Source organism: Gracilimonas mengyeensis (genome assembly GCF_900182705.1).
Lineage (GTDB): Bacteria > Bacteroidota > Rhodothermia > Balneolales > Balneolaceae > Gracilimonas > Gracilimonas mengyeensis.
Genome location: NZ_FXTP01000002.1, coordinates 115,344 through 173,014 on the forward strand (window position 1 = coordinate 115,344; position 57,671 = coordinate 173,014).

The 57,671-nt window shown below is 45.3% G+C and carries 47 protein-coding genes and 1 tRNA gene (2 of these 48 cut by a window edge); 28 read left to right on the top strand and 20 right to left on the bottom strand.

Features of this window, described 5'->3' with window-relative positions:
• Positions 1–100 carry the beginning of a 3-phosphoserine/phosphohydroxythreonine transaminase gene (gene serC, locus FN815_RS02830; protein WP_142453097.1) on the bottom strand. It extends 983 nt beyond the left edge of the window, so the window shows 100 of its 1,083 coding nt (coding positions 1–100); its start codon is at positions 98–100; the stop codon falls past the left edge of the window.
• A 46-nt stretch (positions 101–146) separates the two neighbouring features.
• Entirely contained in the window at positions 147–1,358 is a 1,212-nt protein-coding gene (locus FN815_RS02835; protein WP_142453098.1) for a DUF1015 domain-containing protein, read from the bottom strand.
• A 118-nt stretch (positions 1,359–1,476) separates the two neighbouring features.
• On the opposite strand from FN815_RS02835, the gene FN815_RS02840 reads away from it, so the two are divergent.
• From FN815_RS02840 to FN815_RS02850, 3 genes are all read left to right on the top strand, one after another.
• Entirely contained in the window at positions 1,477–1,818 is a 342-nt protein-coding gene (locus FN815_RS02840) for a DUF1844 domain-containing protein (protein WP_142453099.1), read from the top strand.
• Positions 1,811–2,254: an NUDIX hydrolase gene (locus FN815_RS02845; RefSeq protein WP_185957147.1), complete on the top strand. Its 444-nt coding sequence runs from the start codon at positions 1,811–1,813 to the stop codon at positions 2,252–2,254. Before FN815_RS02840 ends, FN815_RS02845 begins: the two co-directional genes overlap by 8 nt.
• Positions 2,255–2,621: 367 nt before the next feature.
• The gene (locus FN815_RS02850; RefSeq protein ID WP_142453101.1) at positions 2,622–3,647 is read left to right on the top strand and encodes an IS110 family RNA-guided transposase; all 1,026 of its coding nucleotides are present in this window, start codon (positions 2,622–2,624) and stop codon (positions 3,645–3,647) included.
• Positions 3,648–3,907: 260 nt separating this feature from the next.
• Here FN815_RS02850 and FN815_RS02855 read toward each other — a convergent pair whose 3' ends face one another.
• From FN815_RS02855 to FN815_RS02885, 7 genes are all read right to left on the bottom strand, one after another.
• Positions 3,908–4,564, bottom strand: a complete 657-nt coding sequence (locus FN815_RS02855) for an energy transducer TonB (protein WP_142453102.1) — start codon at positions 4,562–4,564, stop codon at positions 3,908–3,910.
• A 312-nt stretch (positions 4,565–4,876) separates the two neighbouring features.
• The gene (locus tag FN815_RS02860; RefSeq protein ID WP_142453103.1) at positions 4,877–5,530 is read right to left on the bottom strand and encodes an energy transducer TonB; all 654 of its coding nucleotides are present in this window, start codon (positions 5,528–5,530) and stop codon (positions 4,877–4,879) included.
• A 126-nt stretch (positions 5,531–5,656) separates the two neighbouring features.
• Entirely contained in the window at positions 5,657–6,313 is a 657-nt protein-coding gene (locus FN815_RS02865; protein ID WP_142453104.1) for an energy transducer TonB, read from the bottom strand.
• 99 nt (positions 6,314–6,412) lie between these two features.
• Entirely contained in the window at positions 6,413–6,820 is a 408-nt protein-coding gene (locus tag FN815_RS02870) for a VanZ family protein (protein ID WP_142453105.1), read from the bottom strand.
• 7 nt (positions 6,821–6,827) lie between these two features.
• Complete coding sequence (locus FN815_RS02875; protein ID WP_281286761.1) at positions 6,828–8,330, bottom strand: NAD(P)H-hydrate epimerase; 1,503 nt, start codon at positions 8,328–8,330, stop codon at positions 6,828–6,830.
• A 310-nt stretch (positions 8,331–8,640) separates the two neighbouring features.
• Positions 8,641–10,107: a proline--tRNA ligase gene (proS, locus tag FN815_RS02880; protein WP_142453107.1), complete on the bottom strand. Its 1,467-nt coding sequence runs from the start codon at positions 10,105–10,107 to the stop codon at positions 8,641–8,643.
• Positions 10,108–10,388: 281 nt separating this feature from the next.
• Positions 10,389–10,592 (bottom strand): hypothetical protein, encoded by a 204-nt coding sequence (locus tag FN815_RS02885; RefSeq protein WP_142453108.1) that lies wholly within the window; start codon positions 10,590–10,592, stop codon positions 10,389–10,391.
• Positions 10,593–10,836: 244 nt separating this feature from the next.
• Here FN815_RS02885 and FN815_RS02890 point away from each other — a divergent pair.
• The 3 genes from FN815_RS02890 (at position 10,837) to FN815_RS02900 (ending at position 11,518) form a co-directional block, all read left to right on the top strand.
• Positions 10,837–10,910, top strand: a tRNA-Met gene (locus FN815_RS02890).
• Positions 10,911–10,985: 75 nt separating this feature from the next.
• A complete protein-coding gene (locus tag FN815_RS02895) occupies positions 10,986–11,255 on the top strand; it encodes a DUF4160 domain-containing protein (protein ID WP_142453109.1) in 270 nt (89 codons plus the stop codon).
• Between the two features lie 8 nt (positions 11,256–11,263).
• The gene (locus FN815_RS02900; protein ID WP_142453110.1) at positions 11,264–11,518 is read left to right on the top strand and encodes a DUF2442 domain-containing protein; all 255 of its coding nucleotides are present in this window, start codon (positions 11,264–11,266) and stop codon (positions 11,516–11,518) included.
• Between the two features lie 77 nt (positions 11,519–11,595).
• On the opposite strand, the gene FN815_RS02905 is transcribed toward FN815_RS02900, so the two are convergent.
• The 5 genes from FN815_RS02905 to FN815_RS02925 all read right to left on the bottom strand — a co-directional run bounded on the left by FN815_RS02905 (position 11,596) and on the right by FN815_RS02925 (position 15,814).
• The gene (locus tag FN815_RS02905) at positions 11,596–11,859 is read right to left on the bottom strand and encodes a type II toxin-antitoxin system RelE family toxin (protein WP_142453111.1); all 264 of its coding nucleotides are present in this window, start codon (positions 11,857–11,859) and stop codon (positions 11,596–11,598) included.
• Positions 11,860–11,861: 2 nt separating this feature from the next.
• A complete protein-coding gene (locus FN815_RS02910) occupies positions 11,862–12,116 on the bottom strand; it encodes a type II toxin-antitoxin system Phd/YefM family antitoxin (RefSeq protein ID WP_142453112.1) in 255 nt (84 codons plus the stop codon).
• 82 nt (positions 12,117–12,198) lie between these two features.
• Positions 12,199–12,675 carry a hypothetical protein gene (locus tag FN815_RS02915; RefSeq protein ID WP_246075127.1) on the bottom strand — a complete coding sequence of 159 codons (477 nt, stop codon included), beginning with the start codon at positions 12,673–12,675 and terminating at the stop codon, positions 12,199–12,201.
• Between the two features lie 352 nt (positions 12,676–13,027).
• On the bottom strand, positions 13,028–15,031 hold the full coding sequence (locus FN815_RS02920) for a S9 family peptidase (protein WP_221930223.1): 2,004 nt from the start codon (positions 15,029–15,031) through the stop codon (positions 13,028–13,030).
• 129 nt (positions 15,032–15,160) lie between these two features.
• Positions 15,161–15,814, bottom strand: coding sequence for a LuxR C-terminal-related transcriptional regulator (locus FN815_RS02925; protein WP_142453113.1), 654 nt, complete (start codon positions 15,812–15,814; stop codon positions 15,161–15,163).
• An 863-nt stretch (positions 15,815–16,677) separates the two neighbouring features.
• Here FN815_RS02925 and accD point away from each other — a divergent pair.
• The 5 genes from accD (at position 16,678) to FN815_RS02950 (ending at position 23,277) form a co-directional block, all read left to right on the top strand.
• Positions 16,678–17,523, top strand: coding sequence for an acetyl-CoA carboxylase, carboxyltransferase subunit beta (accD, locus tag FN815_RS02930; RefSeq protein ID WP_142453114.1), 846 nt, complete (start codon positions 16,678–16,680; stop codon positions 17,521–17,523).
• A gap of 52 nt (positions 17,524–17,575) precedes the next feature.
• Positions 17,576–19,750, top strand: a complete 2,175-nt coding sequence (locus FN815_RS02935) for a S9 family peptidase (RefSeq protein ID WP_142453115.1) — start codon at positions 17,576–17,578, stop codon at positions 19,748–19,750.
• 36 nt (positions 19,751–19,786) lie between these two features.
• Positions 19,787–20,788, top strand: coding sequence for a GTPase ObgE (gene obgE, locus FN815_RS02940; RefSeq protein ID WP_142453116.1), 1,002 nt, complete (start codon positions 19,787–19,789; stop codon positions 20,786–20,788).
• On the top strand, positions 20,760–21,890 hold the full coding sequence (dprA, locus tag FN815_RS02945) for a DNA-processing protein DprA (RefSeq protein WP_142453117.1): 1,131 nt from the start codon (positions 20,760–20,762) through the stop codon (positions 21,888–21,890). The genes obgE and dprA overlap by 29 nt, the downstream gene beginning before the upstream one ends.
• A 169-nt stretch (positions 21,891–22,059) precedes the next feature.
• Positions 22,060–23,277 (top strand): sensor histidine kinase, encoded by a 1,218-nt coding sequence (locus FN815_RS02950; protein WP_142453118.1) that lies wholly within the window; start codon positions 22,060–22,062, stop codon positions 23,275–23,277.
• Positions 23,278–23,389: 112 nt separating this feature from the next.
• On the opposite strand, the gene FN815_RS02955 is transcribed toward FN815_RS02950, so the two are convergent.
• Positions 23,390–24,535 (bottom strand): baeRF7 domain-containing protein, encoded by a 1,146-nt coding sequence (locus FN815_RS02955; protein WP_142453119.1) that lies wholly within the window; start codon positions 24,533–24,535, stop codon positions 23,390–23,392.
• A gap of 281 nt (positions 24,536–24,816) precedes the next feature.
• On the opposite strand from FN815_RS02955, the gene FN815_RS02960 reads away from it, so the two are divergent.
• From FN815_RS02960 to FN815_RS03040, 17 genes are all read left to right on the top strand, one after another.
• The gene (locus FN815_RS02960) at positions 24,817–28,314 is read left to right on the top strand and encodes a hypothetical protein (protein WP_142453120.1); all 3,498 of its coding nucleotides are present in this window, start codon (positions 24,817–24,819) and stop codon (positions 28,312–28,314) included.
• Positions 28,315–28,482: 168 nt separating this feature from the next.
• On the top strand, positions 28,483–29,211 hold the full coding sequence (locus FN815_RS02965) for a MotA/TolQ/ExbB proton channel family protein (protein WP_142453121.1): 729 nt from the start codon (positions 28,483–28,485) through the stop codon (positions 29,209–29,211).
• Between the two features lie 35 nt (positions 29,212–29,246).
• Positions 29,247–29,513, top strand: a complete 267-nt coding sequence (locus FN815_RS02970) for a hypothetical protein (RefSeq protein WP_142453122.1) — start codon at positions 29,247–29,249, stop codon at positions 29,511–29,513.
• Positions 29,514–29,528: 15 nt separating this feature from the next.
• The gene (locus tag FN815_RS02975; protein WP_142453123.1) at positions 29,529–30,074 is read left to right on the top strand and encodes an ExbD/TolR family protein; all 546 of its coding nucleotides are present in this window, start codon (positions 29,529–29,531) and stop codon (positions 30,072–30,074) included.
• A 2-nt stretch (positions 30,075–30,076) separates the two neighbouring features.
• Entirely contained in the window at positions 30,077–30,526 is a 450-nt protein-coding gene (locus FN815_RS02980) for an ExbD/TolR family protein (RefSeq protein ID WP_142453124.1), read from the top strand.
• Positions 30,527–30,594: 68 nt separating this feature from the next.
• Positions 30,595–31,635 carry a thiamine-phosphate kinase gene (thiL, locus tag FN815_RS02985; RefSeq protein ID WP_142453125.1) on the top strand — a complete coding sequence of 347 codons (1,041 nt, stop codon included), beginning with the start codon at positions 30,595–30,597 and terminating at the stop codon, positions 31,633–31,635.
• Between the two features lie 128 nt (positions 31,636–31,763).
• Positions 31,764–33,911: an ATP-dependent zinc metalloprotease FtsH gene (gene ftsH / locus FN815_RS02990; RefSeq protein ID WP_142453126.1), complete on the top strand. Its 2,148-nt coding sequence runs from the start codon at positions 31,764–31,766 to the stop codon at positions 33,909–33,911.
• 167 nt (positions 33,912–34,078) lie between these two features.
• Positions 34,079–36,952 carry a TonB-dependent receptor gene (locus FN815_RS02995; RefSeq protein WP_185957148.1) on the top strand — a complete coding sequence of 958 codons (2,874 nt, stop codon included), beginning with the start codon at positions 34,079–34,081 and terminating at the stop codon, positions 36,950–36,952.
• Between the two features lie 36 nt (positions 36,953–36,988).
• A complete protein-coding gene (locus FN815_RS03000; RefSeq protein ID WP_142453128.1) occupies positions 36,989–39,901 on the top strand; it encodes a T9SS type A sorting domain-containing protein in 2,913 nt (970 codons plus the stop codon).
• A gap of 357 nt (positions 39,902–40,258) precedes the next feature.
• Positions 40,259–41,548: an MFS transporter gene (locus FN815_RS03005; RefSeq protein ID WP_142453129.1), complete on the top strand. Its 1,290-nt coding sequence runs from the start codon at positions 40,259–40,261 to the stop codon at positions 41,546–41,548.
• Positions 41,549–41,687: 139 nt separating this feature from the next.
• Positions 41,688–41,864, top strand: a complete 177-nt coding sequence (locus FN815_RS03010; protein ID WP_142453130.1) for a histone H1 — start codon at positions 41,688–41,690, stop codon at positions 41,862–41,864.
• 117 nt (positions 41,865–41,981) lie between these two features.
• Entirely contained in the window at positions 41,982–42,491 is a 510-nt protein-coding gene (locus FN815_RS03015; protein ID WP_142453131.1) for a PH domain-containing protein, read from the top strand.
• Positions 42,484–43,980, top strand: a complete 1,497-nt coding sequence (locus FN815_RS03020; protein ID WP_142453132.1) for a PH domain-containing protein — start codon at positions 42,484–42,486, stop codon at positions 43,978–43,980. Before FN815_RS03015 ends, FN815_RS03020 begins: the two co-directional genes overlap by 8 nt.
• A 79-nt stretch (positions 43,981–44,059) precedes the next feature.
• A complete protein-coding gene (locus FN815_RS03025) occupies positions 44,060–45,274 on the top strand; it encodes a DegT/DnrJ/EryC1/StrS family aminotransferase (RefSeq protein ID WP_142453133.1) in 1,215 nt (404 codons plus the stop codon).
• 170 nt (positions 45,275–45,444) lie between these two features.
• The gene (locus tag FN815_RS03030; protein WP_142453134.1) at positions 45,445–46,464 is read left to right on the top strand and encodes a VWA domain-containing protein; all 1,020 of its coding nucleotides are present in this window, start codon (positions 45,445–45,447) and stop codon (positions 46,462–46,464) included.
• 22 nt (positions 46,465–46,486) lie between these two features.
• Positions 46,487–46,987 (top strand): cupin domain-containing protein, encoded by a 501-nt coding sequence (locus tag FN815_RS03035; RefSeq protein ID WP_142453135.1) that lies wholly within the window; start codon positions 46,487–46,489, stop codon positions 46,985–46,987.
• A gap of 59 nt (positions 46,988–47,046) precedes the next feature.
• Positions 47,047–47,802, top strand: a complete 756-nt coding sequence (locus FN815_RS03040; RefSeq protein ID WP_142453136.1) for an HAD-IIB family hydrolase — start codon at positions 47,047–47,049, stop codon at positions 47,800–47,802.
• Positions 47,803–47,997: 195 nt separating this feature from the next.
• On the opposite strand, the gene FN815_RS03045 is transcribed toward FN815_RS03040, so the two are convergent.
• The 5 genes from FN815_RS03045 to FN815_RS03065 form a co-directional block, all read right to left on the bottom strand.
• Entirely contained in the window at positions 47,998–51,372 is a 3,375-nt protein-coding gene (locus FN815_RS03045) for a hypothetical protein (protein WP_142453137.1), read from the bottom strand.
• A 63-nt stretch (positions 51,373–51,435) separates the two neighbouring features.
• A complete protein-coding gene (locus FN815_RS03050; protein ID WP_142453138.1) occupies positions 51,436–52,311 on the bottom strand; it encodes an MBL fold metallo-hydrolase in 876 nt (291 codons plus the stop codon).
• Positions 52,312–52,993: 682 nt separating this feature from the next.
• The gene (locus tag FN815_RS03055) at positions 52,994–54,595 is read right to left on the bottom strand and encodes a calcineurin-like phosphoesterase C-terminal domain-containing protein (RefSeq protein ID WP_221930224.1); all 1,602 of its coding nucleotides are present in this window, start codon (positions 54,593–54,595) and stop codon (positions 52,994–52,996) included.
• 102 nt (positions 54,596–54,697) lie between these two features.
• The gene (locus FN815_RS03060) at positions 54,698–56,464 is read right to left on the bottom strand and encodes a RagB/SusD family nutrient uptake outer membrane protein (protein ID WP_221930225.1); all 1,767 of its coding nucleotides are present in this window, start codon (positions 56,462–56,464) and stop codon (positions 54,698–54,700) included.
• A gap of 36 nt (positions 56,465–56,500) precedes the next feature.
• Positions 56,501–57,671: the final stretch of a SusC/RagA family TonB-linked outer membrane protein gene (locus tag FN815_RS03065; RefSeq protein WP_142453139.1), read on the bottom strand. Its footprint extends 2,198 nt past the window's final position; only the last 1,171 of its 3,369 coding nucleotides appear in the window; its start codon lies off the right edge, out of view; its stop codon occupies positions 56,501–56,503.

Below are 57,671 nucleotides of genomic sequence, written 5' to 3' on the forward strand. Positions count from 1 at the left end.
TGCCGGTATCACCATAGCTTGGTAATTCTTCCTGGGCTTTTTTTAGAACTTCTAAAGGAAGTACGGCTGGACCGGCACTAAAATTATGTACACGTTTCATGTTGGTAAGTATGAGAGTTTAGTTAGAGTGAGTGTGAAAATTAGTACTAAAAGGTATGAATTAATAGACCCGATCGCAGTTTGGGTTCAAACCAGGTAGATTTAGGTGGCATTAGCTGCCCCGCATCCGACACGTCCATTAATTCTTTAATGCTGGTGGGATACAAGCTTATGCCAAGGGCGGCTTCACCATTATCAACCAGTTTTTCCAGCTCATCGGTTCCACGGATACCACCCACAAAATCAATATTGGGGTCGGTACGCTGGTCTTTGATGCTTAAAATAGGCTCCAGAATCTGTTCCTGCAAAAGCGATACATCAAGCTGCGAAGCAGGATCATTGTTAGCGGGCGCTTTCAAAGTAAGTCCGTACCAGTTGTCATTCACATATAAAGAAATCATTCCCTTTTTGGGAGGAACCGGCTTGGCATTTTTCTTTACCTCAAATTCTTCAGAAAGCTGATCAAGGAAATTATCCGGTATAGAATACACAATTCGGTTGTAGGCCATGATGTGCATTTGGTTCATGGGGAATAACACCGCCGGGAAGAAATTGTATTCTTCACTGCTATCATGTTCAGGGTTATGAGACGCCTGTTCTTTAGCAGCCCGGGATGCACTAGCACAACGGTGATGGCCATCAGCCACATACAATGTTGGAATCTCATCAAAAACAGAGCTTAACTCATCGGCATTTTTCACTTTCCAAATAGTATGCTTTACTCCGTCTTCGGCTTCAAAATCATAGATGGGATCATTGTCTTCCATATATGAATTCATGAAGTTGGTAACACCGCCGGGATCACGAAAAGAAAGCATTACGGGTTCAGCGTGGGCTTCTTGTGTGATGATATGCTTGGTGCGGTCATTCTCTTTGTCAGGCCGGGTAAGCTCATGCTTCAGGATTACTTCGTTGTTATAATCATCCACACTAACGCATCCGAAAACGCCGGTTTGCGAGCGTCCGTCCATTATAAGCCGGTAGATATACAGGGCGTTTTCTTCTTCCTGGAAATAAATGTCAGACTGAAGGAGGCTGGCAAGGTTTTTGCGACCTTGTTCGTACACTTTTGGATCGTAAACCGAAGTGTTTTCCGGTAAATCAATTTCCGGGCGAATAACGTGAAGGAAGCTTTTGGGCTTATTTTCAGCCAGATCACGGGCCTCACGGGTGTTGATAACATCATAAGGCACACAGGCAGCTTCCTGGGCGGTTTCAGGTTTAGGTCTCCATGCTTTAAAAGGCTTTACAACGGCCATACAAGAAATTTTTTTATTGATGATTTAAGAGGCATGGAATGTACATAAAATTGAACTTTATATATTTTCACAGATTTGAATTTTCGTAATAATTATAAAATGATAAAGGAGAACAGGAATGGATAATTATCAAAACAAAAATCTGAATGAAGAACAGCAGGAACAATTGCTGTTTATGATGTTAATTCAACAGCATCAACAGATTGCTATGATGGGGATGGGGAAACTTCAAAATCCTGCAACTGAGCAGATGGAAAAGGACTTATCTTCTGCCAAGTATGCGATTGATACTTTGGGGATGTTGAAAAAGTATACCAAAGGAAATTTGGGCAAAGAAGCCTCCGATTATTTAGAGCAAACACTGACAAATCTGCGCCTCAACTATGCTGAGGAATCTAAAAATGCTAAGCAGGATGAAGCAGAAGCCGGACAGGAAGACAACAATAAGGAAGATGCCTGATCAAACAGATATACAGCCGGTAGAAGCTGCCGGTGGGGTTGTTTTTCGTCAAGTTACAGATACCCGTGATCCCCATGTGCTTATGATATTTCGTAATGGCGTATGGGACCTGCCCAAGGGTAAGCTTGAACCCTCAGAGAGTGTAGCCCAATGTGCGGTGAGGGAAGTAGCAGAAGAAGTGGGTTGTGCCTTGCCTTGTATAGTTGCTAAAACTGGAACTACTTACCATGAGTATTCTGAAAAAGGAAATCAGATTGGGAAAACAACCCACTGGTTTACCATGATTTTAACAGGGCAAAACACATCGTTCGAGCCACAGGAAAACGAAGGGATCACAAAGGTACAATGGGTGCCCCTTTCCGAAGCCATCGAGAAAGCAGGTTTCAAAAATCTCAAAGAAATCTTAATAACCTTTAGAGAGCAGATAGTAAAATGAGCTGTTTGGTATTAAGATAATTTACCCTTCGTTCCACACGCTCCGCGTTGGAGCGCAATAGTTAACTTCATATGCTATTGAACTAAATAACGTGAGTTCTATTAGACTACCCCTGACTTGTGAGAACAAGTAAACTGGTTATTTTTTACTAGTATAAATAACCAGCCAGCCACAGAAAGGCTACACGTGAGTTCAGAGCATTAGACTCTATATCTCGAATAAGCCCCTGTGGCTGTACTATATTACCGAAATCTTAATAGCATGCCAGTCCTTGCTGGGAAAACTTCTAGCAAAAAGACTACTAATAGAATTAGTTGCGGTAATATGATGCTGGTTTAACTACCTAAATTTAAAATCCTATCTTTTTATGGAATCTTCAACTTTTGCTGATTCAGTCAATCACTTTGTAGGCATTGATGTATCTAAAGGGTGGCTGGATTGTTATTTACGACCGCTGGAACAATACATACGAGTGAATAATGATTCCCAGGGGTTTAAACAACTTGCCGAATGGCTGGACAGGCACGGGGCTGATCGCTCCACAACAATTCTTTGCATGGAAAACACCGGAATTTATGATGATCGTCTGTTGGGATTCCTGCAAACGGCAGGATGGAACTGTGCTGTTGAGAAAACCACGGTATTAGACAAGGTGACCCCGGAGCATCATCGCAAGGACGATGCCTATGATGCGGCAAAATTAGCGGAATATGCTGATCGCTATATCGACCATCTGCATCTGTACCGTCCCACACCACAGGCTGTAGAGTGCTTGCGACAGCTGGTTGCCGAGCGGCGGCGGTTGGTACGCCAACGTGCAGCTGTAAAGACCAAGCAGACCCAATCCACCCACCTTTTGACGGTCAGCGAACAAGTTCGCCGTAGCTGGCAGGCCCAACAGCAGTGCTATGATGAGCAAATCACCGCCATTGAGCAACGTATCAAAGATCTGATTGCCTCTCACCCGCAAATGAGCTCCTATGACCAGTTATTACAAAGTGTTCCAGGCGTGGGAGAAGTAACCAGCTGGTTATGGCTGATTCTGTTCTATGGCCAACAAACCCTGGATGCCAAACAGATTGCCTCCCGATTCGGGTTTGCTCCCCATTCAAAAACCTCCGGCAGTTCGATACAAGGTCAAACCCGCTCCTCGGGGCACGGAGCCTCCCAAATGAGGCAATGCATGACGTTAGCTGCTCGTTCGGCCAGCACACATTACAAAAAGTTCAGAGACTACAAACAAATCAAACAACGTGAAGGAAAAAACTGGCCCATTGTGCGAAATAATATTATCAATAAACTGATCAAAATTATGTGTGCAATTTGGAACAGCGGCTGCCAATACCAAGTGAATCACACCTCTCGGTTTGATCAACAGAAAAATGCCGCATAATACTTGAAAAAGTCATAGCATTCGAGATAAGAATGACACGAAAATAGGCCCGTCATCCCGGTCAAGATGTAGCGCAGCGAAACCGCAGAACCGGATCTTCCGGACATGGCGAGATACTCACCATTACCTCGTTGTTGCCCAATTGCGGGCAAAATTAACACCTTAAAATAACGGGTTTTATACTGAACTCACGTTAAATAGAAAAGGCGTGACCGAAATTTTCGGCCGCGCCTTTTTGGTTTGAGTAGTGTTTGAATTGTTTAGTTATCTAACCGGAAGTTAATTGAGAGTGAATACTGTACTCTAACCGGTCGCCCCCGTTGCATGCCTGGCTCAAATTCAGCCTGTCTAACGGCTTTAAGGGCTTCTTCATCACATCCGCCGCCAATACCACGAACTACGCGGGGGTTTTCAACTTCTCCTTCTTCATTTACAATAAACTGAACGGTAACGCGGCCTTCTATACCAGCGCGGCGTGCCATTTCAGGGTATTTTACGTTTGATTGTAATTCAGCCATTCCGCCTTTCAACTTCGGCATCTGTTCTACAACCACGAAGAAATCCTCTTCTTCGTCTGCTTCGTCGTCAGGGGGAGGTGGGAGGTCCATCTTTTGATTCATATTCAACTCTGCATCGAGATCAATAACCTCATCCTCAATGACTTCATCATTTGGTACCTCAACCGGAACCGGGGGACGTGGGGGTGGAGGTGGAGTTTCAACCTGTTTGGTTTGTACCACTTCTTCCATTTCCACTACTTCCTGTTCATCCAACTCAACGGCTTTGGGTGGTTCATCTTCTATATTCACTTTTACAACGACAATCATGATCAGCAGGGCAAGAATGATACCTGCTTCAAGAAGTACCGTGTAAGAGCGCCGTAAATCTGCTTTGGGAGATTTTCTCTTATTCTTCATATTCAAACACTCCTCTGTTTAATTAAGATTAAATTCAGTGCATGAAGCGTGATAGCACTGTCGACCCTTTATTTACTCTCTAAACTAAAGTAATATCAGGTTTGTACCTACTTAATACTCCAACAAAAATAATGCTGGAAGCGTTTTTCTGTAACATAATAGGGTTTTAACGGCTTCTCAAGTGAATTATTCCATTGGGTTTTAGTCACAGAACAGACAGCAGAAGGAAAGGCAGCGGAAGGGGAAAATTGGGTGAATAAAAAAAGGCGTGACCAATGGCCACGCCTTCAAAATTACTACTTCGTAGATGAATTAGTTTTCCAGACGGAAGTTGATGGATAGTGCATACTGTACACGAACGGGACGTCCGCGCTGCATACCTGGCTCAAATTCAGCTTGTTTAACAGCTTTGAGCGCTTCTTCATCACAACCACCGCCAATACCACGAACTACACGGGCATTTTCAACATTGCCCTGTTCGTTTACGATGAACTGAACTGTAACACGGCCTTCAATACCAGCGCGTCGTGCCATTTCAGGATAGCTAACACTTCCCTGAAGTTTAGCCATTCCGCCAATAAGCTTAGGCATCTGTTCTACTACCACAAAGAAGTCCTCTTCTTCCTCTTCTTCAGGAGGAGGGGGTGGCAGATCCATTTGTTGGTTCATATCCAGTTCAGCATCTAAGTCAATGATTTCATCTTCAATGATTTCATCATTAGGAACTTCCACAGGAACTGGAGGTCGTGGAGGTGGAGGAGGTGTCTCAATTTGCTTGGTCTGGACTACTTCTTCCATCTCTACTACTTCCTGCTCATCAAGTTCTACAACCTGAGGGGGTTCGTCTTCTATATTTACTTTAACAGCGAGGATCATCACCAGAAGTGCAAGAATCAAGCCTGCCTCTAAATAGACAGTATATGATTTCTTGAGATCCGCTTTAGGGGATTTTCTTTCATTTATCATAATTCAAATACGACATTATTTATGGATAACTAACAAGGAAAAAAGAACGGTAATTTATCGTTTGTGTGCAAGTCCATATCCATACTTTTTAACTATTGAAACAATAGAATGCTCTAACAGGGTCTCTCAGCCGCGTAAAAGAATGAATTGAACGGTTTCTTTGATTTTGAATTGAGCCGGTTTGCCAGCCTTTTTACCGGGTTTATAGCGTTGCATTTTGATGGCTTTAAGTACCGCACGGTCACATCCGCCGCCTATCCCGCGTGTAATAACTGGTTCCAGTACCCGGCCATTTTCATCCACGGTAAATTCTACTTCAACGATGCCCTCGATGCCTGCTGCTTTGGCCCATTCGGGGTAAGGGATACTCTTTCTGAAGGCTTCTTCGCCGCCTACCATCTGGGGCAGTAACTCAATTTTACTGAGCTTGTCGTAATCCACTTCAATCTCAATTTCCCGGGCAAGTTTTGGGATTTCAATGTTGCTTTGCCGGGTTACTTCCGGAAAATATAGTTCCGGTATCTCAAGTGGGCGGTCGTCGGGCAGTGTAATAGGAACTTCAGGTGCAAGAGGTGGTTTGGGAAGAGTCTTTTGTACAGCAATGGTGGAGGGCAGCACTAAGGCCGCTTCATCACTTTCACCGTAAACAACGGGCGCTGAGTATCGTTCTGGTAAGTGAACATTGGTCACACCAATCAAAAAAAGAAGCGTTAGTATAACGCCTGTTTCCACCCTGATAGCATATGGCCAAGCATAATCGGTAATTTTATTTCTTTTGCGCATGGTATTTGCCCTGATGATTGACAAAGCCTCTATTAAAATAATAAAAAAGAACCTTTGGTGGGCAGGCAAAAAAGAAAAGTAGCTGGAAAAAGCTTAGGATTACTTCTTTTGGTTGTTCCTAAACCAGGGAAATTGCCGCTCAAGAAGATAAAGTATACCGATGGCAACGAAGGTGCCGGCCAGGTCGGCTGCAAGATCCATTAACTCAAAAGAACGGTTGGTTGGTAAAAAATGCTGCAGTATTTCTACCGATAATCCAAAAATGGTTCCCCAAATCAGTACAGGGTAAAGCTTTAGGTGTCCCCTGAAAAAACGTACAATGCCATACAGGAAGCTCCATGCTCCGAACATGAGAAAATGAATGACTTTATCATACCCTAAAAAAGAGCGGGGCATATGGCGATCTACCGGAAACAACGTGCCAAAGAGAATAAGCAAGGTGGAGGCTGTCAACAGAAACAGGTAGAGCCTGGCCGAGCGGAAAGAAAATTTTGGTTGTTTCTTCATTTAAAAATCAGATGATATCAAGCGGCTCAAGTTGGCCCGTAGGTTTATCGCTTTCCATGGTTTTTTGATGCCCGTCCAAAAGTGCATGAAAACATGCAAGCTCCGAAGCTTCATATTTCAGCCAGAAAGCCCCGGTTTTACCGGCTAACACGTCCCCGAAACCGGCGCGGGAAAAGATACGGGTATCATATCCTGTCATATATGGCGTCTCCTTAGTTGTTGCTACAATAGATGGCATCCCTTTTGACAATATGGTATAGTCTTCTTGTTGAGCGAGCTTTGATGCAATTTGAAAGCGCTCAAAGTCGTCATTTACCTCCTGTTTCGCAATGCCTTTTAGTTCGCCAGGGTGCGGGGTCAAAATCCAGTGCGCTTCTTCCGGTTTCTCCCAGTTCTCCCATTGTGAAAGGGCAAACAATGCATCGGCATCAATAACTGCATCGCCGCCAAATTGTTGCAGTATTTTTTGGGTGAAGTGGATAGTTTCTTTTTGGCGTCCCAGCCCCGGACCAATAAGCAGTTTGCCTGGTTTCCCTTGCAGGATGTCCAAAACTGATTCCACATGTGATTCCTTAAAGTACATATCATCTCTACTGCCTACCGGCTTCTTGATGATTTGTATCAACTGCTTCTCGTAAATTTCCAGCAATCCTTTTGGGGTGATAAGCACCACAGCTCCCAATCCGGCCGACCACGCACTTTTGGCTGCCAATATCCCTGCTCCGGTCAATCCCTCCGAGCCGGCTACGATATACAGCACCCCGCCATCATACTTGTGTTTTTTTGTTTGGGTTGATGGTGAATTGGCTTCAACCCAGGGCTCATCAATTAAATAAGCCGTTGGTTTCTTGTATTTATTGGGGAAAGAAAGTTCGCATAGGATAACCTCGCCAGCTGTATCAAATCCTTCATTTAAATAGAAACCGGTTTTCAAAGCGCCAAAACTCAAGGTGAAATCAGCTTGAACCACCGTTCCCAGAATACGGCCGGAATCGGCATGGAGGCCGGTGGGTACGTCCAATGCAAAAGTTGGAATATCCTGCTTGTTCAGCCATTCGATAGCATCCGAGTAAGGTGCTCGGACATCAGAATTCAGCCCAGTGCCTAACATGCCATCTACTACAAAATCATATTCCGTTTTATTCAGGGTGAAATCATCCCAATCCAAAATCTCAATTTCAACGTCCAGCTTTTGTAGTAGCTTCAGGTTCTTGCCAGCATCGGCACTTAAATCATCCCGTCTGGATAGAAAACAAACCGTGATATCGTAATCTTGCTGTGAAAGCAGCCGTGCAATCACCAGGGCATCGCCTCCGTTGTTGCCTTTCCCGCAAAAAAACAGTCCGTGCGAGCTGTTGGGAATTTCTGACAGGATAAAATCTGCTGCACGCGTACCAGCGATTTCCATTAAGGTGAAACCGTCAATCCCAAACTCGTTGATGGTCTGCTTATCCATAAACCGGGATTGTTCGGCAGTGCATAAGTAATATTGATGCGGGATGTTGAGCATAAAATGTGATATAAATCTCTAAAGAATTATTTAAGCAAGAAAAAGTCTCTCCTTGAGGAGAGTACGGCTTTAGCCGGGAGAGGTGTTGGTGCCAAGGGCTTTTTCTTCCAATTTAAAACCATATTTATCCTTGGCACGAACACCCTCCGCCCGTTTTGACAAGTCAAAACCAGGGCACCTCCCTCAAGGGAGGACTCCTCTAAAATCCGGTAAAAATACATGCAATCAATTAACCAGATGCATGCAAAAATTGTTTTGCAATTTCATTTACCTTCGCGCTCTTTGCGTCCTTAGCGGTTTATTAAGTTTATTAATAAGACCGGGCAAACAGTACTTTTTGCTTCGAGGGTTTTCTGGTGACCATGCATTCGCCTTCCTCTCCATCTTCCAGTGGAATGAGGCGAATAGTGGCTTTGGTTTCTTCTTTGATTTTCTCTTCGGTTTCCGCTGTGCCGTCCCAGTGGGCCCATACAAAACCGCCTTTGTCTTCAATCACTTCCTTGAATTCATCGTAAGAATCCACTTCGGAAGTCATCTCCTCGCGGCGTTTTTTGGCCTTTTCAAATAATTCGTTTTGAATATCATCCAGCAGTTTGTGTACGCGCTCGCCCAGGCCTTCGCGGCTTTCTATGTTTTTCTCAAGGATATCGCGGCGGGCCAGTTCCACATTGTTGTTTTCCAGGTCACGGGGTCCTACGGCAATACGCAGAGGAATGCCGGCCGCTTCGTGCTCGGCAAACTTGTACCCGGGATTCTGGTTGTCGCGGTCGTCTACTTTGATGCGTACGCCCAGTTCTGTGAGTTCTTCATAAATGCCGTCGGCGTATTCCAGTACGGCTTCGCGCTGTTCATCGCTGCGATAAATAGGTACAATCACCACTTGCGTAGGTGCCAGTTTTGGAGGAAGTACCAGTCCCTGGTCGTCGGAATGGGTCATAATCAACCCGCCAATAAGTCGGGTGGATACGCCCCAGCTGGTAGCCCATACCAGTTTGTGCTCGCCGTCTTTATCCTGGAATTTTACATCAAAAGCTTTGGCAAAATTCTGTCCCAGGAAGTGGGAGGTGCCGGCCTGGAGGGCTTTGCCATCCTGCATCAGGGCTTCAATACAATAGGTTTCCACGGCACCGGCAAAACGTTCGCTTTCCGTTTTCACGCCTTTCAGCACGGGCATGGCCATGAATTCTTCCGCGAAAGTGGCATATACGTCCAGCATCTGCCGGGTTTCTTCAACCGCTTCCTCTTTGGTGGCGTGGGCGGTATGACCTTCCTGCCACAGGAATTCCATGGTGCGAAGGAACAGGCGGGTGCGCATTTCCCAGCGAACCACATTTGCCCACTGATTCACCAGAATGGGCAGATCACGGTAGGATTGAATCCAGCTACGATACGTGTCCCAAATAATGGTCTCGGAAGTAGGGCGTACAATCAGCTCTTCTTCCAGCTTGGATTCGGGATCTACTTCCACGCCGCCGTCCACACTTTTGAGTCGGCTGTGGGTTACGACGGCACATTCTTTGGCAAAGCCCTCCACGTGCTGGGCTTCTTTGGAAAGAAAGGATTTGGGAATAAACAGCGGGAAGTAGGCATTTTCATGGCCGGTATCCTTGAACATCTGATCGAGGGCGCCTTTCATGTTTTCCCACAGCGCCATACCGTTCGGTCGAATGACCATGCTTCCGCGCACGGGCGAGTGCTCGGCGAGTTTGGCTTCGCGGACCACGTCCAGATACCATTGTGAATAATCTTTTTCCTGAGAAGTAATGTTTTTAGCCATGAACCTGTTTTAGATTGATTTTCCTTGAAGCATGGAAGTTAAGAAATGTAGCGTAGAGATTAAGGGCGGGCAGCTGAATTTCTTTAAACTTGTAGTTGGAGGCTCGTTGTCACTCGTTGCGAACTTCTCGTTCGTAATGCCTTCCGGAACCTCCGGTTCCAAATTGCTGGGGAGAGCATTTGAGGCATTGGCACCCTCCTTGTTCATTTTGGCTTGACCCAAAACGAACCAAAAACTCAAGAAAACTTGAACTCCTCGTTTCGGGAAGAGGGTTTTTTCTTTTAGATGGTACGGGGCCGAAACTCGTCAAACAGAAAGTTTTCAAGGGGCTTTTGAGCGTTGTTACGCAGGGCTTTATTGAGAGAACACCCGTTACGTATTGTTTGCTCGTTTATCATATTCAGCAAATCGGGCGACTCCGTAGGAGTCACATGTTGGTAGCCCCGGGTAAGCCCGTTGGGATGTTTATTTGAGGAAATGCGCATGCCGGGCGCAACCCGGGGTGTTTAACAAGCAACGAAAAATTTTTGCCGCGATATTTCCAGAGGCAAAAAATGATTTATCAAAAATTGGGCAATGAATGTGTTTGTAGCTTCTGTCTACACAACCCAATATGGCCAAACCAAATCCAAAACCCGTGGTCCAAAAAATCCGATTATTCTCAGCCAAAAAAATGTTTTACCCTTTGGTAGGAAAACCCGTATATTTGGTTCCTTTGAAATTTAGGATGCCGTGGTAGCTCAGATGGTTAGAGCGCACGACTCATAATCGTGAGGTCGACGGTTCAATTCCGTCCCACGGTACATAAAGAACTACAAAGCCCGATTCGGAAACGAGTCGGGCTTTTTTTATTTTCATTAGAAATTGATTCCAAAATAATGCCAGCAATTTCTTCATTTTATGGAATTATAATTTATATGTACTTCTTCGATGAAGAGCGGCATAGCAAACCTCACATTCATGCCAGATATTCTGATCAGGAGGCAGTTATCGAAATTCCTACAGGAGTGTTATTGGCAGGTGAGCTGAAAAGTAATAAGCTGAAATTGGTCGAAGCATGGATTGAAATACACAAAGATGAGTTGATGGCTAATTGGGAAATGGCTTCAAAAGGATTTCCAATTAAAGATATTGAACCACTCAAATAATCGAAGCAATGGAAAAAACAAGACCAAAAATCACTAAAGCAACTCCACAAAAAGATCACACCCTGCTTTTAACCTTCGAAAATGGGGAAGAACGCGTCTTTGATATCACCCCTTACCTGAAGAATTTCTTTTCAGAATTGGAAGACATCGAATATTTTCAAAAAGTATATGTGGAAAATGGCAGCATCGCCTGGCCACATGGGCAGGATTTAGCTTACGATATGCTCTATTATAAAAGTGAGCCGTTGGTTGTTTCTAAATGAAGCAGTATAAGAACTTTCAGAAAGCCCGATTCGGAAACGAGTCGGGCTTTTTTGTTATATATCGTAATATCGAGGTGCTAAAGCCCTTCATAAATATCCCTGCGATGCCCAATGCGGATAATCAAAATCAGGAGCCTATCGTCTTTGATTTGATATACCACGCGGTAATCACTTATGCGTATTCGCCAAAGGTTGTCAACTCCCTTTAATTTTGTACAGCTGGATGGTCTGGGATTTTTAGCCAGTTCGTCTATTGCCTCAATAATGTTTGATTTATAAGGCTCGGAAATCTTCTTCAGCGCTTTTTGGGCTTTGCGCTCAATTTGAATTTCCCAACGCATGCTCAGGATAGTTCTTTCTTAGCCTGCTCCCAAGGTATGAACTCACTCTCCGCATCTTCTAGAATACGCTTCGCCTCTGAGGCATCTTTATTATCTTCCAATGCTTGAATGGCTTCAAGATCCTGGATGGAAACCATGGCGGCTATAGCTTTTCCTTTTCTTGTCACTACAATGCGTTTCCCTCCATAACCACTTTCATTAAGCAATTCGGAAAAAGATTTGCGGGCACTGGCACTGTTTACTGTTTTTACATCCATAGCAAAGTGATTTAAACGTACAAGATGTACATAATGTACAAAATGTTCAATGTAATTTCTGTGGTAGGATTAACAGATCCCCCTAAAAATAATACCTCAACCCCACAGCGCCATTCCCTGCAAATTTCACATCAGGGGCGAGATCGAGGATAGGAACGGCTTCTACAAAGATATCGAGGGGCACGTTGGTAAATACGTAGGTGAGTCCCAGCGGAATGCGGGCACCGGCGGTGGGATTGTCGGCAAAGATGACGCGCCCGCCAATGCCGTAATAAAAAGCAACACCGTCGTTTTCAGGAAACCAGGAATGCATCAGGTAATCGGCGTGCATGTGGATGGCCTCATTGCGGCCGGTGAGCGACCACGCGGCCCCGATGTCAAAAGCAGAACGTTCGCTGAACCAGTTTTTGACGGTAACGCCGGAGGGTTCACCCAACATCACCCCAACACCAAAGTTTTTACCATGACCGGGGGCAGACTGGGCCTGGGCGTTGGTGGTTGAAATGACGGTTAGTAACATTAAAACAGCAGAAAATAGAAGTGTATATAGCGTTCTCATAGCGATTTTTTTGGAGTGATGGCAGGTATAAAAACGAAGGCTCAATATAGTTTTTTGAATCAACCAATACGAGAAATATTAAAGAAGATGGCACTCTGGTCGATAAAAGAAAAAGAACGGCATACAATAAATCATTTGCATAAAAAAACCGCCTTCCAACTCAATGGAAGACGGCAGATATCATCTACAGACGGCTATTACCCCATTTGCATCTAAAACATACACGGAAAGCGTGGGCTCGTCAATGAGGGGATTTACGTAATTTTTGTACGTAAAATTACGTAGTTCATCTCTTTGTCCATATAAGACCTCCAAGGTTTTGAAACCTTGGAGGTCTGTTGATGGTAGATTCTTATTCTTCCTTTTCGCCTTTCACATATGTATCAAACCAACCTAAGAAGCGTTCAAAGCGGTCTTTTTGGAAGGTGGGGGTGCGGATGCCATGATGTTCGCCGGGATATACTACCAGCTGCGTTTCGAGGCCGAGGCGTTTCATGGCCTGGTACATTTGTTCGGAGCCCAGGATGGGTACGTTCCAGTCTTCCGCGCCACCTATCCATAGCGTAGGCGTGGTTACTTTGTCTACATCATTAAACGGGGAGATGCGTTCCCATTTCTCGGGGGTTTCCCAGGGCAGGCCCAGCTCTTTTTCCCAAGTAAGCTGGTAGTGATCATGGCCGTAATTTGAACGGTAAAGCGTTTCGCTGGCTCCCGATATGGCGCCTTCAAATCGGTCGCTTTTCGTGATTACATAATTGGTGAGAATGCCGCCGTATGACCATCCGCCCACGCCCAGCTTTTCCGGATCGGCCACGCCCATTTCAATGGCGTGATCTACCCCGGCTATCACATCTTCAAAATCCTTGTTGCCCCAGTCGGCAAACAGGATGGAAGAAAAATCCTGCCCGTAACCGGAAGAACCTCGTGGGTTGATGAGTAGCACCGCGTATCCGTTGGCTGCAAACAATTGCGGGGTAAAATCAAAACTGTGATCGTATTGGGCAACCGGTCCGCCGTGCAGCCACAATATGGTGGGAACGCGCTCGCCGGATTCATATCCAACCGGCTTCAGAAGAAATCCTTCCACCATGGTTCCGTCTTCACTTTCAAACCGTATTTCTTCCATCTCGCCAAGTTCTTTCTGGCTGAGGAGTTCTTCATTCACTGAAGTGAGCTTCGACTTCTGATCGCCTTTATGTATATAAATAGCATCAGGTTGATTGAAGGTTCCTTGCCGGGTGGCAATCATTTGGTTGTGGAGATCAAAGCCGCTGATGGTGAGATCACCAGACAGTACGCGTTCCAAATTTTGTCCGTTTGGTTTGATAGAAGCCAGCTGGGTTTCACCGGCATCTTCCAGTTCAAACCAGATTTTGTTGTCGTTATCGGAAAATTGCGGAGAGGAAATATTGCGATCCAGGTCGGCCGTGAGTACGCGCATCTCGCCGTTTTCTTTTGCTTCGGAGAGAGCAAGGTCGTTGGTGGCGTACCAAATCACGCTGGTGTCAATCACAGAAATATGGGCAATGTGTTTGCCATCGGGGCTCCAGGCCGGGGAGTAGTCACCACCGGGATTGGTGGTGACCTGGATTAGCTCTTCACCTTTGTTCGTGTTGTCGGCATCCACGATCCAGATGTCGCTGTTGGAGTTGCCGTCGGGATTGTCAGTACGGTTACTTACGAAGGCAATTTGGGTTCCGTCGGGACTCCAGGTGGGAGAGGAGTCGTCAAAGTCTCCTGAGGTGATTTGCACAGCAGCGGTATCGCCCGGGGTGAAGGTGTAAATATGCGTACGTCGACGGTCGAGGTAGCCTACATAATCCCGCTTAAACTGAAGACGGTCAATTACGTGAGGTTGAGGCCGTTTGGATTCTTCTTCTGCGTCCTTGATCATCAGCAAAAGGCGGCTGCCGTCGGGCGACCACTCATAACCGGATACGCCTTGTTTGATATCGGTAAATTGCTGTGCTTCGCCTCCTCTGCGATCCAGCACCCACACTTGTGTTTTCGGATCATCATCACCCCTCGAAGCTAAAAATGAAAGGTATTTGCCGTCGTGACTCCATTGAGGACTGCTGGCTGAAGAACCTTTGGCAGTCATAGGCAATGGATCTCCGCCATCAACAGGGCTCATCCAGATACGCGTTTCTGATTCGTCCTCTTCATAATCGGTTTCGGTAACGGTGTAAGCCACCCATTTTCCATCCGGGCTGATAACGGGATCGCTCACCGATTTGAGTTTAAAGTAATCTTCAATTTTCAAGGGTTCGGATTCCGTTTGGGCAAGGGTGGTCGGGGAATCAACAAACATAAAGCAGACCAAAAGCAGCAGTAGAGGATAGTATCTGGAATACATAGAAGTGATGTTGGTGAAAAGTTATGCGCCCGAGGTTATTAAAGCATCCGGGCAAGCGGAATATAATAGAATTCTGCTCTGGTGCCGTAAAGTATTACAGGCTTTTGCACTCTGTGGAGGGAGGGGAGTTTAAAGCAGGGCTTGTTCGTTTTCCATGGCAAAGCGAACGAGGGCGGCTGTGTTCTTCAGCTTTAATTTTTTCAACAGGTTGGTGCGGTGCTTGTCAACCGTGCGGGGACTGATGTACAACTTTTTGGCAATTTCCGGACTGGTAAGGCCTTCGGTGAGCAGCGCTAAAATTTCACGCTCTCTTTTGGTGATGGATTTAACCGGATCGGGGTTCTTCTTCTTGCGGGCCAGGCGCATATATTCCTCCGTCATCATTTTGGAGAATTGCTTACCAATGAACCGTTCTCCTGCGGCCACCTTTTTAGCGGCATCAATCAGTTCCAGACTATGGGCAGATTTATGAATCAACCCAAAGGCCCCCGAGTCCAAAAATTCATTGAGGGTTTTTTGGCGGGTATCATCGGCCAGCAATAGGATGTTGGCATCGGGGTTTTTATCGATGATCTTTTTGGCAATAATGATGCCTTCCATTTCTGGCATGCGGAAAGAGAGAATACAAAGCTGGGGTTTGACGCTTTCAAAAGCGGTAAGTACGAGCGCCCCGTTATCCACTTCACTACATATGGTGAACGTTTCCTGTTCACGTAAAATGGAACTGAGCCCGTAGCGGAAAATTTCATTGCCGTCCGCAACTATGGTTGTGATAGCGTTCATAGTACCTCCCCAGGAACAATGAAAACAGTGCAAATGGTTATCCCCAACCCAATTTGAATGGATAAGGATATATAATGTAGTTAAAAAAGGGGCAAGTTTGCCAGTTTTATTTGGGGTGATGAATTTTGTTGTGATTTAGATAGTATTTGTCTTGGGCACAAACACCCTCCGCAGGTTTTGACGGGCCAAAACCGAGCACCTCCCTCAAGGGAGGACTTATCAGTAGTGGAATTCTAGCACGACAGCTTAGTATAAGTATCACAGCTATAATCTAATTTCGAAAAGTCTCTCCTTGAGGAGAGATAAATCAGTGCAGTTAGTTCCTGCACTGATTGTGAGAGGTGTTGGTGCCAAAGCGATAGTATCCTAAACGTTTTAAAAAAAATAGAAACTGATGAAGTGGTGATTATCCACATGCCTAAATCTTCGACCTCACCAACGCTCTCCTCCGCAAGGAGAGGCTTTTAAGAAACATGATTAAGATTGAAACCTTGATTGTACTTCTCATCAGTTAAAAGAGTTCTCCTCCTTGAGAAGGAGGAGCCAGAGGAGGTCGGAAAGATGGCGCACCAATGGTTGCTATAGTCTGACGGAAAGCTTCATTTAACAGATATACGAATGATCGATGGACCTAACAGTGATATGCGATGGCTAATGGAATAATCTAGTTTGTGAGTAAATTCCTGCCCTGTACCTCGACCTCACCTCGGTCCTCTCCTTCACAAACCCAATCACCGCCAATAAAATGGAACATTATTAGGTTGTTTTATCTTAATAAGCCATGGAAGTCTCCTAAAACAGATTCAGAATTAAGTGGGAGAATCTTTATTTTGTCGTTCTGAAAAATTCACAAATCAAAGCTTATGTCCTGGTTTAAACGCAAAGACGAAAACATCCAAACCGATACCCGCAAAGAAATGCCGGAAGGCGTTTGGGTAAAAGTGCCCACTACGGGTGAAACCATCCACAAGCGAGAACTGGAGGATAACCTTTGGGTTGATCCGCTCAGTGGCTACCATTTTCGCGTAGGCAGCGAGAAGTATTTTGAGATTTTATTTGATGAAGGCAAGTTCAAAGAACTTGGCCAGGAAATTCAGCCTACCGATCCGCTGGAGTTTGAAGACCGCAAGAAATACAAAGACCGCCTGGAGCAATACCAGGATAAAACCGGCCTCAGCGATGCCGCCCGTGTGGGTGTAGGCAAAATGAACGGTTTGGATATTGTAGTGGGCTGCATGGATTTTTCTTTTATTGGCGGCAGCATGGGGTCTGTAGTAGGCGAGCGATTGGGTATTGCCATTGATCATGCCCGTGAAAAGAAATTCCCGCTGATCATTATTTCTCAAACCGGCGGTGCCCGCATGATGGAAAGCGTGCTCAGCCTGATGCAGATGGCCAAGACCTCGGCCAAACTTGCCCAACTGGATGAAGCCGGCGTGCCTTACATTTCTTATATGACCGATCCTACCACCGGAGGCGTTACCGCCAGTTATGCTATGCTGGGTGATTTTAACCTGGCCGAGCCTGGTGCACTCATTGGATTTGCCGGGCCGCGTGTAATCCGCCAAACCATTGGCCGTGATCTGCCAGATGGCTTCCAAACAGCTGAATACCTGTTGGAGCATGGTTTCCTGGATTTCATTGTTCCGCGAACCAAAATGAAGTCCAAGCTCACAAAGTTGCTCAAGCTAACGCTTCAAAAAAATTAGCCCTCACCTCCGCTGCCAGTTAGCGGTTTTCCATTAACCCGGTTTTTACTCTATGAAAGCATTAAAACTTACTGTTCTAATACTGGCTCTGTGTTCAGTGGCCACTGTTGCCCAACAGCAGAAACCCATCACCTTTGATCATTTATTTGATGATACCTTTGCGCCCAATAGCGTGGAGAATATTCGATGGATGAATGATGGAGAATATTACTCAGCTACCCGTGACAATCAGATTGTGCGCTACAATATTGTTGACGGAGAGGAAGAAGTGCTTTTTGACGGAAGTAATTTTACCGGAACCGATGGAGAAAGCCCCTTTAACCTGCAAGGCTACCAGTTTTCCGCCGATGAGAGCAAGCTGCTTCTAAAAACAGATGTTGAACAGATTTGGCGCCGCAGTACCCGCGAAAATTATTATGTGTATGACATTGATCAGGAGGAGCTGATTAAGCTCACCGATAGTGAGGAGAAGCAGCAATACGCTGAGCTATCTCCTGCCGGCGACCGTGCGGCTTTTGTGCGTAACAACAACCTGTTTTGGGTTGATCTGGAAACAGGAGAGGAAACTCAGATTACCTCTGACGGCGAATTCAATAAGATTATCAACGGAGCAGCCGACTGGGTATATGAAGAGGAATTCGGTTTTGCCAAGGCATGGTTTTGGTCGCCCGATGGAGACCGGATTGCGTTTTATCGTTTCAATGAGGAGCGGGTAAAAGAGTTTTTTATGACCGGCTGGGGCGGATTATATCCGCAACAGGTGCGGTTTAAATATCCCAAAGCCGGTGAGCAGAATTCCATCGTATCCATTCATGTATATCACATCTGCAACGGAGAAACCGTAACCATGGATGTGGGAGAGGAAGACAACCAATACATCCCCCGTGTAAACTGGACACGTAATAATAACCTGCTTTCCTTTTATCGAATGAACCGTTTGCAGAACAAACTGGAACTGCTATTTGCCGATGCCGAGACCGGCGAATCTGAAGTGGTGCTGACGGAAGAAAGTGATGCCTGGATTGATGTGCATGATAACCTCTATTTCCTGGAAAACGGAAAACAGTTTATCACCACCAGTGAGAAAGATGGCTACAATCACGTGTATCTCTACGATATGCAGGGCGAGGAACTGGAGCAAATCACCCGCGGCGAGTGGGAGGTCACGAACCTGATTGGCCACAATGAAGACAACTATCGTCTGTACTATGTGAGTACGGAAGAATCCCCACTGCAACGGCATTTATATAGTATTCGGGTTGATGGGGATCGTAAGAAAAAACTGACCGAGAAAGCAGGCTGGCACGGCATCAACATGAGCCGGGATTTTAAATATTACATTGATAACTGGTCGGATTACGACAAGCCGCCGGTGGTTACCCTGTATCGCCAGAATGGAAAAAAGGTGCGGGTGATTGAGCAAAACAGCGAACTGGCAGAAATGCTGGATGAATATGCTTTCATCAATAAAGAATTTTTGACGCTGGATGTAAACGGAGCCAGTTTAAACGGCTACATGATGAAGCCGGCAAACTTTGACTCCACCCAACAGTATCCCATGTTGATGTATGTGTATGGAGGTCCGGGAAGCCAAACGGTGACCCGGCGTTTTGAAAGTGGTCAGCGGGGTATGTGGCACCAGTTTTTGGCCAACCAAGGCTACATCATTCTTTCCGTAGATAACCGTGGAACCGGCGCTCGGGGCAGAGATTTTGAGAAACAGACGTATAAGAAATTAGGACAGTTTGAAACGGCCGACCAAATTGCAGCCGCTCAGCAAGTGGCGAAATTGCCTTATGTAGATGAAAACCGTGTGGGCATTTGGGGATGGAGTTACGGCGGGTATATGTCTTCGCTGGCCCTGGCCGAAGGAGCAGATGTATTTAGTACCGCCATCGCAGTAGCTCCGGTTACGCATTGGCGGTTGTATGATACCATCTACACAGAGCGGTTTATGCAGACTCCTCAGATGAATCCACAAGGTTACAATTCGGGAGCTCCTCTGCTGAAGGCCGATCAAATTGAAGGAAATTATTTGCTGGTACATGGTACCGGTGATGACAATGTGCATTTCCAGAATGCGGTGGAAATGGTGAATGCCCTGGTTGCTGCCGATGTGGATTTTGAAACGATGTTTTATCCGAACCGCAATCATGGCATTTATGGCGGAAATACGCGAAACCATTTGTACCGCCTGATGTCTGATTTCATCCTGGAAAACCTATAAATCATCAATAATCAATCATAAATAAAAAATCACACAATGCGCTTTGCCGATTACGCTAAAATTTATGTAACTGCCGGACGTGGGGGCGATGGTGCGCTTCACTTTCGCAGGGAAAAGTACGTGCCCAAAGGAGGTCCTGACGGAGGTGACGGCGGCAAGGGCGGTGATGTTATTTTGGTTGGAAACGAGCAGCTCAACACGATCCTGGATTTGCGCTATCGCAAATATATCAAAGCAGAACGCGGACAAGATGGTGCGAAACAGCGAAGCTCCGGTTCTGATGGAGAAGATGAGATACTGGAAGTACCGCTGGGTACCGTAGTTTTTGATGCTGATAGCAAAGAGCGTTTAGGAGAAATCACCGAGCACGAAGAGAAATTGGTGATTGCCGAAGGTGGTAAAGGCGGATTGGGAAACTGGCATTTCCGCAGTTCTACGAACCAGACGCCTCAACACGCTCAGGAAGGCAAACCGGGTGAGGAAAGGGTGGTTGAATTGGAGTTGAAATTGATGGCCGATGTAGGCCTGGTGGGTTTTCCCAATGCAGGTAAAAGTACCTTGCTTTCAGCCCTCTCACATGCCAAACCAAAGATTGCCGATTATCCATTTACTACTTTGGAGCCTAATCTTGGTGTGGTGAAATTTGAAGATTTCCGCAGTTTTGTGATGGCCGATATCCCCGGGATTATTGAAGAAGCACATGAGGGCAAAGGACTTGGGATTCAGTTTCTGCGCCATATTGAGCGTAATAATGTGCTGCTGTTCATGGTGAGCGTTATGGGTGATATTGAGTATGAATACAAAGCCTTGCTCAATGAACTGAAGAGCTACCGCAAAGATTTATTGGATAAGCCGCGCGTACTTGCCATCACCAAGATGGATTTAAAAGAAGGCTACGAGCTCGAAGAAGAACTTCACTTTGATGATGAAATTCCCGTAATTCCTATTTCAGCTGCCACGGGGCACGGCGTTGACGAGCTGAGGGAGAAACTTTGGGAATTGATTCAATATGACAGAAAAGACAACGAAGAAACGTAGGGTACTAATAGCATTAAGCCTGATACCGGGGTTCGGGTGCCGGCGGGTATTGAATTTGCTAAAACAGGTGGAAGATCCCGCTGAAATCTTTCATCTTGGAAAACGAAAATTAAGGTCTATAGAGGGGATAGGAGAAGCATCAGCCTTGTCTTTGCTTTCTTTTGATGGCTGGGATGAAGTAGATGAAATCTTAGCTAAAACCGAACAGGTGGGTGCCCAGATTATCACGCTTGCCGACGAGAATTACCCTCCATTACTCAAACAGATTTACGACCCACCGATATTGTTGTGGATCAAAGGTAATCCTGAGGCCTTATCCAAACCGGGAGTGGCGGTTGTGGGAACAAGGAATACCTCAGCGTATGGTCGCAACATGGCTCAAAAGTTTAGTGAGGCTTTGGTAAATCAGGGCTTGTGCGTGTATAGTGGTCTGGCGTATGGGATTGATGCTATCGCACATAAATCAGCACTAAGTAAAAATGGAGCAACAGTAGCGGTGCTGGGTTCGGGTATCGATTGGATCTATCCTGCTAAACATAAACCGCTGACACAGCAGATCGTTGAATCGGGAGGGGCCGTAATTACAGAATTTCCGCCGGGAGCCAAACCCGATGCCGGTAATTTCCCGGTCAGGAACCGCGTTGTGAGTGGTCTGAGCCATGGGGTGCTGGTGATAGAATCAGGAATAAAAGGCGGGAGCATGATTACGGCAGATCTTGGCCTGGACCAAAATCGGGAGGTTTTTGCCGTGCCTCATCCTTTAGGGAACCCGTCGGGAACGGGATGCAATTACCTGATCAAACGCGGGGCAGCCAAACTGGTGCAAACGCCCGATGATATTTTTGAGGAACTGCCAATGGAATGGGCAAATAGAGCCGAAGAATCAATCCCAAAAGAAACACAGAAGAAAAGCTGGCGGGAAGCTGAGCTGGATGCTGATGCTCAAAAAATCTGTAAAGTGCTGGAGGGTAAGCCCTGGCAGGTAGATGCACTAAGCGAAGAAGTGGGAATGCAAACCAGTCAGCTTTTGGTAGCCTTATTACAGCTTGAAATGGAGGGCATTGTATTGCAAAAAGCGGGGAAAGTGTTTGAGCTCAAATAAGCACGCTCAAAAAATGGAAAACCAGTCTTTTAAGTTTATGGAGCTACAACCGATAACAGATTGTGTTAGCAATAGTAAGGTGCGGCAGGAAGACAATTGCTAAATCATTAAAATAATCTAATATTGTAGGCAATAATGTTAGGTTTCAATTTGTAGAAGTTGGTGAATAATGGAAGTAAACGTGCTTACTCCTGTTCCGGAAAAGGAATACGAACGCCTTAGAGAACTGTCTGATCTGGATGTTGACTATTCGGCTTTGGGTGAAGAGTTATATGATTTTGCCAAGCTGGCCGCTAAAATTGGCGGGGTAGAAAAGGCGCAAATAAATCTTATCGATTCAACCATCCTTTGGACGGTAGCAGCTTATGGTTTTGCTGTGGGACAACAGCGGAGGGAGAATTCAGTTTGCCAATACACGATTATGAGCAATGAGCCTTTTGAATTAGAGGATTATCGCCTTAACGAGAAAGTAAAAGGCTTGCCCATTTTTGAGGAACATCCAGAGATCACCGGTTATTATGGGGTGCCTCTCAACATCCCAAATGGCTACAATATTGGAACTTTGTCCCTATTCGGTGCAGGATCTGTGCAGTTTTCTGTTGATCAAAAGGAGATGCTCGCCTTGGTGGCTGTACAGGTGGTGGAACGTATTATCAACCTGAAGGAAAAAAATGAATTGAGGAAAAAAGTAGATGATGAAGTAGCTCTGCGCAGAAGTTTGAGCCATGACCTGAGAGGCCCTGTAGGGGGCATTATTGGTTTGTCTGATATGATTCGTGAGCAAGGCGAAGATAACGAAATGGACAGCGTGTTGGAGATGATTGAAATGATTCATGAAGGCGGAGAGGCCATCATTGAAAAAGTAAATGACGTGTTGGCTCAGAAAAAGAAAAGAGGCCAAAACCGCGAACCTGAAGCACACGAATTTAGCTTGAGGACATTAAAAGCCAAACTTGAACAACTTTACACCCCTTTGGCTATTGAGAAAGAAATTGATTTAACGATCGTCCACCACTCAAAGCATGAAGATATTCCTTTTCCTAAAGCCAAATTGCTGCAAGTGGCTGGCAACATCATAGCCAATGCCCTTAAGTTCACACCAGAGGATGGGATGGTTATGGTTCGCCTTGAATACGATTTGAATGCTTCGGGTGATTTTTTATTGATTACCGTTAAAGATACCGGCGAAATAGTCGATAACAGTAAAATAGAAGCACTGACTCAGTCAGTAGATCTTATTAATGGTCGTCATCTGCAGGATGAAAGAGGGTATGATGCAGGATTGACTATAGCCGCTAAATTAGTGAGAAAAGCTGAAGGGACTTTACGTATTGAGTGTGAGGAAGGGGAAGGATGTAAATTGGATATCAAATATCCATTAACGTAACGAATTAAAAAGAATATCCGGTTCCGGCAGGTGTTGATGCATCTCAAAGCAGTAATGCAAAAACGTAGTACCTGGCTCCCCGGAACCGGTATTTTATTTCAAAGACTGACCATTAGGTTTTATATCGGTAAATAGCTGCCAATCCTGAACTATTAGGTATTTCTGACTGTGGCAGTCCATAGAGCGTACTGCCTGTGCGTATAGCGCTTACGGCTGCATAGTTGATTAAATCAATAGTGCTGCCATTCATCTGATCCGATATCTGCACTTCATTCTCATCGGTATCAAACACACCAAACTGGCGAAAGCCCATTGGCACGAAAAGCGTATCTACTTTTCCATAATAAGCGCCTTTCACAATGTCAGAAACATCAGTAGAAATAAGTTCACTTCCATTCAGGTTATTGAAGCGCTCGATATCACTTTCAATCTCTTCTTTGAAGTAAGACTTGGCAATCTCCCACGACTCATCTTCAATTTCTTTCACGGATTTATCGTCGGCATTACCTGATAGTGTTTCATCCAGTACATTAAAGTACTTATTGCATTTTTTGTAATACGACACCAGCTTATCAGGTCCGGCAAGGATGAGCGGTCCGTTTACCTTCTTAAGGTATTTGGTAACCTTATTTTCGATATGCTTGAGAAAGAGTTCGAGCTCTTTATTGTTTTCATCCACGTCGGCTCCTTGTCCGTGGAATACCGCGCGCCCGCCTGATGTGGCCGTGTGATGCTGCACCGATCGTTCATGCTCGTGATATTTTAAATGCTCTTCCATGCTGGTGGGTACACTTTCAAAGGGTACTTTGGTAGTGGTGTCCGGAGCAATATTGAACATCTTTGTTTCACTTTGGCTTAATACCAGTACATGGTACACACCGTGGTGATTCTGGAGTTCAAGCAAAGGGGTTATCAAGAAGTTTTCAGCGATATAATAATTTTCTTCTGGACTTACCGGTATCTTGAAAAAGTCGAAATAATGATCGTTTATATACAGAGCTAATCCCTTGTCCTGATGCAGCCAAAATTGATTTTCTTCCGTTTTAGCATGCACTTTTTTAAAGAGCTCATCAACGTCGGGCTCCTTCCAGCCATCTTCAAGCAAGTCCTTACGCACTTTTTGAAGGATATTCTTCAGCCGGATGGAATCCTGTTTGGCTTCTTCCCCTTTTTTATGCGTGGGAATAAATATGGAGATATTGGAATCTCCAGTTTCGCTGATCAGTTTTTCAATTGTTTCTCTATTTACGACACTCATGAATAACTCCTTTGTTTTTTCTTAGTGTATTGTATGTAACACAACACAAATAGCCTGATATTGTTCCATATATGGACAATAGTCTCAATAATTAATAGTGTTTTGGGGTGAAAGTAAAGACATAGTGTAGAAATTTTGCGGCAAGCTGTAACGAAATATATAGAAGTTCTATTCGTGAACAGCCTGAATACTTACTTGTAATATCGGGCGGGAGCTTGGATATTTGGGGCTAACAACTCCGCCGGTAAATACGCATTTAACGCTATTTTAAAAGTCAGTTTTTGATCGAAAAGGAAGAAATTTTATTAAAGTTCTATATCAAGATCATTCTTGTGTGGGGCCTGGTCTCGATAGCTCCGGTGTTGGTTCAGGCACAGTCCACGATTGAGCAAGAAATGGAGTTGAGGCCTGCTAAAACCGACAGCGCTTATTTTCTGGGAGAGTGGGTGGAGCCTTCGTCTGTCAGATTGTTGCTGAACGGGGATACGCTGGCTACAAATTCCTGGGATTTTGATGAGCAAACGGGGCTATTAAAGATTCAGCAAGAATTTCCTGCAGGCAGTGTAGTAGTCGTTAATTTTCAGTCTTTGCCCCTTAGCTTAAAACGAAGTTGGCAGCCTTTGAGACCGGTTGAGGCAGATTCTGCCCTGTTCGCTAATCCAGATTCGTTGGGAGAGGAATTACAAGGGTATTCTTCTGATGCAATTACGGATTTATCAAACCTGAGGCAGTCGGGTAGCCTCAGTCGGGGCATTATCGTGGGGTCTAACCAGGATTTCTCCCTGGAGAGCGGCCTGAATTTTGAATTATCCGGAGCATTAACTGAGAATATTGATATCAATGCCTCTTTAACGGATCAAAGCATTCCTATTCAACCAGATGGTACCACGCAAAACCTGAGAGAGTTTGACAAGGTATTCATACAGTTGCAGGCGCCATCGGCATCAGTTGAAATGGGAGATGTAGACATTAGTTTGGAGCAAAGTACTTTTGCCCAACTTAACCGGAGGTTGCAGGGCGCTGCGGGATATGTGGAATCTTCATATGGGGATTACAGCGGTGCGGTATCGGTGGTGAGGGGAACCTATAAATCCATGAACTTTAGCGGACAGGAAGGAGTCCAAGGACCTTACCGGTTGACGGGAAGAAACGATGAAGAATTTGTGGTGATATTGGCGGGTACGGAGCGCGTTTTTGTGAATGGCCAACAGGTGCAACGTGGCGCTGATAATGACTACGTAATTGATTATGGCCTGGGGGAGATTACCTTCACTAATAAGCTGTTGGTAAAAGACGAAACCCGAATTGTGGTAGAATACGAATACATAGACCGTGATTTTAATCGAACCATGGTAGCCGCACAGGGGGGAGATGTGTTATTGGATGGACGACTCAAAATTGGTGCCACGGTAATCAGGCAGGCGGATGGTGACGATCTGCTATCACAGCAAACTCTATCTGAAGATGACATTGCTGAGTTAAGGCAAGTGGGGGATGATGTAGATCAGGCGGTAGTAAGTGGAGCAAGTGTAGCTACAGAAGAGGAGCGTCAGGAGTTCTTATTATACACGCGGGTTGATAGTACGATAAATGGCGAAGTCGTTTCTATATATGAACATCGCCCGGGTGGGAGTGAGAATATTTATCGGGTACGGTTCTCGCGGGTAGGCGAGAATGAAGGGAGTTATCGCAGAGCCAGCGGGCAGGCTAATGGCTTATTGTATGAATGGGTAGGACCGGGGCAGGGCTCGTATGCTCCATTCCGGCAGTTGCCGGCGCCACAAGCACAGCAGATGGCTGCTATAAACGGGAGTTTTCAGGTGGCTCCTAAAATTGAAGTATTTGGCGAATGGGCCGTCAGTGATTTTGATGCCAACCGTTTTTCCTCCATAGATGATGACGACAACACCGATTTGGCTTATGAATCAGGCATTAAGGTAGATGAAGTTAAAAGTGGGATTGGTGAAATAAGTGCCCGTGTATCCCGGCGCTTTTCTGGAGATCGTTTCCGATATTTCGAACGTACGAGAGAAGTGGAGTTCGACCGCAAATGGAATATTATCCGAACCGGTCAATCCCGGGAGGCTTTAAACGAAGCAGTGGTTGAAGTGCGGCCATCTTTGAATACTATGGTAAGTGGAGAAATCGGAACCATAGACCGTCAGGACTTCTCCGGGATTCGGCAGGGAGCGTCGGTCACTAGTAACGAAGAAGGACTGCTTAATGTAGCCTATCAACAAGACTGGGTGCAAAGTGAGGATGAGGCGCTTGCCAGTGATGGAAACTGGTTCAGGCAAAATGGAAACATCTCAAAACCCCTGGAGACCGGACCAGTAGTGATTACGCCCTATGTTAGATTTGAGCAGGAAAACAGGGAGCAGCGAGATGCTAACAGCGATTCCTTGTTACAGGTATCTCAGGCTTTTTATGAGGTAGGTCCGGGCGTAAGATTAGATTGGCAGGACTTTGAAATAAATGCGAGTGTAGGCTACCGGGAACAGCAGGCGGTATTAGATAACAGTTTAAGAGATGAAGCAACCGCTTTGGAACAGCATTACCGGATTCGTTTCAGTCCCAGTCGTTTTTTTGAAACTTCCAATGAAGTTCGGTTGAGGGACAAAACATATACCAATGCATTCAGACAAGAGGGCCGGGCCGGGCGACAGGGCTTGCTCATTAAATCGGTTACAAGTTATATGGATAAAAAAGAAGTGATTGACGGTGAGTTTTTCTATCAGGCCAATACCCGAAGACAAGCGCTGTTGCAAGAGGCCTATGTAGAAGTTGGTCCAGAGATCGGGCAGTATGTTTGGGATGATCTAAATGATGATGGCGTGCAGCAAATTGATGAGTTTTTTCCTGAGGTTAGTGCAAACGAAGGAACTTTTGTCCGCCAATTTTTGCCCTCCGATGAATTTTTCCCGGTCGTAGATCTCAATGTCAGGCTGATCAATACCATTCAGCCTTTTGCGAATATAGCAGGGGATGAAGACATAGAAGATCGGCCCTGGTGGTCTGGTATGCGGCTGCGTTCAAGGATAGATATCAGGGAGAATTCAACTACCAGCAATTTGGCGGATGTATATCTGCTGAAGTTAAATACCTTTCGAAATGATTCGAATACGGTTGAAGGGCGGTTGTATTGGGAGAAAGAGCTGGACATCTTACCCGCTCTGGATGTAGCAGATGTAAGGATTGGATATTCTGAGAACAGAAGCTTAAACAGGCGTAGCAGCGAATCACTCCGGAATTATACCAACCGGTTATTCCTGAGTAGCCGGTACGACTTAACGGGAAGATTACGTTTACTGCTAAATTCAGAAACATCTATAAATAGCAGCAAGAGCAGCAGGCTTCAAAACAGGAATTTTGATATACAATCCATGAGTGTGGAGCCAGGCATTGATGCCACAGTGAATCGTTCATGGAGTGCCGCACTAAATGTAGCTTATCTAAACAAAGAAGACCGCTACCCAAATCAGCCGGTAACGGCCAACATGATTAAAGTTGCTACCACGCACCGGGCCTGGCTCTGGAGAAAAGTACAGGCTAACCTTCGGCTTGAGTTAAGGAATACGGTTATTGACGGGAGTTCGTCCACCTATGGCAACTACGAGCTGACGGAAGGCACAGGTGAAGGAACAAATCTGATATGGTCGGTTGGCAGTACATATCAGACTAACAGTTTGATTCGCTTTAGTTTTAATTACGACGGGAGAACGGTAAAAAATATGCCCGCTATCCATACTATTAAATTAGTTATGAGCGCAACCTTCTGATAAAAGTCGTTATAAAAAAATAACTTAGTTATTGTACCAGTTAAGTGGGTAACATTACGTAAAAATGCAATTTTAGATGGGATGTGACTTTGACATTTAGTGTAAAATGAACTATTCTTTCGCTTCATTAATCTTAGCCTTTAACATTTAAACATTAGTGGAGTAGACATGATATCGTCGATTGCTCTTTTTCTTTTACAAGCCCCTGCTGACGAAGGGTTTTTCAATGTAGTTGTCGCAAAATTTAACGAGGGTAACGAAGGTGGATGGATGTGGCCGGTATTGGTTACATTGATTCTTGGTCTTGCCATATTCCTGGAAAGGATTATTACCTTGAACCTCGCCGACATCAACACTCGCAAATTTATCGTTAATGTGCAGGAAGCACTTCAAGAAGGTGGCGTTGATGCTGCTGAAGAGCTTTGTGCCAAAACCCGTGGTCCGGTTGCTTCCGTATTTCAAGCTGGTTTGATGCGTTCTCACGAAGGTATCGAAGCTGCTGAAAAAGCAATTTCAGCTTACGGATCAATTGAAATGAGTTTCCTGGAGAGAGGGCTTGTTTGGTTGTCACTATTTATCGCCATTGCACCACTCTTTGGATTCCTTGGTACGGTAGTAGGTATGATCGAGGCTTTTGATGATATTGAAGCTGCGGCTGATATTTCACCAAGTATTGTAGCCGGTGGTATTAAAACTGCTCTCTTGACAACCGCCGGAGGTTTGATAGCGGGTATTATTCTGCAGATTGGATACAACTACTGTGTATCTAAAATTGACCGCCTGATTGCCGAAATGGAAGAAAGTTCTATTACGCTGATTGACTCTATTATCCTTCTTCAGGAAGGTAAGCCCATTGTGCCTAACGCTGGGCCTGAAGCCGATTCAGAAGACGCTTAATAAATCATAATCCCAACAATAAATAGGATCATAAAATGGTTGCAATAAGTGTCGGACTTGCTTTTGGGTTGCTCGCTTTAGGTGTCCTCACCATGTTTGGTGCTGGTATCCGAAGCCTGGCCCTTGGCAAACAAGATTTTAAACGCATTGGTATGATGGCTGTTCCATTTGTAGTATTTGGAATTTCCTATGGGGTATTTGGCGAATTCGCCAAGTCAGCAATTTTTACTGCTGCCCTGATGATGGCTGCCATGATACTGTCGATAGCTTTTACAGGCTTACGTGGAACTTTTAAGTTTTAGTAGTAGGACAACGATATGTTAATCAAGAAACGCAAAAGGGAGGATGCCGATATCAATGGGTCATCTATGGCCGATATCGCCTTTCTGTTGCTGATCTTCTTCCTGGTTACCACCACGATTAACGTGGATACTGGTATCGGGCTGGTGCTGCCACCCCCGCTTGAGGAAGATCAGGAGCCACCTCCGATTAAAGAACGAAACCTGATGAACATTCTGGTGAATGCTCAGGGACGTATCCTGATGGATGAAGAACCTTATCAACTTGATGAGGTGAAGCCCCGTCTTATAGAGTTCATTAAGAACCCTAATAATGAAGCTGACCTGGCAGAAAACCCTGAACTCGCGATTGTATCTATCAAAACACAGCGAGCTACTCCTTACCGCATCTACGTTGATATGTTGGATGAGGTAATGGGAGCCTACAAGGATCTCAGGGATGAGGCCTCGCGGACTAATTACGGTGTTCCTTATGGTGCACTTCGTGAAGAAAGCCCGCAACAGCAGCAGGTTAAGGATATGTACCCTAAGAAAATCTCAATCGCAGAACCAGACGAGAGTTAATCATGGCACATTTTAAGAAAAAACAAGCCGGTAGTAAGCAGGAGATCCCTACTTCTGCCATGCCCGATGTGGTTTTCATGTTGCTGTTCTTCTTTATGGTAACTACCGTATTGAGAGAAGTAACACTGAAAGTTCGTGTAAATCTTACAGACGCCGAGAATATTGAGAAGATTGAACAGAAGCGTCTCTTGTCCTATGTATACATAGGCCCTGAGCGACTTCCGGGTAATCGTCTCGGCGAAGATAAGGTGCAAATTGATGATGCCATTGTCGAAGACATTGGAGGAATCAGAACACTGATGTACGACAAACTCCGCGAACAACCCAAATTGATTGTATCACTTCGGGTTGATGAGTCTTCCGAATTCGGTCTTTTAACCGATGTACAGGAAGAACTAAAAAAGGCTAGTACTTTTAGGATTAATTACTCTACCCGGCGAGAGGTCAATTAATTTATATCATTATTCATAAAGGCAACTGTGCGAAAAGCGCAGCTGCCTTTTTTTATTTATAAAAACCTATGGCTGATCCATCTAACGAATTTCAAACAATACAGAGCATTGGCAGTAAAGCCCTGCTCAAGCAGATCACCAATTTTGATGCGTACAAGAGAGAGGAGGTTGTTACTTCGGTAGGCGACGATGCCGCTGTAGTATCTGACGATGGCGACAGCCTTACCCTGCTTAGCAGCGATACTTATGTAGAGGGCGTAGACTTTGACCTGACTTACACTCCATTCCATCATCTTGGGTACAAAGTAGTGGCGGCTGCCATTAGTGACATTTATGCGATGAATGGAGAACCGCACGGCATGCTAATCAATATGGCTGTGCCAAACAGGATTTCTGTTCAGATGATTAAAGAAATTTACCGGGGTATTTATGCCGCTGGTGAAAATCATAAAACAGAAGTGATAGGCGGGGATCTCAAAGCCAACCACTCAAACCTGGTTATAACAGTCAGTGTGTATGGCAAGGCTGAGAAAAAACGAATTACGTATCGCAGTGGTGCTAATGAAGGGGATGCAATCTGCATATCCGGAGATGTAGGTGGTGCCTTGGCGGGTCTTCGAATATTGATGCGCGAGAAAAAATATTGGGAAGAGCATGGCGGTGACGAACAAATACAACCCGAACTGGGCGACTACGAGTTTGTGGTGAAAAGCCAGCTCGTTCCTGAAGCAAGAAGAGACCTGATTGAAACTCTCAAGACGCATGACATCATTCCTACTTCTATGATTGATGTGACCAAAGGCCTGGTGAATGAGATTAGTGAATTGTCAGAAGCTTCCGGTTTGGGAGCTTATATCTACCAAGCAGCCTTACCTATTGCCATAGAAACCCGTCATGTTGCGGATGAAATGGAGGAAGATGTGGATCGGTACGCGCTATTTGGCGGTGAAGACCTTGAAATAATGTTTACGCTTCCCGAAAAAGAGGTCGAAGAATTTGTAAACCACTTCAATGATTTTGTTGTAATTGGGCGTATGGTGCCCCAGGAAGAGGGCATGCAGATGCAAACAGCAGAAGGTGCTGTTGTTTCTTTTGATGAATTGTCATAAAAGGAGAAATGGCACGTTTTTTGCCAATTAACCGTTCAATGCGTAATAAGTAAGCGATCTGATTAACCCATCTAAGTTGCAGGTTCGTTATATTTGATGTCTAATGTAATTTTTTAAGCTTTTATTTAATGGCCCAGAACAGTCCAAAACAAAACAAACCCCTTAAACCAAAAGGAAAGAAAGGTGGTAATGCGCCTAAATTTCCTACTTGGAGTATTTTCCTGCTGTTTTTTGTATTGCTAGCAGCACAGTTTCTTTTCATGAGTACGGAACAAGGCAACCGTATCAAATACAGTGAATTCCTTGAATATGTTGAAGAGGGTTATGTTTCCGAAATAACCATTACTAACGGAGTAAATGTTACCGGAACCTATTCTGATCAGGCCATTTCAGATGGTATCATCACGCGACCAGAAGAAACGGACAGCAATATGCCTTTTGCTTCCGAAGATACGGAGCAATTCAAGAAATTTAGCACCACCATGCTGCGGGATGATGAAATCCGACCTGTTTTGGATGAAAATGGCGTAGCGTATGATGTCCGTATTGAAGAAGACTGGTTTAGCGGAATTTTAATATGGCTGATTCCCCTGGGCATTTTGATTGTGATCTGGATTTTTATCTTCCGAAAGATGAATCCCGGACAGCAAGTGCTGAATATTGGCAAGAACAAAGCCTCGTTGTATGATCAGCAGAAGGATACCAAGGTTACTTTCGAAGATGTAGCCGGACTGCAAGAAGCTAAAGCCGAGGTAGAAGAAGTAGTAGAATTCCTTAAAAACCCACAGAAGTTTACCAAGCTTGGTGGTGTACTACCCAAAGGTGTATTACTGGTGGGCCCTCCCGGAACCGGTAAAACCTTGCTTGCCAAAGCTACTGCAGGTGAAGCAAGTGTGCCGTTCTTTAGCTTGAGTGGTTCTGATTTTGTAGAGATGTTTGTAGGCGTTGGAGCAGCCCGTGTTCGCGACTTGTTTAAGCAAGCCAAAGAGCAAGCACCATGTATCGTATTTATTGATGAGATTGACTCCATTGGTCGTACCCGCGGACGCGGAATGGCTATGAGCAGTAACGACGAGCGTGAGAATACGCTGAACCAGCTCTTAAGTGAGATGGACGGATTCAACTCCGATAAAGGCGTTATTTTGATGGCGGCGACAAACCGCCCCGATATTTTAGACTCTGCCTTGCTGCGCCCCGGCCGTTTTGATCGTCAGATCATGATTGATAAGCCCGACCTTAATGGACGTGTGGAGATTCTGAAAGTACATACCAAGAAATTAAAGCTTGGCCAAAATATAGACTTGCGTGTATTGGCTTCCCAAACACCTGGTTTTGCCGGAGCTGACCTTGCTAACCTCTGTAACGAGGCTGCTCTGTTGGCTGCCCGACGTGAAAAGGATAGCATCGAAATGGTGGATTTCCAGGATTCCATCGAGAAAGTAATTGCCGGCCTGGAGCGCAAGAACAAACTTATTAGCCCTGATGAGCGCAAGATTGTGGCTTATCATGAGGCAGGACACGCTATTGTAGGCTGGTTCCTTGAGTACACTGATCCGGTATTGAAAGTGAGCATTGTGCCGCGTGGCCTTGCTGCACTGGGTTATACCCTTCAGACGCCTCTCGAAGAGCGCTTCCTCATGACTACCGAAGAACTCAACGACAAGATTTGTGCGTTGCTGGGTGGGCGTGTGGCCGAGGAAATTATTTTTGGCAAGATTTCTACCGGTGCTCAAAATGACTTGGAGCGTATAACCAAGATGGCTTTTGCCATGGTAGCTGAGTACGGGATGAGTGAGAAGCTGGGATACATTTCCCTGAAAGATTCTCAAAGCCCTGAAAACAGCTTTGGCTTCAACAAGAAATACTCTGACGTAACCAGCCAGCAGATTGACAAAGAAGTGCGCCGTATCATTGATATGAATCACGAGCGTACTATCGATCTCTTAAACAAGCATAAAGAAGAACTGGAGAAACTGGCTGATGCGCTTCTTGAACGCGAAGTATTGGATCACCATGCGCTGCGCGATCTGTTAGGTGACCGCCCACATGGCAAGTATCCTGATGGCATCTTTCAGAAACCTTCTGATAGTTCCCAAAACGGGGTTTCAGAAAACGGTAAGGAAGGGGATTCTGCTAACGAAGAGGAAGACTCTAAAGGCACCCCGAAAAAATCTGAAGATTCTGTGAAATCAGACGAAGAAAAAAAGTCTGATGCATCAGAGAATGGAAATGGTGCTCCTGAGAATGAAGAAGAATCATCCGAAGAAAAAAAATAACGCCCTTGACGCGGTTGAAAAGCCCTTCTTAACAGTCGCGTAATATGGGTTTACGGTAAATTAATGTTTGGGTAAAGAAAGCATAACCCCGCGTTAACAGTAGCGAAAAGGCTGAGGTTTAGTTTTGCATCACAGTAATGAAAGCAAAACTAAACACATCAGCACACGTGAAAAAACACATAATATCAGCACTCGTTTGTTTTGCGCTTTCTATTTCATTTCAACTCAAAGCGCAAGATGCAAGTACGGGTACCGTTTCTGGTACCGTTGTAGACGCCGAAACCGGCGAAACCCTGATTGGGGTTAATATTGTAATCGAAGGAACCACAACCGGTACCTCAACCGACTTGGATGGCCGCTATGCCATCCGAAATATCGAGCCTGGCACTTACACCTTAATTGCCAGCTACGTTTCTTTTCAAAGGCAAACTATCACCGGCGTAGAAGTAGAAGCCGGCGATGTTACACAGCTTGATCTCACTCTTCAGCCCGAGACCGAAGAGTTAGAAGATGTGATAATCACTGCCGACGCCATTTTGGACAACGAAGCAGGATTACTTCGTCAGCGCCAAAAGTCAATTTCCTTCAGTGATGCCATTTCTGCTGAGTCTATTTCCAATTCCGGAAGTGGAGATGCAGCAGGAGCCTTGAAAAAGGTAGTTGGAGCTTCGGTAGTAGATGGTAAATATGTATACATCCGCGGCTTGGGTGATCGCTACACCAGTACCCACCTAAACGGCTCGGAGCTGCCCAGTGCCGATCCTAACCGGAAATCATTCCAGCTGGATATTTTCCCAAGTAATTTGCTAGAGAATATCGTTACCCTGAAGACCTTCACCCCCGACAAGCCGGGGAACTTTAGCGGTGGATTGGTAGATATTGCTACCAAAGATTTTCCCGAGCAATTCTCGTTTCAGATATCAGCATCCACAGGGTTTAACACCAAAGCCTCGTTTAGCAATTTATTGGTAGGTGAATCCAGTGATACCGATTTCCTTGGATATGATGGAGGTCGCCGGGCTATTCCTCAAGAAGTACGCAATTACCTGAACAGCGGACAGGAGATTCCCTCCTTAAGAGACACACGTAACGATGAAGAGGCCGCTCAAACCCTCGACCGTCTTTCTAAATCATTTAATAATGAATTTCGCCCACGCCAGCAGTATGGTTCCATGAACCAAAGCTATGGTTTTTCTATTGGAAACCAAGTGTCCTTGCTTGGGAAGGATTTGGGCTATACAGCCAGTTTTTCCTACGGACAAAGTTACTCCGGTTATGATGATGGCGGGGTGTCACGATATGACCTGGTAGGGAATTATTATGAATCGGATCAATTATTCCGGCGCCTTGACGTAACGGATATTAAAGGAGAGCGAAGCGTAGACTGGGGCGGAATGGCGACTCTTTCCTATCGGTTTGCTCCCAATCATAAAGTTTCTGCACGTTTTTTACGCACCCAAAGCGGCGTAGCGGAAGGCCGGTACCTGGAAGGCTTTCAGTATGATATCCCCGACGCCCTTTTCCAGACGCGTACTATCCGGTACACCGAGCGTAGCCTGACTTCCTTACAATTGAGCGGGAAGAGCTATTTCGAGGATTTTTTGAAGATGTCAATAGAATGGAAAGGATCAACGGCAACCAGCATTCAGGATGAACCTGATCTGCGCTATTTCACTACCCAGGTAGATACTTTCCCTTCCGGTGCAATCCTGCACTCCAGTCCAACCAACAATTTCCAACGACCGGGCCGATTCTATCGTGACCTGGAAGAAAGCAACAATACGGCTGGAGTAGACATCAGCATTCCGTTTAACTCCTTCAACCAAAACAAAGGTAATATTAAGTTTGGTGGAAACGTGGTGGATGTAGATCGGGATTTCCGGGAACAACGTTTCGACTTCTATACCGACGTAACCAATTTTACGCTGAACGATGTAGAAGGCAATGTGGACGCGTTTTTTGATTCCTTGGGAATTCTGGGCTACAGCAATAGTGGTCGTCCACAGTTTGGTAATTATGTGCAAAATGCTTCTACCCCGCGTAGTAATTATGATGCTACCAAGCAGGTAAATGCCGCCTACATTATGGCGGAACTTCCACTAAGCGATTGGTTTAAGTTGGTGGGTGGGGTTCGTCTCGAAGATGCCAAGCTTGAAGTGACCAGCATGGATACTTCGCTACAACAGGGAATCCTTGAAAATACCGATCTACTCCCATCAATCAACGGTATTCTGAGTTTGTCCGAAAACATGAATATTCGTGCAGCTTACACGCGTACGGTGGCGCGACCTACTTTCCGTGAATTGGCCCCTTATATCACCTTCGATTTTGTAGGTGGCTTGTTGTTCCAGGGGAATGCCAATCTGAAGCGTACCATGATTACCAACTATGACGTACGCTGGGAATACTTTACTTCACCGGGCGAGATATTTGCGATTAGTGGTTTCTATAAAGAAATGGAAAACCCGCTGGAGCGCGTGATCCGCACTGATCTCGGGAATGACGCTCTTTCCATTCAAAACGTAGAAGAGGGACGTGTTTATGGGCTGGAAATGGAAGTGCGAAAGAATCTTGGTTTTGCAGGCGATTTCTTCCGCCACTTAACCCTTGGATCTAATTTTACGCTGGTTCGTTCCGAAGTGGATATTCCTGAACTGGAATTAAAGGTTATTCGAAACGCTAAACCCGATGCAGAATCTACCAGAAGTCTGCAGGGCCAATCCCCTTATCTCTTCAATATGGACTTGGGGTACATGAACCCGGATATTGGTTTTAATTCGTCCCTAAGCTACAACTATTTCGGAGACCGGCTCACCATCGTGGCTGAGGGTGCCACCCCAGATATTTACGAACGCGGATATTCTTCGCTGAACTTCACCGCCAATAAGACCATAGCTGAGAGATTTGAGCTCAGCTTGAAGGCAAACAATCTCCTGAATCCGGACATCACATCGTCCCAGATGTTCCAGGACACGGAATACTATTATCAGCGATACAAGCGTGGAATCTCTTTCTCTTTAGGAATTAAGTACAAGATTTAATCATCACTAAAACCTAACAAAAACAAACACGCACTTATGAAGAAAGCAACGCTACTTATTGCAGCACTTTTGTTGGTGCCCGTCCTTGCGATGGCACAAACAACAGTGACTGTGAGTTCAAATATCACCACTGATACAGAGTGGACCGCCGATAATGAATATCTGCTGGATGGCATGATTTTCGTTACTAACGAAGCCGATCTGTATATCGAAGCTGGAACCACCGTTCGCGGTGCTCAAGGTCAGGACTTAGATGCATCCGGACTGGTTATTACCCGCGGTTCCCGAATTTTTGCAGAAGGAACAGCTGACAATCCCATCATCTTCACCGCTGAGGACGATGAAGGTCTCACCAAAGACGATGTTGGTGAGTGGGGTGGTGTAATCCTGCTGGGTCGGGCTTCTACTAACAACACGGTTGAAGCTACCATCGAAGGTGTAAACGAGATTACCGACGATCCTGCATTGGTAGGATACGGTGGTGATAATGATATGGACGACTCAGGAGTGTTACGATACGTATCTATCCGTCACACGGGTATTAATATCGGATCCAGCTCTGGTAACGAAATTCAGGGCCTGACCCTTGGTGGCGTTGGTGCAGGAACAACCATTGAATATGTAGAATCTTTCGCTTCTGGCGATGATGGCTACGAATGGTTTGGTGGTACAGTAAATACCAAGTACTTGATTTCTGCTTTCAATAACGATGATGCGTTTGACTGGGATCAGGGATTCCGTGGAAAAGGCCAATTCTGGTTCGTAATCCAGGATGAAGACCAGGCTGGACGCTCGGCTGAGATGGATGGAGCCGGTGGAGACGAGACTGGGACTCCCTTTGCTTATCCAGTGATTTCCAACGCTACTTACATTGGTCCTGGCGTAACATCTACTCCGTCCGGAGACCCTGGGCAGATGCTGCAGTTCCGTGATAACACCGGAGCCCTGTACACCAATTCTATCTTCACAGATCACCCCGGCGAAGCGGTAAATGTTGAAGATGTAGATGGTACGGATGCATTCGATTCCCGTGCCCGTCTGGAAGCTGATTCGCTGAACATCAGCAATAGTGTTTTCTTTGCCTTCGGAACAGGTAGTACTATTGCTGATATTGCCAATGCTGACTACACAGCCGGCATGCTGAGTGCCAACAATAATGAAATTACCGATCCTGAGATCAACGGTGTAAGCCGTACTGACGATGGCGGCTTGGATCCTCGTCCGGGTAACAGTGCAGTGCTGAGCGGTGCTCAAATTCCAAATGACCCATTCTTTAGCCAGGTTTCCTACAAAGGTGCTTTTGGTGGCAAGAACTGGGCAGCCGGATGGACCGCTCTCGAAGAATACGGATACCTCTCTGCTGCAGATGCACCAGGTATGGTGACGGTTTCTGAAAACATCACCGAAGATACTTACTGGACTGCCGACAACGAATACTTGCTGGATGGTATGATCTTCGTAACAGAAGGCGCTGATTTATACATCGAAGCAGGTACCACTGTGCGGGGTGGCGAAGGCCAAGATCTGGACGCTACCGGACTGGTTGTTACACGGGGATCTCGTCTTTTTGCTGAAGGTTCTCCAAGCAACCCTATTATCTTTACTGCTGAAAACGACGAAGGTTTGACTAAAGATGATGTTGGCGAATGGGGTGGAGTGATCCTGCTTGGACGTGCTTCAACCAACAATACCGTAGAGGCAACCATCGAAGGCGTAAATGAAATCACTGACGATCCTGCACTGGTAGGTTACGGCGGCAATGACGACATGGATGATTCCGGGGTACTCCGTTATGTATCTATCCGTCACACAGGTATTAATATTGGTTCCAGTTCCGGTAATGAAATTCAGGGACTGACCCTTGGTGGAGTAGGTGCTGGTACTACGATCGAATACATCGAGTCTTTTGCTTCTGGCGATGATGGTTATGAGTGGTTCGGCGGTACGGTAAATACCCGTTACCTCGTATCTGCTTTCAATAACGATGATGCCTTTGACTGGGATCAGGGTTTCCGTGGTAAAGGACAATTCTGGTTTGTAATCCAGGACAGCGACCAAGCCGGACGTTCGGCTGAGATGGACGGTGCCGGTGGCGACGAAACAGGAACACCCTTTGCTTATCCTGTGATCTCTAATGCTACTTATATTGGTCCTGGCGTATCAGCTACTCCATCCGGAGACCCTGGCCAGATGCTACAGTTCCGTGACAACACCGGTGCATGGTATACTAACTCCTTGTTTATGGATCACCCCGGTGAAGCGGTGAACGTTGAAGACGTAGATGGTACGGATGCATTCGATTCTCGTGCCCGATTGGAAGCTGATTCTCTGAACATCAGCAATAGCATCTTCTTTGAATTCGGTACCGGAAATACCATCGCTGACATTGCGAATGCTGACTATACAGCCGATATGTTGAGTGCGAATAACAACACAATTACCGATCCGGGTTTACGTGGCGTATCCCGCACCAATGATGGCGGACTGGACCCTCGTCCTAATCCGAACAGTGCCGTGTACGGTGTAGCGCAAAGCACAGGCGATAGCTGGTTCCACAGCGTGAATTACGCAGGTGCTTTTGACGGCTCAAACTGGCTAGCAGGCTGGACGGCTCTTGATGAATACGGATTCCTGGGTGACGGTCTGGTTACGGATGTTGAAGAAAAAGAAAGCAGCCTTCCAACTTCCATCAAGCTGAATCAAAACTATCCAAACCCATTCAACCCAACTACACAAATCAGCTTCAGCCTGCCGAAAACGCAGCAGGTTAGCCTGAAAGTGTATGATCTGCTGGGTCGCGAAGTGGCTACCCTGGCTGAACGTCAAACGTTCTCAGCCGGCATGAATAGCCTGAACTTCGATGCATCTTCACTATCAAGTGGTATCTACATTTACCGTCTGGTAAGTGCCGATGTAACACTGACAAAGAAAATGACGCTTATTAAGTAAGTAGCTTTTTTCACTACTCAAGAAACGTCTCACATCACTGTGAGGTGTGCTGATCAAGGAGAGCCCCGAGGAATTGGGGCTCTCTTTTTTTTGATCACAGATCTGTAAGGATTGCGCAGATTGCACTGATTTTGATTAGAGATTTAAGGATTTGGTCATTCACATGGGTGTGGTTGCTCGTACCACACGCTCTGCGCCTGTCCCGTACAAACCTGTCGGGATTGGAACGGAATGAGGTGAGTATATGCAGAAAGCCCAATAACCATAACACCATTCACCAATAACCACTCCCCGATTCTAATTTTGCATTCATCGCACCATCAGCGATATTCGACTACCAATTCAATTAAGGATGCTATGACAAAAAAACCATCAAAAGGCCTGTTTGCATGGGCCATGTACGACTGGGCCAACAGTGCGTATTTTGTGATGATCCAAACTTTCGTGTTTGCTACTTACTTTTCGCAATCCATTGCAGAAAATGAAATTTCAGGCACAGCCCTGTGGGGTAATATGATTGGACTTGCTGCTTTTGTAGTCGCTTTTTCAGCTCCCTTTTTAGGAGCCATTGCAGATGAAGGTGGCCGTCGTAAGCCATGGATTATGTTTTTTACCGTGCTATGCGTGTTTGCCTGCAGTATGCTGTGGTTTGCAGAGCCTTCTCCCGAATACATATGGTTCGCCTTGGCTATGGCATTTTTGGCTACAGTAGGGGCCGAGTTGTCGTTCATTTTTTACAATGCGATGTTGCCAGATTTAACCACCAGTAAGAACATTGGAAAATGGTCGGGCTGGGGTTGGGGCATGGGCTATGCCGGAGGCCTGGTTTGTCTGATTGTAGGTTATTTTGGCTTCGTTCAATATGGAGAGCCACTGCTGGGGCTAAGCGAAGAATCACTGCAGAATGTACGTATTACCTTTGTGTTTACGGGGCTTTGGTATGCGGTCTTTAGTCTGCCTTTATTTTTAAAAACACCCGATACACCCTCCAGGAATAAGTCGGCCAAAGTAGCCATCAAAGACGGAATGAAGGAGCTTAAAAATGGGCTAAAATTACTCAAGGAAGAACCCAATATTGGTAAATTCTTAGTAGCCCGTTTGTTTTACAATGATGGGCTGGCTACTATTTTTGCTATGGGGGGCGTGTATGCAGCCGGTTCGTTTGGTTTTGATACCGGAGATATTTTCATCTTTGGAATCGCTCTCAACATCACGGCAGGGCTGGGTGCACTTGTATTCTCGTGGATGGACGATATCGCAGGTAGTAAGCGTACAATTTTGTGGGCTTTGGCTGGTCTGACTGTGCCCGTGTTTGCCGTGCTTCTGACGGAGTCAGTAACCTGGTTTTGGATTTGGGGAGTTGCCCTTGGAATATTTGTAGGACCGGTGCAGGCATCGAGCCGTACTTTTATGGGTAGAATCGCCCCGCAAGATAAACGAAATCAAATGTATGGGCTGTTTGCTTTATCGGGTAAACTAACCACTTTTGCAGGTCCATTATTGGTAGGATGGATAACCCTTTTAGCGGATAGTCAGCGCTGGGGAATGAGTGCCATATTATTGCTGCTTTTAATAGGGCTTGGATTGATGTTTTTTGTACAAGATGTACAGGGAACAGAGCGTGAAAAAGTGCCTATAAATAACTGACTAAGAAAGAAATATATTTATTCGCGTATTTGTTAAATTAACGCAGATTTTATTACTGTTAATTGCAGTACCAACTAACAGCGGGTGTTTTTTTAATGAATGCCCTTAACCGTAACTAAATTCTAAAGGAGTACTACATATGAGTAGAATGGACGATATCAATAATGTAATTGAAGAATTACAAGTTGACATGAATAAGTTTTATGAAAAAGGAAATAAAGCTGCAGGAACTCGTGCCCGTAAGCATTTGATGAACCTGAAAAACCTAGCCCACGAAATCCGTCAGGAAATTCAGGCTAAGAAAAACGCTATGTAATTTCTTCATTACATTGAAGATCTACTAAAAAGCCACCATTGTGTGGCTTTTTTTATTAGTTGGTGTTTCCATTTTCTTCTTATACTCCCTAATCACATCTGCATTAACCTATTTGCAATGAACCAAGAGCCTGGTACAAGAATTAATGAAAATGCCGTCAAAGCCTGGACGGTAAACGCCTGTTTATATGGATTACTTTGGTTTATACCACCTGCTTTGTATGTGGCTATAGCTGTAGGAGAAACTATAGATAGCTCAGCAGCATGGTACAGTCAAATTAGCTGGTTGCTGATGGGATCACTTACGGTTGTCGCTTTGACGCTCTATGTACTGACAGCCTTAGTATTTCCCAAGTTGCGCTGGAAACGCTGGAAGTACGACGTGAGCGAGAAAGAGGTTGATATGCTGAGAGGAATCATCATCAAGAAAAGAACACTGGTACCTATTAACCGCGTACAGCACGTGGACACAAGGCAGGGGCCGGTGTATCGCAAATTCGGGCTTTCTTCGGTCACTATATCCACCGCTGCCACCACACATGAGATCCCTGCGCTGGATGACCAAACGGCAGATGACCTGAGAGATAAAATTTCAACCCTGGTTAGAAAAGTTAAAGAGGATGTCTGAGTTTAAGCGTCAACATCCTATTGCAGCCGTTTCCCGTGTGCTGTCTCTTATTCGGGAGAACCTGATAACCATTATCATCTTGTTGTTCATCGGGACTTCACGCACGCAGGGATACTTCATCTACTTTCTGTTGGGTGGTTTGGCCATTGCCCTCATCGGCGGGGTGTTTGGCTGGTGGGTTTTCAAATACCGGGTGTATGAGGAGGAGCTGCAGATAAAAAAAGGAATTTTTGTAAAGAACCAGCTCTATCTCTCCAAAGATCGTATTCAGGTCATTGATATAACGGAAGGCATTTTACAGCGAATGTTTGGGCTGGTAAAGGTGGAGGTGAAAACTGCCGGTGGTGGTACCGAAACAGCCACCATCAGTGCGATTACCCGTGAGGAAGCCGAGGCTTTACGTACAGAGCTGCGGAAAAGGAAAAACGGTAAAGAGCAAGAGCTACAGGAAGAGTCTGAAGCTGTAGCCCAGAATCAGGAGGAGGAAGTTGAGGTTCTTGATAGCTGGAAATTATCCACCCGGGATCTGGTTTTTGCAGCTTTCACTTCCAGTAATTTTGGGGTAATCGCATCAATATTGGGTGCTGTTTCCGGTCAGCTTGACGAATTCATAAATGAGGAAACGGTAAGGTATGTATATGATATGGCCCCGGGCTACAGTAATGTGACCGTAATCGTAGGGTTGGTGGTAGCTATTATCGTTATTTCCTGGCTGCTTTCATTTCTTGGGGTGATTTTTAAGTATTCTGATTTCAGGCTCCAGAAGACAAAAAAAGAATTGATCATAACCAGCGGTTTGCTGGAGCGCAAGCACATCACGGTTCCGTTTAACCGAATTCAGGCTGTTCGATATGTGGAAGGTGTTATTCGTCAACCGTTGGGTTATGGCATGTTATATGTGGAGAGTGCGGGTTTTAATCAATCAGATAAGGGGCGTTCCATTGTGTTGGTGCCCTATCTGGCTGCCAGCCGAATAACAGAGTTTTTAGGAGATTTTTTGGATGATTATTCTATGCCGGAGTTGAATGTCACTCCTCCAAAGCGTGCAAAGTGGCGATATATACGTCGCATAAACTATGCCATGCTGGTAATCGTGCCTCTGCTTTGGTGGCTGTTGGATTATGGCTGGCTGTCTATTCTGGCGGTTCCAATACTTTCCTGGTTAGGCTGGCTGCGCTATCGTGATGCTGCCTATGGTGTTTCTGAAGAACTGATCCATTTGCGGTACCGTACTATCTCGCGTACTACGGCTGTGGTAAAACGTCGCCGGGTACAAAATGTGGAATTAAGCGAGAATCCCTTTCAGAAAAATAAACAGCTGAACACCCTGAAGGTCACCGTAGCATCAGGGGCTGGCGGCATGGGCTTTGAAATTGAAGATCTGGACTCGGGGCAGGCCCACCAGGTTTTACAATGGCTGATGGAAGGCAAAGCCACATTGACATCTGCAGATACAGAAATTGAAGAAGGAGTTCCTCAACAGGATTAAATCCTCTGCAAAAGCTGTATATTTAGTACCTGATTGCAAGATATCATCATCAAAATTACATTAACTACGCGGACGCACTATGTCTATCCCTTTACTTGATTTAAACCGGCAATATGAATCTATCAAAGACGAGGTACAGCAAGCCATAGATGAGGTGTTGGAGAGCCAGTATTTCATCATGGGAGATCAGGTTAAGGAGTTTGAGCAGGCCGTTGGCCGCTATTGCGAAGTAAACCATGCCTACGGATGTGCTTCTGGCTCTGACGCTCTGCTGCTGGCTTTGATGGCCATGGATATTCAACCCGGCGATTATGTACTGACCTCACCTTTCACTTTTTTTGCCACGGCAGGGGCTATTTCTCGATTAGGCGCTATTCCTGTTTTTCTGGACATTGAAAAAGATTCCTACAATTTGGATCCTAAACAGGTGCAGCAGTTTTTAGAAGGAGAACATCCGCTGTATGCCAAACTCAATCCCGAGCCCGAACAGATTAAAGCTGTGATTCCGGTGCACTTATACGGCCAGATGGTCGATATGAAGCCTTTGCAGGAATTAGCAAAGGCACACGGTCTTATGGTTATAGAAGATGCCGCACAAGCTATAGGAGCGGCTTATAATAACCAGAAAGCAGGCAGTGTGGGCGACTTTGGCTGTTTTAGCTTCTTTCCCAGTAAAAACCTGGGTGCATTCGGGGATGCCGGTCTGATTACCGTGAAAGATAAAGCGCATGCGGAGAAAGCAGACATTCTGCGTCTTCATGGTGCTAAGCCCAAGTATCATCACAGTATGGTTGGCATCAATAGCAGGCTTGATACCATACAGGCAGCGGTGTTATTAGTAAAATTGAAGTACCTGGATGACTGGTCGCAACGCCGACGGGAGATTGCCCATACCTATAACCGCATGTTTGAAGAAGCCGGTGTTACTGCAGATGTAAGTACGCTGGGTGAACATGGAAGCCTGGAGGAGGCCGATAAGATTATCACCCCGGTAGAAACAACCGGAAGCGAGTCGGAGGGTGGACGCCATATTTATCACCAGTACACCATCCGTACCGGACAGAGAGATAAAGTACATGATGCTTTGAAAGAACATGAGATAGGGCACTCGGTTTATTACCCTGTGCCTTTACATGAGCAGGAATGTTTTGCTGATTTAGGTTATAAGCCCGGAGATTGTCCCGTGGCAAATGTTGCTGCTAAAGAAGTAGTTTCCCTGCCGATTTTTCCTGAGCTCACCCAATCTGAAATAGAAAGAGTTGTAGAAGTGGTTTCTAAGGCTGTTAAGAGCTAATGGGAAAACATGTTAATGCAGATATGCGAATATGTGTATAATTTAGATGGCATATCAAGCTTTTGGTAACACTGACTTTACATCAGGATGAATACTTTAAAATTTATTACTGAAACAAAGGTTATGAAAGCTCTATCTTAAACCGTTCAACAAAAAAGAACTAAGGTATTATGATCTGGGAAAACACCTCATATTTGTGGTTACTACTGCTGTTGCCAGCTGTAATAGGAGCACTTTGGTGGCGCGGGCGACAGATGCGCACCCAAAGAGCACAGTATTTTGGTGAAGAGTTGTTTGCTTCCTTGAGACGGGGTTTTTGGCCATTAGCCAATCGATTTAAACAGATATCACTTTTTGCGGGATTATTTTTCCTGATTATTTCACTGGCGGGCCCTAAAATTGGTACGGAAGTGCGAGAAATAAAACGGCAAGGGGTTGATATGCTGATAGCCTTGGATCTTTCCGCCAGTATGAATGCCGAGGACGTACGTCCCAGCCGGCTGGAAAAGGCTAAGTTTGAAATTAACCGCCTGATCGAGCGATTGAGAGGAGATCGCGTGGGCTTGGTTGTGTTTACCGGTGAGGCGTATCTGCAAAGTCCCATGACCCTTGATTATTCTGCCCTAAGACTGTTCCTGGAGATTGCAGATACGAACCAGATGCCGAGTTCCGCCACCGATTTTCAAGCGGCTATGGCAACTTCCATGGAAGCTTTTGAAGCCCTGGAAGATGATGACAGTAATGCCTCTCGTGTATTACTCATCGTTTCTGACGGGGAAGATCACGGTCAACAGTACAAGGAAACACTGGAAGAATTGACCAGCCAAAATATCTCGGTGTATACGCTCGGCGTAGGAACGGAAGATGGCACCACCATTCCCATTTATGAAGAAGGCACCAACCAGTTGGTAGGCTATAAAAGGGATGGAAGCGGACAAGTGGTAACCACAAGCCTGCAAAGTGAGACGCTGCGCAGAATCGCCAATTTGGGCAACGGAGACTATTATTCTATTGAGCGCGGCAATGACGGAATTGATGCCTTTTTGGCCCGAATCGATGAACTGGAAAAAGGAGAATTTTCGAGCCAGGAATACGCTGATTATAAAAACCAATATCAATGGATGGGCGCCCTGGCACTGTTTTTTATTGTGGCTTCGGTGTTAATTCCATCCTACAAACATCAAAAATAACAGATAACGGGATAATCTAAGAATGAGTACAGATATCAAGACTGAACTATTTGCAAACACACGGGAAAAGCTCAAAGAACAAGGATTTACAGTTGTAGATAAAGATTCAGAACGGCCCTGGGGCGGTTTTTTTGTAATTGATGAAAGCCAAGCGGCTGAATTTATCGGCCACTATTTTGATGACGTTTCCATGGGTGATGTAAACATTTCCGGTAAACTGAGTCCTAAGATTTTATTGGTTCAGCCCAATAAGCGTCTTTCCTGGCAATACCATCACCGCCGTGCCGAAATGTGGCAGGTTGTAGAAGGACCAGTTGGAGTTATCCGCAGCCATACAGACGAACAGGGAGAGGTGCAGACTTACGAAGCAGGCGATCTCATCACCCTCGAACAAGGCGAACGTCACCGTTTGGTTGGGTTAGACAACTGGGGTATTATTGCCGAAATCTGGCAGCACGTGGATTCCGACAATCCTTCAGACGAAGAAGATATCGTGCGTCTGCAGGACGATTTTGGAAGATAGCCCCGTTTTTTAACAGGCTGAGTAAAGCTCATTCATCATCATTATTTATACCTTTTTTCATGATTAAACTATTCATCACAGATCTGGACGGATGCATTTCTATGCCTTTTATCAGTCCCGATTGGAAAGCTATTTCAGAAATCAAGTCATTAAGTGAACGTAGTAAGACGGAGGAAGAAATTCCCGCACTTACGATCTGTTCCGGACGTCCCTTTCCTTATGTAGAAGCGGTAGGACAATGGCTCAATGTAGAAACCCTTATGGTATTTGAAAGCGGGGGAGGGATGTATGATATCAAGACTAACGAGATATCCTGGAACCCAAAATTTGACGATGAAGCCAAGAAAGCCGTAGAGGAAATTAAAGAGTGGCTTAGGGTTTTGATCAAAAATTACAAGGGAACCTATCCCGAGTTCACGAAATACACCGATGCCGGACTGGTCAACCCCGATCCTGCAAAAGTGAAACGCATGCACGAAGAAGTGCTGAACCACGTAACGGATAACTACCCGATGTTTGAAGTGCACGACACGGATATCTCGGTGAATATCATCCTGAAGGAAGCCAACAAGGGACAGGGTATCCGGCTGTTATGTGAAAAGTTGGGCCTTGAGCTTGATGAAGTAGCCTACATTGGAGATAGCAGCGGTGATATCCCGGGCTTAGAAATTGTGGGAAGATCGTTTGCCCCGGCCAACGCCAAAGACTTTGTGAAAGAGGCAGTGGATCACGTAACCGTTGAAACCACCGAAGGCGTGCTGGAAGCTTACCACCAGCTCATCGAGATGAATAAGAAGGAGCTGCTGGGTGGGTAGGTTTTTTAGTGAGTATTATTCTTGTCCCAAAAACCTCCAAGGTTTCCGAGAATTTGCCTGAGGCCGGCTTTATCGGTACAAACCTTGGAGGTTTGGGAAGGGCTCCGAGCTTGATATAAAAAACCTTGGAAGGGTTTTAAACCCTTCCAGAGTTGGCCAATGGCTTCAAAAGCATCAGCCCGTTTAGCAGCTTTTTTACTGAATCTCGCGATTCTGTTCCTGCAGTTCTTTCAGCAGCTCAAAGTAGTTTTCAATCAGCCGCTGGTAATCCGGAGAATACTTGGTGAAGTTGGGATCATTCAGGCGGTTTCTGATTTCTTTTTCCAATTCTTCCAGGGTCATTTCAGGGGATTGTTGGCGGGCAAACTCTTCCGGCGCATTTCCTTCTCTTTTGTTTTCTTCGTCTTGTTCCTGCATGGCCTTTTCGGCTTCCAGCATGCGTGAAAGGATATTTTGCTGGCGTTTAATCATCATCGGATCGGTTGAGCCACCGCGTAAATCGTTGATGGTATCTTCCATATCTTCAATCATGCGCTGCAATTCGCTGCCGATACGATTTCCATCCAGTTCACCGCTGCGCTGCATCTCTTCCAGCTGTTTGCGAATTCGGTTCTGTTCCTTTGCAATTTGATTCAGGCGCTCCATCTGGTTCTGTGTCAACCGATCCCCTTGCATATCATTGATCATCTCCTGCATGCGTTGATTTAACTGCTGCTGGCTTTCACCGGTTTGCTGCATCTGCTGCATCATTTGCTGGGCACTCATTCCGCTACCACCGCCACTTCCACCTTGTTGTAGTTGCTCCAGCAGGTTCATAATCATAAAAGACAACTCGTTGATACCACCCAAAGACTGACGTGAAGCCACGGAAGCCTGGTTACGGTTACGCTCCGACATCTGGTTGAGGCTTTTATCAAGGCTTTTCTCAATCTCCAGCGTTCGTTTGTTGATTTGATTTGAAAGCTGAGGGATGTCTTTAGAAAGACTAAAAAGGGAATCGGAAACCGAATTGAAGATTTCTTCGATATTGCGCTGATCGCGGGCGTAGGTCACAAAAGCCTGGCTTCTGTTTTCTGCGGATGAAGCCAGGGCGTTCAGTTCTTCCTGTTCCAGGGAAAGATTTAGCAGTGAATACAACACGTACTGCAGGCCCGCTATGTTGATGTTCATTTGCTGCTGGCTCATGCCCTCCATAAGCTTTTGGGTTTTCGTTGCCAGCTGCTCATATCTTTCCTGCGGACTACTTTCTTGTTGCCCGCCATCTTTTTGTTTTTCGCTTGATTGGGACTGTTGCTGTTGTTGCCCATTCTTCTGGCCATCGAGCTTTTTCTTCATCTCTTTCATGAGTTCATCCAGCTCTTTGCGGGTCTCTTCCTGGTATTCACTTACCTGGTTTTCATTTTTTGGGGATGTATTTTGAGATAGTGAATCTACCTGTTGCTTCAGTTTCTCATTTTCTTTCAGGGATTGTTCCATCTCTTGGGCCGAAGCAGAGGAAGAGTCAGCTTTTTGGGCCTGCTCGGCAGCTTTACGGGCCATGTCTTCAAAAGAGCGCGCCAGTTTGTCAAGATCGGAGTTAAGCTTAAGTTGTTTAAACAACTCAAGAGTACGTTCCAGCCGTTCTCGATACAGTTCCTCATTAAACTCAAGATTCTCCATCGCTTCCCGCATTTGATCGGGATTCATCTGTCCCAGTTCTTCCTGCATTTTCTGCAAAGCTTCCATCAAGGCAGGATCATCAATTTCCTTCATCAGTTTTTGGAGCTCTTCGTAGGCCTTCTGCGTATCTTCCGAAAGCATATTGTCGCGGCTTAGCTCGTTTTTTAGCTCCTCGAATTTCTTATTCAGCTCATCAACCCTTTTCTGTACTTCCTCTTGTTGTCGGCGCACTTGCTCCAGCTGCTGCTTTTCTTCATACCCGGTTTGCTCGGGATTATCCCGCATTTTCTCTTTAAACTGCTCGTATTGATCCTGAGTTTGTTTGAAAGACTCGGAGAGATCGTCAAGATCTTTTTCAACTTCGGACTCTTTTTCGTCCACCTCATCAAAATAATCTACCAGTGATGGCACAGTCAGAGTTAGTGATTCAGACCGTGAGGATTTATAGCCCTGGTACCCATCGTTGTCAGTAACGGTGACCCAAAAAGTAAGTTCATCTTGCGGGCGTAAGCCAAAGTCTTCCAGGTTCCAGCTGTAGGAACCTAAGCCTCCGTTGCCGGGCACCTCAACTGATACCGATCCGGTAATTGGTTCCTCAACATATGCCCGGGTGAGTTCATAATTTAAGCTTGCAGCTGTAAGCCCAAAATCATCCGAGGCCTGGTACAATAGGTTGATAGCCTGTGGATTGACTTCCTGTATATCATCTTCAGGCTCTTCAATACTCACCAGCGGATATTCATCCTTAAGCGGTACTACGGTAATTTGAAAAGGGTTTTTGTTGGATAATTCATTTTGGTCTTCAATGTAAAAACGTAAAGTATCTGCTTCAGTAACCTGCATTGAGTGGGTGAAAGAAAGATCATCCTGCACATCCAACACTATGCTGGTGTCAGCAGAAAGCAAGCGGGCTTCGGCTACTGTTTTATTAAGGGTTCCTTTCAGGGTGATATTGGTTCCCTGGTAGGCCCTCAGTTCGGAAAAGGGATAGTGCCGGGTAGTGGAATCCAGTTGTGTGTAGGTCGGAGGAAATTGCGTAACGCTGAGCGCACTAAAGCGGGGGCGCAGTTGAACATCCGCTGAATACAAATCACTTCTATAGCCGTCCATCAGCACAAAGTATTCCATATCGTTATTCAACTCCATGGGTAAGGAGGTGAAAGAGTTGCCAGCTTTTTCCATGGCACGGCTACGGAAATCTTTCTCAACGGACGTCTTAAACTGTAGCGTTACATCTTCTGGTGTACTACCTCCCTGGAAATCGATCCGTGCTTCAAAGTTACTGCCTTGCTCCAGCGTAACGTTTCCGGGATATACTGCAAAATTATACGGATTAGGTTTTTGATAGGCTTGCCAAAAAGTGGTGGTGCGTAAAAGGGCGTCACTAAAATTGAAAGCCGTTAAGGCCAATACAAAAATAGAAGCAATGCCCAGTGTGGCGAACTTTTTATAAGATGAGCTGGCCTCAGATTCCTGAACATACTCATTAAGGCTTTTAGATAGTTTATCAGGTTTGATACGACTAAGATTTTGAAGAATGGCCGCATCGATAAGAGCCCGGTTTCCTTTAGCTGATTTTTCGAGATCCAGTGTATCTTTTAACTCCGGCAAGTCACTGGCCCGGCTAAACTTTCGGTAGAATGAAGTAAAATCTTCCTCCGGCAGCTCTTTAAATCCCCTATAAAGGATAGCTACTGCTGCTACTGACAGAAGCGCCAGTAAACCCGTTTTGAGCGGCACAGAAAGGTAAAACAGCTCTTCAGCAAGAGTGATGGCAATAAGACTCGCTATCACAATAAAAACAGCTCGCAGAACCACGGCGACTTTGTGGCGGCTCTGTAATCGCTTAAAGGCAGACCGCAGTTTTTCTTGAACTGTTTTAGCCGATGTGTTTTGGGATGATGTACTCATGTACGGGGATTAAAGGACGGAATTACTTATTCAAAAAACCTACATACAGGTTTTTTATTGCAACTAAAGGTCATTCAGGGTCAGGTGGTCTGATACCGAAAATCGCCCGTCGTTTTTTTCTACGCGGATGATTTCAGTATTCAAATCATGTTCCATATACAGGTACCAGTTTTCCTCTGCTGCCTGATTCAAAAACGTTTCTTTTTCCTTCAGCGTTTGTATGGCGCACATATCGTAACCCATCACCCAGGGCAGAGGCACATGAACAGGAGTGGGAAGCAAGTCTGCCGCAAACACCAGGGTCTTGTCATCGCCTTCAATTTTTGGCAGTTGCTGGCCAACGGTATGTCCATCGGCCGGAATTGCGGATAAACCGGGTTCATATTCGTGATATTCGCCCACCACATTCACCTTCCCGGATTCTTTAAGCGGGTTGATGTTTTCAGGTAAAAAACTGGCCTTTTCACGTTGATTTGGATTCAAGGCGTTTTCCCAGTGACTTTCAACCACATGGTAATTGGCATCGGGAAAGCTAAGCTGAAGGTTGCCCTCTTCGTCGAAATACGTGCTGCCTCCGCAATGATCAAAGTGGAGATGGGTAAAAATGATATCGGTTACGTCATCAAAACTAAATCCATGCTCGGCAAAAGAATTCTCCAGGTTTTTGTCCTGGTAATCCAACTGGTAGATGTCTTCCATCTTATCATTGAACTTGGTACCGGAACCATTATCTACTAAATACAACTTTCCGGTATTTGTAGACTTTATGAGCATGCAGCGCATCGTCATGGGAATACGGTTTTTGTCGTCAGGCTGCAGCTGCCGAGCCCATAGTGTTTTAGGCACCACTCCAAACATGGCACCTCCATCTAAACGGAAATCTCCGGCGTCTATAGTGTATAATTCAAAAGGTCCAATGGTGGTTTTGCTCAGGCTCATAACTGCAATTTTTTAATGAATAATGAATATAACAATCAGCGGAGAAGATACAGAATTAAGCGGGCTGGCGTGAAATATTTTAACGTTAAGGCGGGCTGAAGGACTTTTAGTAACGTTACAAGATGGTAAGTTTTAAAATGGGATAACTGTATCATTTCCATCACTACCTGTATTGATCTCTTAAGTCTTGAGCGAGGAAAGTATGTAGCCAAGGAAGATGATGTTTACCGAGCGTTGACTTAAGAGTTTAAGCGAAGTAAGTCTCCCGACTTATGCTGCCTTGGCTTCACGCAAGTCAGGAGACTTGCACTGCTTTAACTTTCCAGTCTCCGCTGTGCTAAAGACTGAAAAGATCGTGGGAGGGGAATAGTGAAAGCCCAAAGAAACTCGTCCGACCACTGAAAAGGTAAATCTGGTTGAATATGCTCATGATAGCCTATAAGTAAATTCCACTTGAACCAAGCCAGAAGTGGTCTGACGATTGGAAGGGGCGTGAAGTTGGGAGGGGCGTGAAAATGGCTTGTCAGTATTCAATAGTCGGACGAATTGTAGTCGTCGGACGATGTACGGGAGATGGTTAGGATCCAGCACCTTCAACAAAAAAACCCTGCTTGGCTAATGCAAAGCAGGGTTTTGGGATGAAGCTTATTGATAGATGAAGGGAAAGAGCTTGTCGGCTCTTTTACCTCTTCACAATACGGTAGTTGTATTCGTCAAAAAATTCCCTGCCAAACATATCTGATACCCGGATGATAAGCGTTTGTTCGCCTTCGGGTAAGTTTTTAGGAATACGGGTTTTCCACAAGTGACTGGAGGCAACGGCGTTATTCGGTCGCTTTCCTTTAATCAGGCTTTCAGACAGATCCCATTTATTGCGTAATGAAGTTACGTAGGGATCGCCGAGTTCTATTTTGGTCATCTGCCTCCAATTGTCCTGTCCTTTGACTTGGTATTCAACTTTTGTGGAATCGTTGCCCATAAAATAGTTCACGTATAAATCGGCATTAAACCACTCGCGTTGCGGTAGTACTTTAGGTCCCCATATGCTCATTTTTTTGGAATGATCTTCCCCGGCTACTTTATAATCAAGCACAAACTTATTACCCTCAAACTGAATGATGGAGTATCCGTTTGGAGTGCCATCTCTCATGAGGGTGGGAGGGATGTTATTCTCGTTGGGTTCCCCCGACCACCAATCACCACCGGTTGTACCTACATTATAGTGTAAATGAGGCGTTTCCCTTGTCCAGCCCCCATCACTCACAAACTGTAGTTGTTGAACGTGAGTATGAGCAGAGAGAGAAAGCGTATTTGGATATTCTGATAGCAAACCGAGTAGTCTGTTTCGGTTCTCTTCTAAAAAGTAACTGTTGATTGTTCTGGAATCAGAGGCATATCCCGGCACAGTAATAGGAATATGGAAAGCCAGCACAATTAAATGATCCTGGGGGACATGCTTAAGATCATTCTCGATAAAAGTGATTTGTTTGTCAGTCAGTCCTCCGATATAACCGGAGCCGCCATTTGGATTTGGATAAATCACATCATCAATAATGATAAAATGAACCTTGCCTTTGTTGAAGGAATAGGTAGCAGGACCGAAGGTAGCCTCAAAGGTTTCATCGGCCAGCGAATCATGTTCCACATCAAAGTTCATGTCGTGGTTTCCATACACATTAAACCAGGGCAGGCCTATACGGGCCACAGATTCTGAGTAGGGTTTGAAGAGGTCCAAGTCATCACCAACCAAGTCGCCAAGTGAGATGCCAAATTCGTAGCCTTGTTCATCTACCAATTCGTCAACGATATCCCTGTCAAAGTAGTCCACTTCTTTCATGTTGTAGGGCTGCGGATCACCAAATACAAGTATATCGAAGTTGTCTTTTTGTTCTTCTTTGAAAAGCCCAAAGTTGATGGAACCGGGAAGGGGGCCGGAGGGAGAGACTCCCTGGTACTCTAGCTCCGGCGAACCGTTTGGTTTATGGATGTAATAAAATTGAGGACGGTTTAATTTGTCAACAGGCGTCTTATAGCCATCGGGTTTGATGACAAATATGATGGTATCATCATTGACAGGAAGTTCATAGCGCCCTTGATGGTCCGTCAATACCACGTCTTCTCCATTGGAAACAGCTACCTTTGGTAGTGGTTCTTCGGAGCTATCTAACCGGCCATTATGGTTTTCGTCGTGGTAAAGAATTCCAGTAGCAGTTTTTTGGGCCAGCGCTGTATTTGAAGCAAGCAATAGTAGTATAAGTACTAAAGCTGAAAAATATTTCATCATTGCATTCATGTTATTGTAGTTGAGAATGTTGGGGAGGATTCACAAAAAAAAGCCATGCCATGCTCTGTAAACTGAAAGCATGACATAAACTTAAATTCTTGATTACCACCCCGGGTTTTGTTCTAAATTTTCGTTTAGCGTTAAATCCTCTTTTGGAATGGGGTAGTAGTAGTCCTTAGGCTCTTCGAATGTGCCTCCAGGAAATAACTGCAGGTTGCCAGATGTGCCATTTGTAAGCGGCCGCTCATTAATATTGATTAAAGCTGTTACTTCAGACGGGGCACCGGAGGCATCTCCATCGTGTAAGTATACATCGTCCATGCCGTCATTATTAAAATCATGCCCTCCTAAACCTGAGAAGTAGATTCCATTGATAGGATCTTCTACAATGTTTCCTTCCTTCCATCGCATCAGGTCGTCCCATCGCAACCCTTCATTCACCAGTTCAACCCGCCGTTCTCGGCGAATTTCCAGCAAAACTCCTGTATTAGCACCGGATTCAAGGTTCTCATATAGAGATTCCTGGTATGGATCGGGGTTTGCGTTGGCATCCGCCATAATTAAGTGTGGCATATCAACCCGGTCTCTCAGCTTATTGATAGTAATATCCAGGTCACCCTGGGAAAGGGTTCCTAATTCTGCTTTTGCTTCGGCATAAATCAATAATGCTTCTGCGTAACGGAAGAGAATGACATCGTTGAAGGAACCACCGGAACCCCACTCAGGACCTTTGGCCGGCAATGCTTTAATCACTCTATAGCCCGTTCTGGTAATATCTAAGTCAACCGGTTCGCGGTCTTCTGAGCCATAGGTTGAAAACTCAGGACCCGCCGTGGTTTGGGTTAATCGCGGATCACGATTTTGCATCTCCTGGTAAAACTCCATGGTTTCATACCCGGGCTGAGCGGTAAAGGGCGTACCGTCTGCCATCAGGTAGCTGTTGACCAATACTTTTGAAAGCCCCCATCTACCCTGGGTGGGCGCGGTCATGCGGTAAGCCAAATCATGTGTTCTTTTACCGAATTCATAATCTACAGCGAGGATGGTTTCTGTCATGTCCTGGTTATTTCGCGCAAAAAGATCCAGGTAGGCCTGATCCGGTCCGCCATTTGTGTACAAGGTGTAGGCTCCGGAGTCTATTAATTCCCTGGCGGCTGATGCGGCTTCTTCTAAAAAGCGCTCATGGTCACCTAATTCATGATATTTTCTAAAAGTACCTTCAAATAAGCAGATACGTGCTTTCAAAATGAGGGCCGTATATTTTGTGATTTGGTTTAATTTCTTTTCTGCAGGTATATTTTCAACCGCATAATTGATGTCGGCAAGCACAGAATCCATAACCAGGGCTCTGGGGTCGCGTGCTTTCTTTAAAAGGGCTTCATCACTTGCATCAATCACTTCGCTATACCAGGGTACATCACCAAACTGTTTTACTTTATCATAGTAAAAGTAGGCTCTGAAAAACCGGGCTATTTCCGAATACTTAGCTTTTGCAAAGCCATCATCTACCCGTCTGTAATTTTCGAGGAAGTAATTGATCTTGCGAAGATGTCCCCAAGACCATCCTCCACTTCCACTATTTGTGGGAACAATACGTGTTCCTTCAACTCTTGCAGAGGCGCTAACACCTAGTATATTATCAGACTCAGCATCTTGCATATAGACTGATTTTGTTGGCAGAACCTCATAGAGATCATTGGTATAGACCCTCAGGTCGTTACCCGTATTAAAGAATTCATCGGAGGTGATAGCATCATCGGGGGGCTGATTAAGTATATCCTGGCAACCTGCATTGATCAGTAAAAGAAATGCGAATAGTGATAGTTGTTTTATCCTGTTCATGGTATGACGTGTTTTAAAATTGTTCATAAAATTCTTCGGTTTTTCTGTTTCAGAGGAGGTGAATTAGAAGCTAATTTCGACCCCTGCTGAGAAGGTTTTACCCATAGGATAGAGTTGGGTATTGGTTGCAGGTTTGGCACTAACACCATTAGGATTTGAATAGCTAACATGAGCCCCAACTTCTTCAGGGTCCAAGTACTTGGTTAAGTCTCCAAATCTCCACGTAAACAAATTCTCTCCACTGAAGTAGATCCTGAATTTTTTGATATTCGCTTTATTTACAAGACTTGCGGGAAGGGTAAAGCCTACCGTCAGGTTTTTTATTCTCAGATAGCCAATGTTGGTGAGATAGTAATCATTAATATTAGCCGACATGCGCCCTGAACTTAGAGCATTATAGGCTCTTTGTCTTTGAGGATAAATTCTATTCGGATCATTTGGATGTTCGGGATCCCACACTTTGTTTACGATGTCTTTTCTGATAAAAGACACATAGGGACGGTGGAATGTAGCCCAGTAAAGCGGCCCTGACGGATACCAATCTTGTTTGGCAACGCCTTGCCCAATGATTCCGAGATCAAAATGTTTCCAGTTTGCATTTATATTGAAGCCAAAAGGGAATTGAGGCATTGCATTACCAATACGCTGCAAATCTCCTGGATTATCGAGGGTGTTGTCTCCATTGTTGATTTGGCCATCCCCGTTCACATCAACATATCTGAGGTCGCCACCTTTCAGGTAATTCCAGTCAGAGTTCGATCCATAGTCAAGAATTCCACGGTAAACCTCGACGATATTTTCTGCTCCAAATGAATTTTGAAAAGCAGCTGCTTCTTCATCGGATTGAAACTGTCCGTCAATGCGATAGCCCCAAATTTCGCCAAGCTTCTGACCTTCCCAAAAAGTACTTAATAGCCCATTCGGGTTATCAAACTTGGTAATTACTCCTTCATTGTTTGAGACATTGGCCCGGATGTTAAAAGCAAGCGGGGAACCAAAAACATCAAACTGATCATTATAGCCAAGGCTGACTTCGAAACCTCTGTTTCGCATAGAAGCGTAATTTCTGCGTGGCTCTGAAGCGCCAAACACAGCCGGCAGCGGTTGCCCGGGCAGATACATATCGCTGGTATTTCGTTCATACAGATCAACAGACGCTGTCAAACGATCTTGCAGGAATCCCATATCCACCCCAAGGTTTGTAGAAACAATTTTTTCCCATCCAATGTTAGCT

Bases quoted from the DNA above. Each gene is read 5' to 3' on its own strand.
- FN815_RS02850 (WP_142453101.1), top strand. From the start codon at position 2,622: ATGGAATCTTCAACTTTTGCTGATTCAGTCAATCACTTTGTAGGCATT.
- FN815_RS02920 (WP_221930223.1), bottom strand. From the start codon at position 15,031: ATGTATTCCAGATACTATCCTCTACTGCTGCTTTTGGTCTGCTTTATG.
- FN815_RS03050 (WP_142453138.1), bottom strand. From the start codon at position 52,311: ATGAGCCTGAGCAAAACCACCATTGGACCTTTTGAATTATACACTATA.
- FN815_RS03000 (WP_142453128.1), top strand. From the start codon at position 36,989: ATGAAGAAAGCAACGCTACTTATTGCAGCACTTTTGTTGGTGCCCGTC.
- FN815_RS02935 (WP_142453115.1), top strand. From the start codon at position 17,576: ATGAAAGCATTAAAACTTACTGTTCTAATACTGGCTCTGTGTTCAGTG.
- FN815_RS02885 (WP_142453108.1), bottom strand. From the start codon at position 10,592: ATGCGCATTTCCTCAAATAAACATCCCAACGGGCTTACCCGGGGCTAC.
- accD (WP_142453114.1), top strand. From the start codon at position 16,678: ATGTCCTGGTTTAAACGCAAAGACGAAAACATCCAAACCGATACCCGC.
- FN815_RS02840 (WP_142453099.1), top strand. From the start codon at position 1,477: ATGGATAATTATCAAAACAAAAATCTGAATGAAGAACAGCAGGAACAA.
- FN815_RS02845 (WP_185957147.1), top strand. From the start codon at position 1,811: ATGCCTGATCAAACAGATATACAGCCGGTAGAAGCTGCCGGTGGGGTT.
- FN815_RS02915 (WP_246075127.1), bottom strand. From the start codon at position 12,675: ATGAGAACGCTATATACACTTCTATTTTCTGCTGTTTTAATGTTACTA.
- FN815_RS02950 (WP_142453118.1), top strand. From the start codon at position 22,060: ATGGAAGTAAACGTGCTTACTCCTGTTCCGGAAAAGGAATACGAACGC.
- FN815_RS03045 (WP_142453137.1), bottom strand. From the start codon at position 51,372: ATGAGTACATCATCCCAAAACACATCGGCTAAAACAGTTCAAGAAAAA.
- FN815_RS02875 (WP_281286761.1), bottom strand. From the start codon at position 8,330: ATGCTCAACATCCCGCATCAATATTACTTATGCACTGCCGAACAATCC.
- FN815_RS02905 (WP_142453111.1), bottom strand. From the start codon at position 11,859: ATGCGTTGGGAAATTCAAATTGAGCGCAAAGCCCAAAAAGCGCTGAAG.
- FN815_RS02855 (WP_142453102.1), bottom strand. From the start codon at position 4,564: ATGAAGAATAAGAGAAAATCTCCCAAAGCAGATTTACGGCGCTCTTAC.
- FN815_RS02925 (WP_142453113.1), bottom strand. From the start codon at position 15,814: ATGAACGCTATCACAACCATAGTTGCGGACGGCAATGAAATTTTCCGC.
- ftsH (WP_142453126.1), top strand. From the start codon at position 31,764: ATGGCCCAGAACAGTCCAAAACAAAACAAACCCCTTAAACCAAAAGGA.
- FN815_RS02965 (WP_142453121.1), top strand. From the start codon at position 28,483: ATGATATCGTCGATTGCTCTTTTTCTTTTACAAGCCCCTGCTGACGAA.
- FN815_RS02955 (WP_142453119.1), bottom strand. From the start codon at position 24,535: ATGAGTGTCGTAAATAGAGAAACAATTGAAAAACTGATCAGCGAAACT.
- obgE (WP_142453116.1), top strand. From the start codon at position 19,787: ATGCGCTTTGCCGATTACGCTAAAATTTATGTAACTGCCGGACGTGGG.
- dprA (WP_142453117.1), top strand. From the start codon at position 20,760: ATGACAGAAAAGACAACGAAGAAACGTAGGGTACTAATAGCATTAAGC.
- FN815_RS03030 (WP_142453134.1), top strand. From the start codon at position 45,445: ATGATCTGGGAAAACACCTCATATTTGTGGTTACTACTGCTGTTGCCA.
- FN815_RS03060 (WP_221930225.1), bottom strand. From the start codon at position 56,464: ATGAACAATTTTAAAACACGTCATACCATGAACAGGATAAAACAACTA.
- FN815_RS02835 (WP_142453098.1), bottom strand. From the start codon at position 1,358: ATGGCCGTTGTAAAGCCTTTTAAAGCATGGAGACCTAAACCTGAAACC.
- FN815_RS02910 (WP_142453112.1), bottom strand. From the start codon at position 12,116: ATGGATGTAAAAACAGTAAACAGTGCCAGTGCCCGCAAATCTTTTTCC.
- FN815_RS02865 (WP_142453104.1), bottom strand. From the start codon at position 6,313: ATGCGCAAAAGAAATAAAATTACCGATTATGCTTGGCCATATGCTATC.
- FN815_RS03025 (WP_142453133.1), top strand. From the start codon at position 44,060: ATGTCTATCCCTTTACTTGATTTAAACCGGCAATATGAATCTATCAAA.
- FN815_RS03015 (WP_142453131.1), top strand. From the start codon at position 41,982: ATGAACCAAGAGCCTGGTACAAGAATTAATGAAAATGCCGTCAAAGCC.
- FN815_RS03010 (WP_142453130.1), top strand. From the start codon at position 41,688: ATGAGTAGAATGGACGATATCAATAATGTAATTGAAGAATTACAAGTT.
- FN815_RS02895 (WP_142453109.1), top strand. From the start codon at position 10,986: ATGCCAGCAATTTCTTCATTTTATGGAATTATAATTTATATGTACTTC.
- FN815_RS02980 (WP_142453124.1), top strand. From the start codon at position 30,077: ATGGCACATTTTAAGAAAAAACAAGCCGGTAGTAAGCAGGAGATCCCT.
- FN815_RS03035 (WP_142453135.1), top strand. From the start codon at position 46,487: ATGAGTACAGATATCAAGACTGAACTATTTGCAAACACACGGGAAAAG.
- FN815_RS03020 (WP_142453132.1), top strand. From the start codon at position 42,484: ATGTCTGAGTTTAAGCGTCAACATCCTATTGCAGCCGTTTCCCGTGTG.
- FN815_RS02900 (WP_142453110.1), top strand. From the start codon at position 11,264: ATGGAAAAAACAAGACCAAAAATCACTAAAGCAACTCCACAAAAAGAT.
- FN815_RS02970 (WP_142453122.1), top strand. From the start codon at position 29,247: ATGGTTGCAATAAGTGTCGGACTTGCTTTTGGGTTGCTCGCTTTAGGT.
- FN815_RS03005 (WP_142453129.1), top strand. From the start codon at position 40,259: ATGACAAAAAAACCATCAAAAGGCCTGTTTGCATGGGCCATGTACGAC.
- FN815_RS02870 (WP_142453105.1), bottom strand. From the start codon at position 6,820: ATGAAGAAACAACCAAAATTTTCTTTCCGCTCGGCCAGGCTCTACCTG.
- FN815_RS03040 (WP_142453136.1), top strand. From the start codon at position 47,047: ATGATTAAACTATTCATCACAGATCTGGACGGATGCATTTCTATGCCT.
- proS (WP_142453107.1), bottom strand. From the start codon at position 10,107: ATGGCTAAAAACATTACTTCTCAGGAAAAAGATTATTCACAATGGTAT.
- thiL (WP_142453125.1), top strand. From the start codon at position 30,595: ATGGCTGATCCATCTAACGAATTTCAAACAATACAGAGCATTGGCAGT.
- FN815_RS02860 (WP_142453103.1), bottom strand. From the start codon at position 5,530: ATGATAAATGAAAGAAAATCCCCTAAAGCGGATCTCAAGAAATCATAT.
- FN815_RS02975 (WP_142453123.1), top strand. From the start codon at position 29,529: ATGTTAATCAAGAAACGCAAAAGGGAGGATGCCGATATCAATGGGTCA.
- FN815_RS03055 (WP_221930224.1), bottom strand. From the start codon at position 54,595: ATGATGAAATATTTTTCAGCTTTAGTACTTATACTACTATTGCTTGCT.